The 56,043-nt window shown below is 68.8% G+C and carries 58 protein-coding genes (2 of these 58 cut by a window edge); 24 read left to right on the top strand and 34 right to left on the bottom strand.

Features of this window, described 5'->3' with window-relative positions; translation table 11 throughout:
- From NDR87_RS21490 to NDR87_RS21465, 6 genes are all read right to left on the bottom strand, one after another.
- Window positions 1–42, bottom strand: the beginning of a protein-coding gene (locus tag NDR87_RS21490) for a 1-acyl-sn-glycerol-3-phosphate acyltransferase (RefSeq protein WP_251914807.1). 894 nt of this gene lie to the left of the window's left edge; only the first 42 of its 936 coding nucleotides appear in the window; the start codon lies at window positions 40–42; the stop codon falls past the left edge of the window.
- A gap of 2 nt (window positions 43–44) precedes the next feature.
- Complete coding sequence (locus NDR87_RS21485; protein ID WP_251914806.1) at window positions 45–863, bottom strand: GNAT family N-acetyltransferase; 819 nt, start codon at window positions 861–863, stop codon at window positions 45–47.
- Window positions 864–1,007: 144 nt separating this feature from the next.
- On the bottom strand, window positions 1,008–1,973 hold the full coding sequence (locus NDR87_RS21480; RefSeq protein WP_251914805.1) for an ArsR family transcriptional regulator: 966 nt from the start codon (window positions 1,971–1,973) through the stop codon (window positions 1,008–1,010).
- 181 nt (window positions 1,974–2,154) lie between these two features.
- Entirely contained in the window at window positions 2,155–3,417 is a 1,263-nt protein-coding gene (locus NDR87_RS21475; RefSeq protein ID WP_251914804.1) for a glycosyltransferase family 4 protein, read from the bottom strand.
- Window positions 3,414–4,928 (bottom strand): glycoside hydrolase family 57 protein, encoded by a 1,515-nt coding sequence (locus tag NDR87_RS21470; RefSeq protein ID WP_251914803.1) that lies wholly within the window; start codon window positions 4,926–4,928, stop codon window positions 3,414–3,416. Before NDR87_RS21470 ends, NDR87_RS21475 begins: the two co-directional genes overlap by 4 nt.
- Before the next feature lie 4 nt (window positions 4,929–4,932).
- Entirely contained in the window at window positions 4,933–5,700 is a 768-nt protein-coding gene (locus tag NDR87_RS21465; protein WP_251914802.1) for a bifunctional 2-polyprenyl-6-hydroxyphenol methylase/3-demethylubiquinol 3-O-methyltransferase UbiG, read from the bottom strand.
- A 188-nt stretch (window positions 5,701–5,888) separates the two neighbouring features.
- On the opposite strand from NDR87_RS21465, the gene NDR87_RS21460 reads away from it, so the two are divergent.
- Both NDR87_RS21460 and NDR87_RS21455 read left to right on the top strand, forming a co-directional pair.
- Entirely contained in the window at window positions 5,889–6,674 is a 786-nt protein-coding gene (locus NDR87_RS21460; RefSeq protein WP_251914801.1) for an electron transfer flavoprotein subunit beta/FixA family protein, read from the top strand.
- A gap of 38 nt (window positions 6,675–6,712) precedes the next feature.
- Window positions 6,713–7,672 carry an electron transfer flavoprotein subunit alpha/FixB family protein gene (locus NDR87_RS21455; RefSeq protein ID WP_251914800.1) on the top strand — a complete coding sequence of 320 codons (960 nt, stop codon included), beginning with the start codon at window positions 6,713–6,715 and terminating at the stop codon, window positions 7,670–7,672.
- 67 nt (window positions 7,673–7,739) lie between these two features.
- Here NDR87_RS21455 and NDR87_RS21450 read toward each other — a convergent pair whose 3' ends face one another.
- Window positions 7,740–8,129 carry a DUF1707 domain-containing protein gene (locus tag NDR87_RS21450; protein WP_251914799.1) on the bottom strand — a complete coding sequence of 130 codons (390 nt, stop codon included), beginning with the start codon at window positions 8,127–8,129 and terminating at the stop codon, window positions 7,740–7,742.
- Window positions 8,130–8,193: 64 nt separating this feature from the next.
- Here NDR87_RS21450 and NDR87_RS21445 point away from each other — a divergent pair, with 64 nt between their 5' ends.
- The 7 genes from NDR87_RS21445 to NDR87_RS21415 all read left to right on the top strand — a co-directional run bounded on the left by NDR87_RS21445 (window position 8,194) and on the right by NDR87_RS21415 (window position 14,943).
- Entirely contained in the window at window positions 8,194–9,141 is a 948-nt protein-coding gene (locus NDR87_RS21445; RefSeq protein ID WP_251914798.1) for an aminoglycoside phosphotransferase family protein, read from the top strand.
- Window positions 9,142–9,383: 242 nt separating this feature from the next.
- The gene (locus tag NDR87_RS21440) at window positions 9,384–11,105 is read left to right on the top strand and encodes a sensor histidine kinase (RefSeq protein ID WP_251914797.1); all 1,722 of its coding nucleotides are present in this window, start codon (window positions 9,384–9,386) and stop codon (window positions 11,103–11,105) included.
- Complete coding sequence (locus NDR87_RS21435) at window positions 11,105–11,515, top strand: roadblock/LC7 domain-containing protein (RefSeq protein WP_251914796.1); 411 nt, start codon at window positions 11,105–11,107, stop codon at window positions 11,513–11,515. The genes NDR87_RS21440 and NDR87_RS21435 overlap by 1 nt, the downstream gene beginning before the upstream one ends.
- 10 nt (window positions 11,516–11,525) lie before the next feature.
- Complete coding sequence (locus tag NDR87_RS21430) at window positions 11,526–11,873, top strand: DUF742 domain-containing protein (RefSeq protein ID WP_251914795.1); 348 nt, start codon at window positions 11,526–11,528, stop codon at window positions 11,871–11,873.
- Entirely contained in the window at window positions 11,848–12,474 is a 627-nt protein-coding gene (locus tag NDR87_RS21425; protein WP_251914794.1) for an ATP/GTP-binding protein, read from the top strand. Before NDR87_RS21430 ends, NDR87_RS21425 begins: the two co-directional genes overlap by 26 nt.
- A 2-nt stretch (window positions 12,475–12,476) precedes the next feature.
- Window positions 12,477–13,715, top strand: a complete 1,239-nt coding sequence (locus NDR87_RS21420) for a cytochrome P450 (protein WP_251914793.1) — start codon at window positions 12,477–12,479, stop codon at window positions 13,713–13,715.
- 10 nt (window positions 13,716–13,725) lie between these two features.
- Window positions 13,726–14,943 (top strand): cytochrome P450, encoded by a 1,218-nt coding sequence (locus NDR87_RS21415; RefSeq protein WP_251914792.1) that lies wholly within the window; start codon window positions 13,726–13,728, stop codon window positions 14,941–14,943.
- Here NDR87_RS21415 and NDR87_RS21410 read toward each other — a convergent pair whose 3' ends face one another.
- Entirely contained in the window at window positions 14,944–15,801 is an 858-nt protein-coding gene (locus NDR87_RS21410) for a LysR family transcriptional regulator (RefSeq protein WP_251914791.1), read from the bottom strand.
- A 112-nt stretch (window positions 15,802–15,913) separates the two neighbouring features.
- Between NDR87_RS21410 and NDR87_RS21405 the strand changes: the two genes are divergently transcribed.
- The 3 genes from NDR87_RS21405 to NDR87_RS21395 all read left to right on the top strand — a co-directional run bounded on the left by NDR87_RS21405 (window position 15,914) and on the right by NDR87_RS21395 (window position 18,034).
- Window positions 15,914–17,209: an NAD(P)/FAD-dependent oxidoreductase gene (locus NDR87_RS21405; protein ID WP_251914790.1), complete on the top strand. Its 1,296-nt coding sequence runs from the start codon at window positions 15,914–15,916 to the stop codon at window positions 17,207–17,209.
- Window positions 17,210–17,411: 202 nt separating this feature from the next.
- The gene (locus NDR87_RS21400; RefSeq protein ID WP_251914789.1) at window positions 17,412–17,642 is read left to right on the top strand and encodes an antitoxin; all 231 of its coding nucleotides are present in this window, start codon (window positions 17,412–17,414) and stop codon (window positions 17,640–17,642) included.
- The gene (locus NDR87_RS21395) at window positions 17,636–18,034 is read left to right on the top strand and encodes a TA system VapC family ribonuclease toxin (RefSeq protein WP_308212126.1); all 399 of its coding nucleotides are present in this window, start codon (window positions 17,636–17,638) and stop codon (window positions 18,032–18,034) included. The genes NDR87_RS21400 and NDR87_RS21395 overlap by 7 nt, the downstream gene beginning before the upstream one ends.
- 134 nt (window positions 18,035–18,168) lie before the next feature.
- Here the strand turns inward: NDR87_RS21395 and NDR87_RS21390 are convergent, their stop codons facing one another.
- Window positions 18,169–18,873 (bottom strand): SDR family oxidoreductase, encoded by a 705-nt coding sequence (locus NDR87_RS21390; protein ID WP_251914788.1) that lies wholly within the window; start codon window positions 18,871–18,873, stop codon window positions 18,169–18,171.
- A gap of 100 nt (window positions 18,874–18,973) precedes the next feature.
- Between NDR87_RS21390 and NDR87_RS21385 the strand changes: the two genes are divergently transcribed.
- The 4 genes from NDR87_RS21385 to NDR87_RS21370 all read left to right on the top strand — a co-directional run bounded on the left by NDR87_RS21385 (window position 18,974) and on the right by NDR87_RS21370 (window position 24,361).
- Window positions 18,974–19,624: a TetR/AcrR family transcriptional regulator gene (locus tag NDR87_RS21385; RefSeq protein WP_251914787.1), complete on the top strand. Its 651-nt coding sequence runs from the start codon at window positions 18,974–18,976 to the stop codon at window positions 19,622–19,624.
- 252 nt (window positions 19,625–19,876) lie between these two features.
- Window positions 19,877–21,145 (top strand): cytochrome P450, encoded by a 1,269-nt coding sequence (locus NDR87_RS21380; protein WP_251914786.1) that lies wholly within the window; start codon window positions 19,877–19,879, stop codon window positions 21,143–21,145.
- 12 nt (window positions 21,146–21,157) lie between these two features.
- Window positions 21,158–22,378, top strand: a complete 1,221-nt coding sequence (locus NDR87_RS21375; RefSeq protein WP_251914785.1) for a cytochrome P450 — start codon at window positions 21,158–21,160, stop codon at window positions 22,376–22,378.
- A gap of 219 nt (window positions 22,379–22,597) precedes the next feature.
- A complete protein-coding gene (locus NDR87_RS21370; RefSeq protein ID WP_372494250.1) occupies window positions 22,598–24,361 on the top strand; it encodes a DEAD/DEAH box helicase in 1,764 nt (587 codons plus the stop codon).
- A gap of 6 nt (window positions 24,362–24,367) precedes the next feature.
- On the opposite strand, the gene NDR87_RS21365 is transcribed toward NDR87_RS21370, so the two are convergent.
- Window positions 24,368–24,913 (bottom strand): DUF1697 domain-containing protein, encoded by a 546-nt coding sequence (locus NDR87_RS21365; RefSeq protein ID WP_251914784.1) that lies wholly within the window; start codon window positions 24,911–24,913, stop codon window positions 24,368–24,370.
- On the bottom strand, window positions 24,906–25,646 hold the full coding sequence (locus tag NDR87_RS21360) for an acyltransferase (protein ID WP_251914905.1): 741 nt from the start codon (window positions 25,644–25,646) through the stop codon (window positions 24,906–24,908). The genes NDR87_RS21365 and NDR87_RS21360 overlap by 8 nt, the downstream gene beginning before the upstream one ends.
- 129 nt (window positions 25,647–25,775) lie before the next feature.
- On the opposite strand from NDR87_RS21360, the gene NDR87_RS21355 reads away from it, so the two are divergent.
- Window positions 25,776–27,149: a PQQ-binding-like beta-propeller repeat protein gene (locus NDR87_RS21355; RefSeq protein ID WP_308212124.1), complete on the top strand. Its 1,374-nt coding sequence runs from the start codon at window positions 25,776–25,778 to the stop codon at window positions 27,147–27,149.
- A 13-nt stretch (window positions 27,150–27,162) separates the two neighbouring features.
- Here the strand turns inward: NDR87_RS21355 and NDR87_RS21350 are convergent, their stop codons facing one another.
- The 9 genes from NDR87_RS21350 to ctaD form a co-directional block, all read right to left on the bottom strand.
- Window positions 27,163–28,332 carry a class I SAM-dependent methyltransferase gene (locus tag NDR87_RS21350; RefSeq protein WP_251914783.1) on the bottom strand — a complete coding sequence of 390 codons (1,170 nt, stop codon included), beginning with the start codon at window positions 28,330–28,332 and terminating at the stop codon, window positions 27,163–27,165.
- Window positions 28,332–29,309: a class I SAM-dependent methyltransferase gene (locus NDR87_RS21345; protein WP_251914782.1), complete on the bottom strand. Its 978-nt coding sequence runs from the start codon at window positions 29,307–29,309 to the stop codon at window positions 28,332–28,334. Before NDR87_RS21345 ends, NDR87_RS21350 begins: the two co-directional genes overlap by 1 nt.
- Before the next feature lie 37 nt (window positions 29,310–29,346).
- The gene (locus NDR87_RS21340) at window positions 29,347–30,111 is read right to left on the bottom strand and encodes an enoyl-CoA hydratase-related protein (RefSeq protein ID WP_251914781.1); all 765 of its coding nucleotides are present in this window, start codon (window positions 30,109–30,111) and stop codon (window positions 29,347–29,349) included.
- Between the two features lie 32 nt (window positions 30,112–30,143).
- Window positions 30,144–30,917, bottom strand: a complete 774-nt coding sequence (locus tag NDR87_RS21335) for an NUDIX domain-containing protein (RefSeq protein WP_251914903.1) — start codon at window positions 30,915–30,917, stop codon at window positions 30,144–30,146.
- A gap of 104 nt (window positions 30,918–31,021) precedes the next feature.
- Window positions 31,022–31,855: an ABC transporter ATP-binding protein gene (locus NDR87_RS21330; protein WP_251914780.1), complete on the bottom strand. Its 834-nt coding sequence runs from the start codon at window positions 31,853–31,855 to the stop codon at window positions 31,022–31,024.
- Window positions 31,856–32,153: 298 nt separating this feature from the next.
- On the bottom strand, window positions 32,154–32,912 hold the full coding sequence (locus tag NDR87_RS21325; protein ID WP_251914779.1) for a peptidyl-tRNA hydrolase: 759 nt from the start codon (window positions 32,910–32,912) through the stop codon (window positions 32,154–32,156).
- A 262-nt stretch (window positions 32,913–33,174) separates the two neighbouring features.
- Window positions 33,175–33,636, bottom strand: coding sequence for a protease inhibitor I42 family protein (locus NDR87_RS21320; RefSeq protein ID WP_251914778.1), 462 nt, complete (start codon window positions 33,634–33,636; stop codon window positions 33,175–33,177).
- 79 nt (window positions 33,637–33,715) lie between these two features.
- Entirely contained in the window at window positions 33,716–34,939 is a 1,224-nt protein-coding gene (gene serB, locus NDR87_RS21315; protein WP_251914902.1) for a phosphoserine phosphatase SerB, read from the bottom strand.
- Window positions 34,940–35,050: 111 nt separating this feature from the next.
- Complete coding sequence (gene ctaD, locus NDR87_RS21310; protein WP_251914777.1) at window positions 35,051–36,787, bottom strand: cytochrome c oxidase subunit I; 1,737 nt, start codon at window positions 36,785–36,787, stop codon at window positions 35,051–35,053.
- 189 nt (window positions 36,788–36,976) lie between these two features.
- On the opposite strand from ctaD, the gene NDR87_RS21305 reads away from it, so the two are divergent.
- The 3 genes from NDR87_RS21305 (at window position 36,977) to crcB (ending at window position 39,027) form a co-directional block, all read left to right on the top strand.
- On the top strand, window positions 36,977–38,047 hold the full coding sequence (locus NDR87_RS21305) for an iron-siderophore ABC transporter substrate-binding protein (RefSeq protein WP_251914776.1): 1,071 nt from the start codon (window positions 36,977–36,979) through the stop codon (window positions 38,045–38,047).
- A 150-nt stretch (window positions 38,048–38,197) separates the two neighbouring features.
- Complete coding sequence (locus NDR87_RS21300; protein ID WP_251914775.1) at window positions 38,198–38,668, top strand: CrcB family protein; 471 nt, start codon at window positions 38,198–38,200, stop codon at window positions 38,666–38,668.
- The gene (gene crcB, locus NDR87_RS21295; RefSeq protein WP_251914774.1) at window positions 38,665–39,027 is read left to right on the top strand and encodes a fluoride efflux transporter CrcB; all 363 of its coding nucleotides are present in this window, start codon (window positions 38,665–38,667) and stop codon (window positions 39,025–39,027) included. Before NDR87_RS21300 ends, crcB begins: the two co-directional genes overlap by 4 nt.
- A gap of 2 nt (window positions 39,028–39,029) precedes the next feature.
- Here crcB and NDR87_RS21290 read toward each other — a convergent pair whose 3' ends face one another.
- From NDR87_RS21290 to NDR87_RS21270, 5 genes are all read right to left on the bottom strand, one after another.
- The gene (locus NDR87_RS21290; RefSeq protein WP_251914773.1) at window positions 39,030–39,392 is read right to left on the bottom strand and encodes a hypothetical protein; all 363 of its coding nucleotides are present in this window, start codon (window positions 39,390–39,392) and stop codon (window positions 39,030–39,032) included.
- 73 nt (window positions 39,393–39,465) lie between these two features.
- Window positions 39,466–40,683: an FAD-dependent monooxygenase gene (locus tag NDR87_RS21285; protein WP_286013822.1), complete on the bottom strand. Its 1,218-nt coding sequence runs from the start codon at window positions 40,681–40,683 to the stop codon at window positions 39,466–39,468.
- A 117-nt stretch (window positions 40,684–40,800) separates the two neighbouring features.
- Complete coding sequence (nrdF, locus tag NDR87_RS21280) at window positions 40,801–41,763, bottom strand: class 1b ribonucleoside-diphosphate reductase subunit beta (RefSeq protein WP_251914901.1); 963 nt, start codon at window positions 41,761–41,763, stop codon at window positions 40,801–40,803.
- A gap of 216 nt (window positions 41,764–41,979) precedes the next feature.
- Window positions 41,980–43,362, bottom strand: a complete 1,383-nt coding sequence (mgtE, locus tag NDR87_RS21275) for a magnesium transporter (protein WP_251914771.1) — start codon at window positions 43,360–43,362, stop codon at window positions 41,980–41,982.
- 375 nt (window positions 43,363–43,737) lie between these two features.
- Window positions 43,738–44,868: an ATP-binding protein gene (locus NDR87_RS21270; RefSeq protein WP_251914770.1), complete on the bottom strand. Its 1,131-nt coding sequence runs from the start codon at window positions 44,866–44,868 to the stop codon at window positions 43,738–43,740.
- A gap of 313 nt (window positions 44,869–45,181) precedes the next feature.
- On the opposite strand from NDR87_RS21270, the gene NDR87_RS21265 reads away from it, so the two are divergent.
- Window positions 45,182–45,988 (top strand): MFS transporter, encoded by an 807-nt coding sequence (locus NDR87_RS21265; protein ID WP_251914769.1) that lies wholly within the window; start codon window positions 45,182–45,184, stop codon window positions 45,986–45,988.
- 56 nt (window positions 45,989–46,044) lie between these two features.
- On the opposite strand, the gene nrdE is transcribed toward NDR87_RS21265, so the two are convergent.
- The 5 genes from nrdE to NDR87_RS21240 form a co-directional block, all read right to left on the bottom strand.
- The gene (gene nrdE, locus NDR87_RS21260; protein WP_251914900.1) at window positions 46,045–48,126 is read right to left on the bottom strand and encodes a class 1b ribonucleoside-diphosphate reductase subunit alpha; all 2,082 of its coding nucleotides are present in this window, start codon (window positions 48,124–48,126) and stop codon (window positions 46,045–46,047) included.
- Window positions 48,127–48,185: 59 nt separating this feature from the next.
- The gene (gene nrdI / locus NDR87_RS21255; RefSeq protein WP_251914768.1) at window positions 48,186–48,656 is read right to left on the bottom strand and encodes a class Ib ribonucleoside-diphosphate reductase assembly flavoprotein NrdI; all 471 of its coding nucleotides are present in this window, start codon (window positions 48,654–48,656) and stop codon (window positions 48,186–48,188) included.
- 54 nt (window positions 48,657–48,710) lie between these two features.
- The gene (locus NDR87_RS21250) at window positions 48,711–48,944 is read right to left on the bottom strand and encodes a redoxin NrdH (RefSeq protein ID WP_251914767.1); all 234 of its coding nucleotides are present in this window, start codon (window positions 48,942–48,944) and stop codon (window positions 48,711–48,713) included.
- 452 nt (window positions 48,945–49,396) lie between these two features.
- Window positions 49,397–49,519, bottom strand: a complete 123-nt coding sequence (ykgO, locus tag NDR87_RS21245; protein ID WP_251914766.1) for a type B 50S ribosomal protein L36 — start codon at window positions 49,517–49,519, stop codon at window positions 49,397–49,399.
- Window positions 49,520–49,659: 140 nt separating this feature from the next.
- Complete coding sequence (locus tag NDR87_RS21240; RefSeq protein WP_251914765.1) at window positions 49,660–50,226, bottom strand: NAD(P)H-dependent oxidoreductase; 567 nt, start codon at window positions 50,224–50,226, stop codon at window positions 49,660–49,662.
- A 151-nt stretch (window positions 50,227–50,377) separates the two neighbouring features.
- On the opposite strand from NDR87_RS21240, the gene NDR87_RS21235 reads away from it, so the two are divergent.
- Window positions 50,378–50,980, top strand: coding sequence for a TetR/AcrR family transcriptional regulator (locus tag NDR87_RS21235; RefSeq protein ID WP_251914899.1), 603 nt, complete (start codon window positions 50,378–50,380; stop codon window positions 50,978–50,980).
- A gap of 10 nt (window positions 50,981–50,990) precedes the next feature.
- The gene (gene nadE, locus NDR87_RS21230) at window positions 50,991–51,833 is read left to right on the top strand and encodes an ammonia-dependent NAD(+) synthetase (protein ID WP_251914764.1); all 843 of its coding nucleotides are present in this window, start codon (window positions 50,991–50,993) and stop codon (window positions 51,831–51,833) included.
- Between the two features lie 10 nt (window positions 51,834–51,843).
- On the opposite strand, the gene NDR87_RS21225 is transcribed toward nadE, so the two are convergent.
- The 4 genes from NDR87_RS21225 to moaA form a co-directional block, all read right to left on the bottom strand.
- Window positions 51,844–53,073, bottom strand: a complete 1,230-nt coding sequence (locus NDR87_RS21225) for an RNA polymerase sigma factor (protein WP_251914763.1) — start codon at window positions 53,071–53,073, stop codon at window positions 51,844–51,846.
- A 4-nt stretch (window positions 53,074–53,077) separates the two neighbouring features.
- On the bottom strand, window positions 53,078–53,797 hold the full coding sequence (locus NDR87_RS21220; RefSeq protein ID WP_308212123.1) for a YciI family protein: 720 nt from the start codon (window positions 53,795–53,797) through the stop codon (window positions 53,078–53,080).
- Window positions 53,798–53,888: 91 nt separating this feature from the next.
- Window positions 53,889–54,131, bottom strand: a complete 243-nt coding sequence (locus NDR87_RS21215; RefSeq protein WP_251914762.1) for a MoaD/ThiS family protein — start codon at window positions 54,129–54,131, stop codon at window positions 53,889–53,891.
- Entirely contained in the window at window positions 54,124–55,182 is a 1,059-nt protein-coding gene (moaA, locus tag NDR87_RS21210; protein ID WP_251914761.1) for a GTP 3',8-cyclase MoaA, read from the bottom strand. Before moaA ends, NDR87_RS21215 begins: the two co-directional genes overlap by 8 nt.
- Window positions 55,183–55,268: 86 nt before the next feature.
- Between moaA and glp the strand changes: the two genes are divergently transcribed.
- A protein-coding gene (glp, locus tag NDR87_RS21205; protein WP_251914760.1) for a gephyrin-like molybdotransferase Glp crosses the window boundary here: on the top strand, window positions 55,269–56,043 show its 5' portion. It continues 428 nt past the right edge of the window; only the first 775 of its 1,203 coding nucleotides appear in the window; the start codon lies at window positions 55,269–55,271; its stop codon lies off the right edge, out of view.

Below are 56,043 nucleotides of genomic sequence, written 5' to 3'. Positions count from 1 at the left end.
CGACAGCGATCCGGTGGTGGGTGACAGCAGTGCGGGGGTCATGTTCACCGTCCGTCGAAGGTGTTCGCGGCGCTCTGCAACCGCTCCAGGTAGCGGGTGTTGATGGTGTCCAGGCCCAGCAGGGCCACGAAGTCGGCGACGGCGAAGGCGGGATCGTGCGCGGGCTCGCCGCAGATCTCCGCGCCCAGGCGTAGATAGCCGCGCAGCAGCGGAGGCAGCTTCGGGCGCGCGGGCGGTTCGAGTTCGTCGAGGGTGCGACCGTCGACGACCACGGGATGGTGCGGGCGCACCCGCTGCGTGGGATCGCAGGCGTGCTTGGCCAGCAACAGATCTCGCACGCCGCGCACATTCACACCCGGCGCGTCCGCGGCCGTCTCGCGCATCGGCACCGAGACGCAGCCCATCACCCAGTCGTAGCCGGTGAGCTGGATGTAGTGCAGAATGCCCGCCCACATGAGGGTGAGCACCGAGCCATTGCGATGGTCGGGAACCACGCAGGCCCGGCCCATCTCCACGATCCGGCGACCCGCGGGATCCATATCGGTGAGATCGAATTCGGTGGCGGTGTAGTACCCGCCCGCCGCATCCACCTTGTCCGGCGGCAGCATCCGGTAGCAGCCCACGAACTGCTCGGTCAGTTCGTCACGAACCAGCAGATGGTCGCAGTGCTCGTCGAACCGATCGGCATCGAGCCCCTGGTCGTTCTCGGGAATATCGAATCCCGGCTCGGAGGCGAACACCTGATAGCGCAGCCGCTGCGCCGCCGTGCGATGTTCGAGATCCGACGACACCACGAGGGAGTACTGCGGCCGCCCCACCCCTGCGTCCGCACGCCCCCCGGTCAGCACTGACGTAGTAGTCATGACCTGATCAAGCCAGTCCCAATCGGCCCCGGGGCGACCGCGGAGTGTCGATCGGATGCCAGTCGGGTGAACGAGATTCCCGTCACACGCAGCGTTCACCGAGACGATGCGTCAGGTTCGCCCAGTTTGCTCGATGCACACTTTTCAGCGGCGATTGGCGCTGAGCAGGTCCATGCCGAGCGGTGTGCACTGGTGCCAGACCGCCTTGCCGTCGCGCTGGGAGGTGATGAGCCCGGCCTCTCGTAGGGCCTTGGCCTGCATGGACGCGGCGCCGACGGTGAGGCCCAGTTCGGAGGCGAGTTCGGAGGTGGTGCGTTCGTGGATTACCGATTGCAGGGCTCGGGCGCGGGTCACGCCGAGGAGGGCCGCGATCGAATCCGGCGGGTCGCCCTCGCCGTCGACCAGAGGCAGCGGGGTGGTGGAGGGGTAGACCAGCAGCAGGCGGCCGGTCGGGAGGAAGGCGACCAGGGGATGGTCGGCCCACAGCAGACTGGGGTACAGGGTGATGCCCTGGCCGGTGGTGGTGACGGTGAGTTCGTGCGGGGATTCGGCCTCGAGCGTGGTGCCGTTCCAGCGGATCGAGGTGTCGGTGCTCGTCAGGGCGGCGCGCAGGCCGTGGCGGGCCAGAATGCGCGATCGCCAGGCGGTTTCGGCGTTGAAGGCGCTGCGCAGGCGCGGCCAGTGTCGGGCCAGCACGGTGGAGTATCCGGCCCGCAGCGCGTGTTCGAGATCGCTCCACGCCTCGCGGTCCTGCTCGGCCAGCAGCCGTACCCACGGGGTCTGCTCGCGATCGATCGAACACATTCGCCGCACCTGGGCCGATACCACCTCGCGCGGGGTCGACATCACCATGTCGATGCCCTCGTCGACGTTCGGCGTCGGCGGCTCGAGGAAGTCGGGTCCCGTGCCCAGCGGTGAAATCAGTTGTAGCAGTGGGCGAGCCCGCATCGGCAGGGTGCGCGACAGCTGACGCCGCCAGGGCGCGAAGATGGGATGGGAATCTCGCCGCTGCAGCATGGCCACCGCGATCGCCAACTCCGTCAGCGGCAACGGCTGTTCGGCGATGGAGACCCGAAGAAGATCATCTGCGGTGCAATGGATTCGCAACATTCCGCGCCACCTTCGACTGCGACCCTTCAGCCAGAGCTTAAACCATCGCACCCACTCCGAACAGCGTGAAAACATCGCTGCAAAGGGGAAGAGCCGGAAGGGTTTTCAGACACCTCCGGAGCACCGCTACGAGGGGAGCCCTCCGCGCCGGGCAGGCCGGATCGGAGGACGGCGGCGCGGGTCACAGCGGGTTGTTCGGATCCCGCTCCGGCAGCGGCCGTTCCACGATGTTGGGGCGGCCGAGGGGGTTGCGCACCCGCCGCTTGGCCGCTTGATAGACCTGAATCGTCTCGGCGGCCACCACGTCCCAGGCGAAGTCGGCGGTCAGGCGCTCGCGGGCGGCGTGGGCGCGCTGCTGGGCGGCGGCCGGATCATCGAGTACGGCGGCGACCGCCTCGACCAGTCCGTTCACATCCGCGGGCTCGAACGATGCGCCGGTCACGCCGTCGATCACCAATTCACCCAGCCCCCCGGCGGTCGAGGTGACCAGCGGGGTGCCCGCGGCGGCGGCCTCGAGGGCGACGATGCCGAACGGCTCGTACCGGCTGGGGAGCACGATGGCGTCCGCGCCGTGCAGCCAGCCCAGCAGTTCCGCGTGGTCGAGGCGGCCGATGAAGTTCACCGAGCGGGCCACCCGGTGCACCCGGGCGCGCTCGCGCAGCCAGTCGAACTGGGTGCCGACCCCGGCGACGGTCAGCGTGGTGCCGGGATGCGCGCGGCGAATCCGGGGCAGCGCGGCGATCGCGTCCTGCACACCCTTCTCGTATTCCAGCCGCCCGACATAGAGCAGCCGCGGCGGCCCCGGGCGCGGCGCGCGGTCGCGAAAGGTCCACGCGCCCACATCGATTCCATTGGGAATGACGGTCACCGGCACGAGTTCGGGACCGTAGAGCCGCTCCACCTCGTCCTGCATCGACGCCGAACACGTGATGAGCGCGTCGGATTCGCGGGCCAGCCACCATTCCACCGAGTGCACCTGCCGGTTGACCCGCCCGGACACCCAGCCGCTGTGCCGGCCGGCCTCGGTGGCGTGGATCGTCGACACCAGCGGCACGTCGTAGTGTTCGGCCAGGGCGATGGCCGGATGCGCGACCAGCCAGTCGTGCGCGTGCACGAGATCGGGGGTCCAGCCCTCGGCGATGCCGGGCTTGCTCAGCGCGATCCCGGCCCGGACCATCGCATGCCCCATGGCCAGGGTCCACGCCAGCATGTCCTCGCCGAAGTCGAAGCACGGCGGATCCTCGGCGACCGCGACGACCAGCACCCGATCCTCGATGAAGGTGTGGGTGGGATGGGTCGAGGAGTCGGTGCCCATCGGGCGGCGCGCCAGCACGACCACCTCGTGGCCCGCGGCGGCCAGCGCGGTGGCCAGGTGGTGCACATGGCGGCCCAGCCCGCCGACGACCACCGGTGGGTACTCCCACGACACCATCAATATCTTCATGCGGGTCCTTCGAGGCGGCGCGCGTCGAGCGCCGGGAACAGTCCGTCGGCCGCGTACCATCCTGCCGCCAACTGCCCGGCTTTGGCGAGTTGGCCGCCCGCGACGGCGGCGGCGATCTCCCGGACGGCATGAGCATGCTGATGCGCGCGATCGCGAGCGTAACCGGCCGCGGAGTCCTTGCTGACCATAAAGGCCCAATCACTGGACACGGCGAGAATCGCCTCACGCAGCAACTGATCGGCGACCGAGTCCCGTAAGCCGTCGGTCTGTACCCGCATCTTGTCCAGGGTGTCCAGGGCCAGCCGCACGACCTCGGCGTTCAGCTCCACCAGGTCCTGCACCTGCTCCCCCGCCCACACCCGCCAGTCCTTGCCCGAGCCCCACGACGAATCCGCCAGTTGCACCGGTTCGCCCACGTAACCGCGGGCTCGGGCGTCGGCGAGGGTGCCGACGGTGACCCCCGCCTCGGGCAGTGCGCGCAGCACCTGCTCGAGCCACTGCGGACCCTCGTGCCACCAGTGCCCGAACAGTTCGGTGTCGAACGCGGCCACCACCAGCGCCGGGCGGCCGATGCGCGCGGATTCGCCGATCAGTCGCTCCCGCACGGTCCGCACGAAATCCTCGACATCGCGGGCGACCGCGGCCGCGGCCAGTTCGGGGTCGTAGGGCGCCTTGTCCGGACCGGCCACCTGCTTGCCGGTGACCCGGGCGGGCTTGAGGCCGGTGTCGTGGTCGTAGTGGTGGAAGTCGCGGTAGTAGGGCTGGCCCGGATAGCCGGACTTCGGCGACCACACCCGGTAGCTGACCTGCAAATCCCGGCCGAACGCGAGCACCTGCGAATCCCATACCGGGCGGCCCAGCGTGGTGTCGCCGCGCAGCGCCGGGCCGTCGACCATGAAATGCGTCACACCCGCGGCGGCATAGGTCGTTTCCATACCCGGTGTGAAGCCGCATTCGGGGGCCCAGATGCCCGCGGGCGTATGCCCCCAGCGCTGCCGGGCATCGGCCAGGCCCTCGGTGAGTTCGAATGCGCGCAGCCGGGAATCCAGCAGCGGCTGGAACGGATGGGCGAGCGGACCGCCGAGCAGTTCGATCGCCTCGGCGTCGATCAGCTCGCGCCAGACCGGTGAGCCGCCGTGCCGCCAGCGCCGTTCGAAATCGGCCAGCGCCGCCGTCGCGAGCCGGTGCTCGTAACGGCCGAGGTTGTGATTGCCCGCCAGCGCCGCCTCGTCCGCGCGCAGCCGCCAGTTGCCCAGCCAGTGGTGCATACCCGCCAGGCAGTGCGGGTCGTCGAGCTGGGCGGCCAGCACCGGGGTGATGCCCAGGCTCAGCAGATGCGAACGACCCTCGGCGGCAAGATTTCTCAGCACCTGGGCCACGGGAAGATAGGAGGCGGCCCAGGATTGGTAGAGCCACTCCTCGCCCACGGGCCAGCGCCCGTGATGAGCCAGCCACGGCAGGTGGGAGTGCAGCACCAGGGTGAACTGGCCGGGTACGGCGTTGGCACTCACCGCTTCACCGCGCTTCGGGCTTCACCGCGACGGCCACCAGATCGAGGCTGGCGTCGATATCGTCGGTGCGCAGCGTGAAGTCCTCGGTGCGCACGGCCGCCACATCGGCGGCCAATTCGGCGGGCCAGGGCTCACCGGCCAGCGCCCGCTGAATCTGCGCATCGATGATCGATCCGCCCCACTTGGCGTCCAGCGCAACGAGTTCCGGGCCGTGGTGCACGCCGGTCATCAGCTCGACCCGGAAACCGGCCTGCTCCAACAGCTCCGACAGCTCGGCGGCGTTCAGCTCGCGAGTGTGGAAGGGGTTCAACGGCGTATCGCGCCCCGGCGAGAAGGTGATCCGGTTGGGCGTGCTGATCAGCAGCGTCCCGCCCGGACGCAGCACGCGCAGGCATTCGCGCAGGAACTGCGCCTGATCCCAGAGATGTTCGATGACCTGGAAATTGACCACCACATCGATCGAGCCGTCCTCGAACGGCAGTGCGGCCAGATTGCCCTGAATCATCTCCACCCGCGGATAGGCCGCGCGCACATGCTCGACCGCGCCGGTGTCGTAGTCCAGTCCGATCACCCGGGCGGCGACATCGGCGATCATGTTCGCGCCGTAGCCCTCCCCCGATCCGGCCTCCAGCACCACCCGGCCCGCGCAGCGCTCGAGCAGCCGCGCGTAGACGATCTCGTGGCGCCGGAACCAGTAGTTCTCCTCGGGAATCCCTGGCACCGTCCGCTCACCGGTCAGCGGCAGCGGATCCACGGGAAGGGCCTCACTCATTCGGTCGACGTTAGCGGCTGGCTGTATCACACCGGGACTCGGAGTGGTGATGCAGAACATCACACCGTAAGTTACCCATGAGTAACTTAACGTAGGGTAATGTCCGTGCACGAGCTATTTCGTGGACGTACGGCCCGATCGTGCGACCCCACCCACGTGCCACCAGAACAGGAGGTCGACGAAGACCAATGCCGAACATCGTCGTACTGATCAAGCAGGTTCCCGACACCTGGTCCGAGCGCAAGCTGTCCGATGGCGACTACACCCTCGACCGCGAGGCCGCGGACGCGATTCTGGACGAGATCAACGAGCGCGCCGTCGAAGAGGCCCTGCTGATCAAGGAGGCCCAGGGCGGCGAGGTCACCGTGCTCGCGATGGGTCCGGAGCGGGCCACCGAGGCCATTCGCAAGGCGCTGTCCATGGGCGCCGACAAGGCCATCCACGTCAAGGACGACGCGATCCACGGCTCCGACGCCGTGCAGACCGCCTACGTGCTGGCGGCTGCGCTGGGCCAGGTCGAGGGTGTGGAGCTGGTCATCGCGGGCAACGAGTCCACCGACGGCCGCGCCGGCGCCGTCCCCGCGATCATCGCCGAGTACATCGGCATCCCGCAGCTGACCCACCTGCGCAAGCTGACCGTCGATGGCGACAAGGTCACCGGCGAGCGCGAGACCGACGAGGGCGTGTTCAAGCTCGAGGCCACCCTCCCCGCCATCGTCTCGGTGAACGAGAAGATCAACGAGCCGCGCTTCCCGTCCTTCAAGGGCATCATGGCCGCGAAGAAGAAGGAAGTGCAGACCTGGACCCTGGCCGACCTGGGTGTGGACCCGTCGACCGTGGGTGTGGCCAATGCGGGCTCCGCCGTCTCCGGTGTCACCCCGAAGCCGCCGCGCACGGCGGGCGAGAAGATCGTCGACGAGGGTGAGGGCGGCCAGCAGATCGCCCAGTACCTCATCGGCCAGAAGATCATCTGACGCCCACCGAGCCGAACGAACTTCCAGGAGAGAGAACAATGGCAGAAGTACTTGTGCTCGTGGAGCACGCCGAGGGCGCGCCGAAGAAGGTCACCACCGAGCTGCTGACCGCCGCCCGCACGCTGGGTACCCCGTCGGCCGTCGTGCTGGGCGCGCCCGGCACCGCCGACAAGCTGGCCGATGCCCTGACCGCCGCCGGCGCCGAGAAGATCTACGTCGCCGAGTCCGACGACGTCGAGGGCTTCCTGGTCACCCCGAAGGTCGACGTGCTGGCCGGGCTGACCGAATCGGTCTCCCCCGCGGCCGTTCTCGTGGCCGCCTCGGCCGAGGGCAAGGAGGTGTCGGGCCGCCTCGCCGCCCGCATCGGCTCCGGCCTGCTGGTCGACGTCATCGATATCAAGGAGGACGGCACCGCCGTGCACTCCATCTTCGGTGGCGCGTTCACCGTGGACGCCAAGGCCACCGGCGATGTGCCGGTGATCTCGGTGCGCCCGGGCGCGATCGAGGCCAAGCCGCAGGCCGGCGCGGGCGAGAAGGTCACCGTCGAGGTTCCGGCCCAGGAAGAGGGCGTCACCAAGGTGACCGCCCGCGAGCCCGTCGCCGGTGGCGACCGCCCGGAGCTCACCGAGGCCACCATCGTGGTCTCCGGCGGCCGCGGCGTGGGCAGCGAGGACAACTTCCACAAGGTCGTCGAGCCGCTGGCCGACGCCCTGGGCGCCGCGGTCGGCGCCTCGCGTGCCGCCGTCGACTCGGGCTACTACCCGGGCCAGTTCCAGGTCGGCCAGACCGGTAAGACGGTCTCCCCGCAGCTGTACATCGCGCTGGGCATCTCCGGCGCCATCCAGCACCGCGCGGGCATGCAGACCTCGAAGACCATCGTCGCCGTCAACAAGGACGAAGAGGCGCCGATCTTCGAGATCAGCGACTACGGCATCGTGGGCGACCTGTTCAACGTCGCCCCGCAGCTGACCGAGGCCGTCAAGTCCCACAAGGGCTGACGCCCCAGGGCATTCGGTTGCCCGCCTCCGCAAGCCCCGGCCGTTCGCGGCCGGGGCTTGCGGCTGCTCAGCGCTTGTTGGTGATGATGCCGATGGCCGTCGGGACGCACAGGGCCAGTCCCCACGGCGCGGCCACCCAGAACGGCCAGAAGTAGCCCGCGCCGGTGGCCAACCAGATCACCACACACAGGATGTTCACGAAGACCCACGGCGTCCACATGATGTAGACCCACTGCGGCACCGTGCCGGACCTCTTCTGGATGTTGCGCAGATCGCGCTGGACCGGGAGGTCGGACAGCACGGGCGACAGTTCGCCGTAGGTGCGGGCCGCGTAGACCTGCTGGATGCGCTCGTCGAATTCGTGCAGGGACAGCCGCCCCTCGTCCACCGCGAGCCGCAGCCGCGCGACGATCTTCTCCCGGTCGGCGTCGGAGGCCCGCACGTTCTCATTCCCCACGTCGGCCAGCGTAGGGCGGAAATTCGATTGCCCACAACGATTCCGATCGGAAAAGGTGGTGGTCATGCCGATCGCGCTGCCGCCACAGGTCGAACGAATGATCCGCACCTACTTTCCGACGCGCGGTGAGCAATGGCTCGCCGACCTGCCCGAACTGGTGGACAAGCTGTGCGGGAACTGGGGACTCGAGGTGATCGGGGACCCGTTCGGCGGCGGCACGCATTCGTTCGTGGCGCTGGTGCGGCGCGGCGACGGGTCGGTGGCGGTGCTGAAGGTTCCGGTGGTCGATGTGGAGAACCAGGGCGAGGCGACCGGGCTGTACTGCTACGACGGCGACGGCGCGGTGCGGCTGTACGACTACGATCCGGCGAGCGGGGCGATGCTGCTGGAATGGGCGCGCCCGGGCACACCGCTGCTGGAGCAGCCGGGTGCGCCGAGCCTCGAGGGCCGCGCGGAGCACATCGACCGGATCGAACTGGCCTGCGGGCTGTATCGGCGGCTGCGGCGGGCGCCGATCGATGTTCCGGCACACTTTCCGCAACTGCCCGAGGTGGCAACGGTGGTGGCGGACTGGACAACTCGCTTCGGTAACCCGGAACTCGCGCTCGCGCAGGCGGTTCCGCAGCGGTTGCTGGAGCACGCCACCGCGCTGTGCTCGACCCTGGCCACGCCGGACGGACCGCCGCTGATCGTCAACCGCGACACCCACCTGGGCAATATCGTTGCCGCCGAACGCGAACCCTGGCTGCTCATCGATCCCAAGCCCTATCTGGGCGAGGCCGCCTTCGACGCGGGTTACCTCGCGCTGATCCAGGTGGAGGCCGAGCCCACCCCCGAGCACGCGACGGCGGTCGTCAGGCGGACCGCGGCGGCCCTGGAGCTGGACCCCCGGCGCGTCCGGACCTGGGCCTTCCTGCGCAGCATGGAGGAGGTCATGTGGTCGGTCGAGGATAGCGATCCGCCCAGCCACACCTTGTATCTGGCTATCGCGCAAGCCCTTGTCATGTCATGAACCGGCGTCGCCCGTTCGCCTCCGGGAAGCCTTGCGGGCAAAGGCTTTTTGGTAGACGCCGTCAGGACACCGTTGGGTCGCACATTCGTAACGAAAAGGTCGCTGCCAGACAGAATTGCTGATAATGTCTTGCCGTCGAGTGCCGGGAACCGGTCTGTACGTTGAGCGCTTCGCATCCCGGACACGTGGTCGGTGCACTGAGGAAGGACGGGCGGCCGGGCTACCGGCGACGAGGAAACCTGATGAATCAATCTACCGCCGTGACGATTTCGTGGATCCTCGCCGCCTTCGCGTTACTCGCCGTCGCCGCGGCACTGGGCGCGGCCTTCTATGCCGTGCAACAGCGCGCCCGCGCGGCCCGCGCCGAGCGCGAGCTGGACACCCGGCTGGCGGAGGCCGAGCAGACGCTGCACGCCCGCGAGGACGATTTCGCCCACGCCTTGCGCGCCCGCGAGGACGAACTCGACCGCGCACTACAGGTCCGCGACGACGAGCTGGAGCACTTCGCCGCCAATACGATCGGTTACGTGGCCGATGCGGTGCGCCGCGCGGAGAGCCCCGTGGAGTTGCAGATCGGCGGCGACGATCGATTCGCGCGCACGCTGCAGTCGGTGGCCGATCGCTTCGCCGAGGAGCTGCGCGCCATCGCCGACGATACCGAGCAGCGGGTGCGCGCGGAGGCGGAATACGCCACCCAGCAGGCGGTTTCGGCCGCCCAGGCGAATACCCGGGCCGAACTGGAGACCTCCTCGCGCGAGGCCACCAGCGCCGCCGTGCGCGCGTTCGGCACCTCGGTGGTCAGCCTCGGCGCCGACGTGAGCCAGGTGGTGAGCGCCGCGCTGCGCGCCCACCGCGGTGACGAGGTGTACGAGACGCTGACCCGGATCGACCACAGCGTGCAGCAGATGATCCGCCAGGCCCAGTCCTATGTGATCGTCTGCGGCGGTCTGCCCGGCCGCCGGTGGCCGCAGCAGACCCTCACCGACGTCGTGGGCGGCGCGGTCGGCCGCGTCCGCGACTTCACCCGGGTGCGCCCGCATCAGCTCGATCGCGTGGTGATCAGCCGCGCGGTGGAGCCGCTGGTGCACACGCTGGCGACGTTGCTGGACAACGCGCTTCGCTATTCGCCGCCCACCTCGTTCGTGGACGTGACCTTCCAGGAGGGCCACCACGGCGTCACGGTGATCGTCGACGACGCGGGCGTGCGGATGAACGCCGAGCAAATGGAGGACGCGCGCCAGGTGCTGGCGGGCGAGAAGGTCGTCGACATCCACGCCCTGGGCCCGTCCCCGCGCGTCGGCTTCCCCGGCATCGCCGCGCTGGCTCGCCGCTACGGCTTCACCGTCTACATCGACGGCCCGAACGCCTATGGCGGCATGCGCGCCATGGTCTACATCCCCGAGGCGCTGCTGGCCCAGCCCGCGGCCCCGAAGGTCCCGGCCGAGCTCACCGCGCCCCCGCAGCCCGCGGCCCTCGCGGCGGCGGGCGAAAACGCCGCGACCCCGGCCGTTTCCGAGCCGGCGGGCCGCCCCCGACCGACGGTGGTCCCGGCGACCGCCGAGACGGCGTCGGACGCCCCGACCGCACTCCCCCGGCGCACCGCCGCCGCCCCGGTCGCCGGAATCTCCTCCTCCCCAGTACCTTCCGCGGAGCTCACCCGGCCCACCGCGGTGCCCGAACCGGCGGGCGATCCCACGCCGACCCTGATCTCCGCTCCCGTCGCCCCCATCAGGCCCGCGCCGGAACCGACAACGGACGCGTCGGACCACGAGTCGACCGTGCACGACATCACCCCCGGCGGGCTGCCGCGCCGACGGCGTCGGACCGTCGCGGTCTCCACGCTCACGCGCGGTTCGCGCACCGATACCGAGCTTCCCCGAACCGATATCGCCGCCGCGTGGCACAGCGGCTCCCAGAGTGGCCGTGCCGCCGCATTCGATCACACCGAAGGGATGACATCCTGATGGGCACACCCGTGACGGCCGTTGCCGACGGCACCAACAAGCTGGCCTGGATGCTCGAGGACCTCGCTGTTCCCGGCGTCCGGTTCGCCGTCCTGCTCTCCGAGGACGGGCTGCGCATCGCGCACCAGGGTCGGATCTCCATCGACGACGCCGAGCGGTTCGCCGCCGCCGCCTCCGGCCTGCGGTCGCTGGGCAAGGCGCTGGGCGAATTCGCCGGGCCCGCGAATGTGGTGCGACAGAACATGACCGAGTACGACAACGGGATGATCTTCATCACCGCGGCCGGGGAGGGCGCGCTGATCGGGGTCTCGGCCACCGGCGAGGTGGACGTCAGCCTGATCGCGCACCGCATGAACGAGCTAGCCGCGCGGGTCGGCCGCGAACTCGGCGCCCTTCCTCGCCACCGGTAAGCCGCCGGTCATGCGGCACCGACGTGATCCCGATCTGGTCCGGGCCTATGTGCGTACCGGTGGGCGCTCCCGTGCCACCCGGGAACTGGACCTGGTGACCCTGGTTCTCGCGGCGAACGATCCGGCCCCCGGCATCGGTCCCGACGCCCGCCGGGTCATCGGTGTGTGCAGCCGACGCGGCGCCCTGTCGATCGCCGAGATCGCCGCCTATCTCGACCTGCCGCCGTCGGTGGTGAAGATCCTCGCATCCGACCTCCTCGACAGCGGCCACCTGGTCGTCCCCGCTCCGGCCGAACCGATGCCGGAACTGGCCCTGCTCGAGGAGGTACTGAATGGGCTCCGCGCTCTCGCCGTCTGAGCGCCCGATCGCCCCGCCCGAACGCACCGTCGACTACGTCCCCGAGACCGTCACCAGATCGGTGAAGCTGTTGGTGGCGGGCAACTTCGGCGTCGGCAAGACCACCTTCGTGTCCAGCGTCTCGGAGATCAAGCCGCTGCGCACCGAGGAGACCATCACCGAGGCCAGTGTCGGCGTCGACGATATGGCCGGGCTGCCCGGTAAGCAGACCACCACGGTCGCCATGGATTTCGGCCGCATCACGCTCAATCCCACGCTGGCGCTGTACCTTTTCGGCACGCCTGGTCAGCAGCGGTTCGTACCGCTGTGGGAGGAGCTGGCCCGCGGTGCGCTCGGCGCGCTGGTGCTGGTCGACACCCGGCGCATCGAGAAGGCCGACGAGGTGCTGGCCACTCTCGAGGAGCGCGGGGTGCCCTATTCGGTGGCGGTCAACGAATTCGAGGGCGGGCCGCGCTATCCGCTCTCCGAGATTCGCGACGCCCTCGACCTCACCCCCGACACCCCGCTCACCGCGCTGGACGCCCGCGAGCGCCTGGGCTGCGTCGAATCGCTCATCACGCTCGTCGAATATCTGTTCCACCGCCTGGAGTCTCGTTCCTGACCATGCCCGATCCGACGCACACCCGAACCCCGCACGGCTCGCCGATCGACAGCGACGGCCCGCGCATTCCGATGTACACCGAGGAATTCGCCGCCGACCCGCACGCGGTCTACCGCGAGATGCGCCGCAGATTCGGGTCGCTGGCGCCGGTCGAGCTGGCCCCGGGCGTGCCCGCCACGCTGGTGATCGGCTATCGCACCGCGGTGCGAATCCTCAACGATCCGGAGCACTTTCCCGCCGATCCCCGCACCTGGCAGAAGACGGCGCCGCCGGACAGTCCAGTCATGCCGATGCTGGAGTGGCGGCCCAATGCGCTGCGCAGCGCGGGCCTCGCGCACACCCGCTACCGCGAGGCCAATGTGGCCGCCATCAACGCGGTGGACCTGCATGCGCTGCATACCGTGGTGGAGCGCATCGCGGTACCGCTGATCAACGACTTCTGCGAGGCGGGTGAGGCGGATCTGGTGATGCAGTACGCATTCCCGCTGGCGTTCGAGGCGATCAACGCGCTGCTGGGCTGTCCGCCCGAGATCGGGCAGCGCATCGCCGAGGGACAGGCCGCCATCTGGGACGGCGTCAATGCCGACAAGGGCAATCTGATGATCGGCGAGGCGGTGCTGGAGCTCACGCAGCTCAAGCGCGCGCATCCCGGCGACGACATCGTCTCGCGGCTGGTCGCCCATCCGGCCGCGCTGAGCGATGAGGAGATGTGTCATCAGATCGTCACCCTCTACGGCGCGGGCATCGAACCGGCGAAGAACCTCATCACCAATACGCTGCTGCTGATGCTCACCGACGAGCGCTTCGCGGGCGGCCTGCTCGGCGGGGCGCTGTCCAGCCGCGACGCCATCGACGAGGTGCTGTTCACCGACCCGCCCGGCGCGAACTACTGCGTGAGCTATCCGCGCCAGCCCATCCTCATCGACGACGTCTGGCTGCCCGCGCACCAACCCGTGGTGATCAGCATGGCCGCCTGCAACAACGATCCCGCCGTCGGCGCCCGCGAATTCATCGACAACCGTTCGCATCTCGCGTGGAGCATCGGGCCACACGCCTGCCCCGCGCGATCGGCGGCCTATCTGATCGCTCAGGACGCGATCGATCAGCTGCTCGACGCGCTACCGGAAATTCGTCTGTCCGTACCGAATTCAGCGCTGCGGTGGCGGCCCGGGCCGTTCCACCGGGCGCTGGCGACGCTGCCGGTCGTCTTTCCGCCGAGTCCTCCGTTGAACATCACGTAAGGAGAACATCGTGTCGAGCAACCCGATCGTGTTGGATCCCACCGGTTCCGACATCCAGGGCGAGATCAGACGACTACGCGAGCGCGGGCCGGCCACCCTGGTCGAGCTGCCGGGCGGGATCACGGCGTGGTCGGTCTCCGACACCGCCCTGCTCGAGCGACTGCTGACCGACCCGCGCGTCTCGAAGGATCCGCGTCAGCACTGGCCCGCCTTCGCGGCGGGGGAGATCCCGCCGGATTGGCCGCTGTTCCTCTGGGTGGCCGTCAACAACATGTTCACCGCCTACGGCTCCGAACACCGCCGCCTGCGCAAGCTGGTCGCCCCCGCGTTCACCGCCCGGCGCACCGCCGCGCTGCAGCCCGGAATCGAGGCGATCGTCGACGATCTGCTGAATGCCCTGGCGGCCAAGCCCTCCGGCGAGGTGGTCGATCTGCGCGAGGCGTTCTGCTTCCCGCTGCCCATCCGGGTCATCGCCGAACTGATGGGCGTGCCCGACGACCTGCTGCCCGGACTGCGCACATGTTCCGACGGGGTCTTCGACACCACGCTCGGGCCCGAGGAGTCACAGGCGAATTATCAGGAGCTGTACCGGATCCTTGGCGAGCTGGTCGCACGCAAGCGCGCCGAACCCGGTGACGATATGACCAGCATGCTCATCGCCACCCGCGACGACGAGGGGGCGCAGCTCACCGAACAGGAGCTGCTGGACACGCTGCTGCTGGTGATCAGCGCGGGCCACGAGACCACGATCAATCTCTTGGACCAGGCGATCTTCGCCGCCCTGACCCATCCCGAACAATTGGCCGCGCTGCGTTCGGGCGAGGTCTCCTGGCCGAATCTGGTCGAGGAAACGCTGCGCCACGAGACCGCGGTGGTGCACGCGCCGCTGCGCTATGCCGTCGAGGACATCGAGATCGACGCCGACCTGCGCATCGCCAAGGGCGATCCGATCATCGTCTGCTGGGCGGGTCCGGGCCGCGACCCCAAGGTGCACGGCGAGACCGCCGACCTGTTCGACATCACCCGGGAGAACAAGTCTCATATGGGCTTCGGCCACGGCGCCCACCACTGCCTCGGCGCCCCGCTGGCCCGCCTGGAGGCCAATGTGGCCCTGCCCAAACTGTTCGAGCGCTTCCCGAACCTGCGGCTGGCCGAGCCCGCGGACCGGCTGGGCGCGCTGCCCAGCTTCATCTCCAACGGGCACGCGAAGCTGCCGGTTCTGCTGTAACTACGAACTGCCGAGCGCGGCCAGCAGGGTCTCCAGGATCGGGGACCTTCTGGTCTCGCTGCGCAGCACCGCCGAGACGGGGACCCGCAGCGGTCCCCCGGCCAGGCGAAGGGTGGCGATGCCCTCGGTCTGGCTGTCGGCGTAGAGGATGGTCCAGGCGTCGGGGCGGTTGATGAGTTCCATCGTTGCCGTGTGGTCGGGCGGGATGGGTGGGCCGAAGATGGGGCGGGTGGGGAGGTCGGCGAAGGCCTTGCGGACGACGTTGTGGAGCAGGACCTGTTCCTGTTCCGGGGGGAGTAACAGGGGGTGGTCACCCAGCTGGGCCAGGGTCACATCATCTCGTCCGGCCAATGGGTGGGCGGTCGAGGTGGCGATGACGAGGTCCTCGACCCACAGCTTCTCGACGGTCAGACCGGGCATATCCACGCTGCCCCGAATGAGGGCAAGATCACAATCGCCATCCGCGACCGCGGCGATGCGTTGGCGGAACGGCTTGATGACGAATTCGATCTCCGCACCCGGATGCGCCTCTCGCGCACCCGCGATGGCCGACAGTGATCTTGTTGCGAAGGACATGTTCGCCGCCAGGCGAATGCGCGGACCGGAGGCCCGCACAGCTGCGCGAATGGCGGATTCCAGGCTCAGCATCTGTTTCGCAAGGGGAAGTAGCCGAGTAGTAGCGTCGGTCGGCACGACCGATCGCGTGGAGCGTTCGAAGAGCTGCACACCAAGATCATGTTCGAGCCGGGCGATCTGGTGACTGATAGCCGATTGCGATATATAGCACCGCGTGGCGGCTCGGCTGAAGCTGAGTTCCTCGCAGACCGCGACGAAGTAGGACAGCTGTCGCAGTTCCATCAAGATCTCCCATTCATGAACGATCCAGATAAGAGTCATCTGAATTATGCGCCCTGAGCGCAGGAACATCGACATCCCGAATCACGGTTACTAATGACAGAAGGAGGCTGTCATGGACTACGTGGACGCGGGAATCGAAACCGCCGCTGTCGTCATCGTCGGATCGGGCTTCGGCGGACTCGCCGCCGCGAAGCAGCTGAACAAGTCGGGGGTGAACTATGTGCTCATCTCGAGCACGCCGGAGCATCTGTTCCAGCCGCTGCTGTATCAGGTAGCGACGGGTGTGCTCCCCGCCACAGACATCGCGCCCCCGATCGCGCAGGTGCTCAAGCGGCACCGCAATGCCGACGTGCGGTTGGGCACGGTCGTCGATATCGACGCCGAGGCCGCGGTGCTCACCTACGAGACCCCGCGGGGTCGCCGCAAGATCCGCTACGGCTCGCTGATCGCCGCGACGGGCGCGAGCCAGTCCTATTTCGGGCGGGACGATTTCGCCGAGAAGACCTATTCGCTCAAGACCATCGACGACGCCAAGCGCCTGCGCGCGCAGATCGAGCGCGTCTTCGCCGAGGCGGCCACCGCCGACGAGAAGACCCGCGAGCGGCTGCTGAGCTTCGTGGTCGTCGGCGCGGGCCCGACCGGAGTCGAGGTCGCCGGGCAGCTGAAGGAGCTCGCGAAACGGCACTACCACCAGGAGATCTCGGTGACCCTGGTGGAGGGCGCGGGCGCGGTGCTGCCGCCGTTCGGCGGCAGCCTGTCGGCCTACGCGCGGGAGTCGTTGACGCGCAATGGCGTCGACGTGCTGCTGGACACGTTCGTCACCGATATCGAACCGGGCAAGGTGACGGTCAAGACCAAGGACGGGGTGGAGAGCGCCATCGGCGCGGAGACCGTGGTGTGGTCGGCGGGCGTGCAGGCGGGCGGCTTCGCCGAACTGCTGGCCGAGGCGACCGGCTGCCCGACCGATCGGGCGGGTCGACTGCTGATCAACGAGGACTGCACGGTGGGCGGGCACGCCGACATCTTCGCCATCGGCGATATGACCTCGCTCAACGGCTACCCGGGCCAGTCGCCCACCGCCATGCAGGAGGGCCGCCACGTCGCCGACATCATCCGCGGCAAGAAGCCCGCGGGCACCCCGTTCGTCTACTGGGACAAGGGCTCGATGGCGGTGATCAGCCGCTTCAGCGCGGTCACCAAGCTGAACGACAAGATCAAGTTCACCGGCACCATCGCCTGGTTCGCCTGGCTGGCCGTGCACCTGTTCTACCTGGTCGGCTTCCGCAACCGCTTCGCCGCGGTCTTCTCCTGGCTGGTCGCCTTCATCGGCACCGGCCGCCCCGGCTTCGCCGAGGTCAACAAGAAGGCCGAGGCCACCACCCTGTCCGAACACCGCCGCGCGGCATAGCCCACCCCCGACGGCCTCGATCCTCCGGTGCGAGCGCACCGGAGGATCGTGTCGTTTCACGCCGCTCGTTCGACCTCCGCGTCAGTCGTGCGCCAAGGGCACCCGATGCGCACACTACCCACGGCGGCGGAGCGGGATACCAGCAGGTCACGAACATTGCCGCACCATTGCATCATGATGCAGCAATGCATACCATCGATACATGCGCACGACGATCGACCTCCCCGAAGATCTGCATCGCCAGGCGCTGGCGATTGCGCGGGACACCCACCGCACACTCAGCGAGACAGTGGCCGATCTGGTTCGGCGTGGCTTGGGCCAGGGCAGCGGTGAGACCCAATGGGGGCGAAGTGAGAAGACCGGCCTACCGACGATCAGCGTGGGCCGAGTCATCACCTCCGAGGACGTGCGCTCACTGGAGGACGAGTGGTGATCTCCCTGCTCGACGCCAATGTCTTGATAGCGCTCACCGTGGATGAACACCTGCATCACGATGCTGCCGAGTCATGGTTCAGTGGGACCGCGGAGAGATTCGCGACCTGTCCCATTACCCAGGGCAGCCTTGTGCGGTTTTTGATGAGACAGGGACACAGCGCACGCAGCGCCTTGACGGGTCTCGCGTACCTGACTGCCCACGACAAACACGAGTTCTGGCCGGACGAAGTACCCTTCGCACAGGTCCGCATGGACAGCGTCATGGGCCATCGTCAAGTCACCGACGCCTATCTCGCACAGCTCGCTCGGTGGCGCAAAGGCCGTGTCGCCACATTCGACAAAGGACTGGCAGCGGCACACTCCGATGTTGTGGATCTGATCGATCCCTAGTCCGAATCCTGGTGGTTGCCGATCGGCCCGCGCCGCGGTCGCCGCGCACGGATTTCCGAACACCGCCGCGCGGCATAGCCCACCCCCGACAGCCTCGATCCTCCGGTGCGAGCGCACCGGAGGATCGTGTCGTTTCACGCCGCTCGTTCGACCTCCGTATCGGTGGTGGCCATCTCGTACAGGGCCTCGGCGAGGTCGTCCGGGTGGACGCGCTCGATCTGATTCGGCTCGACCTCGCCGAAGTGCCCGGCGTCGAACAGGCGCTGGGCCGCGCTGTTCAGGATGAGCCTGCCGATCTGCAGACTACCCACGCGCACGCCGTGCGGGCGCACCTGCTGGTCTACCGACAGCAGGTAGTTGAGCAGGGCCGATTGGGGGACGCTCACGCTGGCGAGCGCGGCTTGCGGTAGTCGGACCGAACTGCCCTGGGCGACCAGTACCGCGCCCGATCCGCGCTCGATCATCCCGGGCAGCAGCGCGTGCAGCAGCCGGACCGGCGTGGTCAGGTGCAGCGGCAGCCAGGAGCGCAAGGTCTCGACATCGAGGGCGAGCGCATCCACCGGCAGCCGCTGCACCCCACCTGGGCTGTAGAGCAGCACGTCCGGAACACCGTGCCGGGCAAGCAGATCCGTGAGCGCGGCATCGACCTGCGCGGCATCGGTCAGGTCGGCGAACAGCACGTCGGTCTCGACCTTCGCGGCACCCAGATCACGACGCAATCGCTCGAGCGTGTCCGCGTTGCGCGCGACGAGCGTGACCGAATATCCGGCCCGGCCGAAGCGAAGCGCGGCGGACAGGCCGACTGCGGGACCGGCTCCGAACACTGCCAAGTGAGGCATGGCAGCCATCCTTTCGATTAAGTTGAGTGGGCACTCAATATGAGTGCCCACTCAACTTAACGCCAAGTCGAGAGGGCATTCAACTTGTTAGGCTCGAGAAATGGTCGACGCGAGGGAGGCAGCGCAGCGGTCGCGGCGCAGGGATGCCCGGGACAACCGGGAGCGGATCGTCGCGGCCGCGCGACGCCGGTTCGGCGCGGACGGGCTCGATGCCTCGCTGAACGCGATCGCGCGAGAGGCGGGGGTGAGCATCGGCACGCTCTACAACCACTTCCCCAGTCGGGAGGAGTTGATCGAGGAGACCTTCCTCGAACTCGCCGAGGAGTCGGTGCGCAGTGCCGAGGCGGCGCTGACCTCCGCCGATCCGTGGGACGGCCTGGTCGGGCACCTCATCCGGATGGCCGAAATGCAGGCCGCCGACCGGGGATTCACCGACCTGTGTGTGCGGTCGCTGCCCGCCGACAGCCCCGTCGAACAGGTGAAGGCCCGGGGCGGGGAGCTGTTCCACCGGCTGATCACGCGCGTGCAGGACTCCGGCGAGCTGCGGCCCGATATCGACATCACCGATATCGGACTGCTGCTGTGGTCGATCGTGCGGGCGAGCGAGGACATCCGGGCGCAGGCCCCGCACGTCTGGCGTCGCCACCTGGCCATTCTGCTCGACGGGTTGCGCGCGGAGGCGGCCCATCCGCTGCCCGAGCCGCCGCTCGATCGTCAGTTGCTGCGCACCGCACTGGCATTGGGGCGCTGACCTCGATCGGCGCCCTGCCGCAAGATCGAGAGAGAACTCATGGCAGTACTGCTAATCTGAAACAATCACTGCTCATCGGTTGCCGCCCGGCGCGCCGGATGTTCGGTGAAAACGCCTGTCGCGCAGGAGGTGTAGAGGTGAACGGTGGCGGTCGTCCGACAGATGTCCGAAACCCCCTGTGACCTCGGCCTATTCCTCTCGTCGCAGTCCTGAGCTCGTCGAATCTTCTTCCCCCGTCTGGAGTTTCGTTCGTTGACCACGCCTTCTTCGTCCGCGCCCCACACCGCCACGCTGAGCGCCTGCCCCGTCAACCACGGCTCGCCCTTCGACGCCGAGGGGCCGCGCACCCTCATCGACACCCCGGAGTTCGCGGCCGATCCGCACGGCGCCTATGCCGAGATGCGGCGGCGTCACGGGTCGATGGCTCCCATCGAACTGTCGCCCGGTGTGCCCGCGACGCTGGTGATCGGCTATCACACGGCATTGCGAATCCTCAACGATCCGGAGCACTTTCCGGCCGATCCGCGCTTCTGGCAGCAGACCGTGGCCGAGGACTGCCCGGTGCGGCCGATGATGCAGTGGTATCCGAACGCGTTGCGCAATGCCGGTGCGACCCACGCGCGCTATCGGCAGGCGTATGTGGCCGCCATCGACGGCATCGATCTGCATTCGCTGCACAGCACGGTCGAACGCGTCGCCATCCCGCAGATCAACACGTTCTGCGAAGCGGGCGAGGCGGATCTGGTGATGCAGTACGCCTTTCCGGTGGTGTTCGAGGTGCTCAATCAACTGGTCGGCTGTGACGCCGATCTGGGGCACCGGGTGGCCACCGGCATGGCCGCGCTGTTCGACACGGTCAATGCGGCGTGGGGCATGCAAACCCTGAGCGAGGCGCTGCTGGAGCTGATCGCCATGCGCCGCGCCGAACCCGGCGACGACGTCACCTCGCGCCTGGCCCACCACCCGGCCAACCTCACCGACGAGGAGATGCTCTATCAGCTCGTCAGCTTCTACGGCGCGGGCGTGGAACCGCAGCAGAACCTGATCACCAACACGCTGCTGCTGATGCTCACCGACGACCGCTTCGGCGGCGATGTGCTCGGCGGCAGCCTGTCCACACGCGACGCGCTCGACGAGGTCTTGTTCAACGACCCGCCGATGGCGAACTTCTCCATCACCTATCCGCGGCAGCCGATCCTGATCGACAACACCTGGCTGCCCGCCCATCAGCCCGTGCTGATCAGCTTCACCGCCTGCAACAACGATCCCGCGATCGCGGGCGGGGACCGCAGCGGCAATCGCTCGCATCTGTCGTGGGGCGCCGGACCGCACGCGTGCCCGGCGCGCTCAGTGGCGTATCTGGTGGTGCAGGACGCGATCGACCAGCTGCTCGACGCCCTGCCCGAATTGCGACTGGCCGTGCCGAGCGAGGAATTGACCTGGCGCCCGGGTCCTTTCCACCGTGCCCTGGCCGCCCTGCCGGTCACCTTCCCCCAGGTCCCTCCGTTGAACATCATGTAAGGAGGCTGTTCGATGCAGCACGACCCGATAGTCCTGGACCTGGCCGGGACCGACATCCAGGGGGAATCCGCCCGCATCCGCGCGCGCGGGCCGGTGACGCCGGTGGCCCTGCCCGGCGGCGTCCCCGCCTGGTCGGTCACCGATTTCGCGGTGCTCAAGAGCCTGCTGGCCGATCCGCGGGTATCCAAGGATCCCCGCCAGCACTGGGCGGCGTTCATCAACGGCGAGATCACCGAGGCGTGGCCGCTGCTGCCGTGGGTGGCGGTGGACAACATGTTCACCGCCTACGGCCCCGAACACCGCCGACTGCGAAAGCTGGTGTCTCCGGCCTTCACTCACCGCCGCACCACCGCGCTGAAGCCGCGCATCGAGGAGATCACCCGCGAACTGCTCGACGGGCTGGCGGCCACTCCGGCGGGCGAATCGGTCGATCTGCGCGAGCGCTACGCCTATCCGGTGCCGATCCGGGTGATCAGCGAAATGATGGGCGTACCAGAACATCTCGGCCCGCCCATGCACAAATGCGTCGACGGCTTCTTCGACGGCTCGTTCACCGCCGAGCAGGCCCAGGCCAACTACGTCGAAATGTATGGTCTGGTCAGCCAATTGGTGGCCTACCGGCGCGAGCATCCGGGCGACGACATCACCAGCGTGCTGATCGCCACCCGCGACGAGGACGGCGCCCAGCTCACCGAGAAGGAACTGGTCGACACGCTGATGCTGGTCATCAACGCCGGTCACGAGACCACGGTGAACCTGCTCGATCAGGCCATCACGGCGCTGCTCACCCATCCCGATCAGCTCGCCGAGGTGCGCTCGGGGGCGGTGACGTGGGCGGATGTGGTGGAGGAGACGCTGCGCTACCAGGCCCCCGTGGCCCATCTGCCGCTGCGCTACGCGGCCGAGGACATCGAGGGCGAGGGTTTCCACATTCCCAAGGGCGATGCGATTCTCGCCTCCTACGCCGGAGCCAGCCGGGACCCGAAGATCCACGGCGACACCACCGACGAGTTCGATCTGCACCGCAAGACCAAGGATCAACACGTCGCCTTCGGCTACGGCGCGCACCACTGTCTCGGCGCCCCGCTGGCCCGGTTGGAGGCCGCGATCGCGCTGCCCGCGCTGTTCGAACGCTTCCCGAATCTCCGATTCGCCGTCGAGCCAACGGATTTGGAGCATATCGGCAGCTTCATCTCCAACGGTCACGCGAAACTGCCGGTCTTCCTGGATTGACCTGTCGTCCCGTCGACCGGCGCACGCGCCGGTCGGCGGGCCGGAGGGTGACGGCCGCTACATCCATTCGTGTTCCGGCGACTCTCGAGCTACTGTGGTCGACGGGTGTGCTTCATACGCCCGGCGTCGTAGATTGCTAATCTCTCGCACCAGCGCTCGGCTGGATGCCATCAGCTCTCCTTGCGGCGATCGATTTTGCCCACTGGCAATCTCGCCACCATGTGCTCCGGCCCGCGATTGGTTTCGCTGTGCGACGCGGGCACCCTGCCCGAAAGGCCGTACCTCTCCGTGACCTCCCCCACCGCTTCCTTCGCCCTGCTCGGCGTGCCCGATGCGCTGGTGCGCGCGCTGCACCGCGCGGGCATCGACGCGCCGTTCCCGATCCAGGCGGACACCCTGCCCGACACCCTGGCCGGGCGCGACGTGCTCGGCCGCGGCCGGACCGGCAGCGGTAAGACGCTGGCGTTCTCCATTCCGGTGGTCGCCCGGCTGGCCGCCGACCGCACCGGTCGCCGCGTGCCGAATCGCCCGCGAGGGCTGATCCTCGCGCCGACGCGCGAGCTCGCCACCCAGATCGCGGCCGCGCTCGAACCGCTCACCGCGCCCCACTCGATGCGGGTGACCACCGTCTTCGGCGGCGTCTCGCAGCATCGGCAGGTGCAGGCGCTGCGCGCCGGCGTCGATATCGTGGTCGCCTGCCCCGGGCGGCTCGAGGATCTCATGCGCCAGGGCCTGATCGCCCTCGACGCCGTCGAGATCACCGTCATCGACGAGGCCGACCACATGGCCGACCTCGGTTTCCTCCCCGGGGTGACCCGCATTCTCGCCGCCACCCCCGCCGACGGCCAGCGGCTGCTGTTCTCGGCGACGCTGGACAACGGGGTGGACCGGCTGGTGAAGCGCTTCCTGTCGAATGCGGTGCTGCATTCGGTGGACGAGGCCACCTCGCCGGTCGCCGCGATGACCCACCATGTCTTCGAGGTCGCGGGCCCGGCGGTCAAGACCGATCTGGTGCACAGGCTCGCCTCGGGCACGGGTCGTCGAATTCTGTTCACCCGCACCAAACATCAGGCCAAGCGGCTGGCCAAGAACCTCACCGCCGCGGGTATCCCCGCGGTCGATCTGCACGGCAACCTCGCCCAGGGCGCACGCGACCGCAATCTGGCGGTCTTCGCCTCGGGCGAGGCGCGCGTGCTGGTCGCCACCGATGTCGCCGCCCGCGGCGTGCACGTCGACGGCGTCGAGCTCGTGGTGCACGTGGATCCGCCCGCGGAGCACAAGTCGTATCTGCATCGCTCGGGGCGCACCGCGCGGGCGGGCAGCACCGGCGACGTGGTCACCATCGTGCTACCCGAGCAGCGCAAGGATATGGCCGCGCTGATGCGCAAGGCGGCGATCACGGTGCGCCCGCATCAGGTCACGGCGGCGTCCGAGCCGGTCGCGCAGCTGGTGGGTGAGATCGCGCCGCTGGTGACCGCCGCACCGAAGCCGAACACGCCGGTGCAGGAGCAGGCGGCCAAGGGTGGTCGGCGTCGCGGCGGATCGGCCACAGGTGGCCGTGGTCGCGGGGCGACGGCCGATGGCAGCCGCCATCGCGGTGCAACGAGCGATGGCGGCCGGGGCCGGGGCGCGACGAGCGACGGTGCCCGCACTCGCGGTGCGGCGGCCGAGGGCGGGCACGGCCGCGCGACGATGGGCAACCGTGGCCGCACCGGCAGCGGACCGGGTAAGAGTGGGCATGTCGGCAGCTCTCCGGCCAAGCGCGGCGGTCATGCCCGCACGGCTGCCGAAAACAGTGCGTCCCAGGGACATTCCGGCGGCGGTCACGTCTCGCATGGTGACGGCGGTGCGCGGCGGCAGCGTTCGGCGGCGGGCGGCGGCAAGGCCAACGGGCGGGGCTCCGGCGCCGCCCCGGCGGGCAGCACCGGCGGGCTGGCGGGCTTCTCGCGCACCGGCGGCGGTGCGCGTCGGCGGCGCGGCTGACCCGGCCTACAGCTTGGCCAGCACCTTCTGCACCGTCAGCCAGGTGCGGGTGGTGACATTGTCCTTGCCGTAGACCTTTTCCATCCAGGTCATATGGTTGGGCGTGGCCGGGCTCGTATTGTCGACGACCGCGAGAATCGCGCGAGACGGCTTGTCGTAGCGGACGATTCGGACCGTGCCCGCCAGCTCGGCGGGCAGCGGTCCCGGGTCGTCCGGCACGTCGGCGCCCTTGACGAAGGTGGCGACGAGATAGGTCTCGCGACCGTGGGTGAGCCCCGGGAACGGGTCGCTGTCCACCAGGGCTCGCAACTCGTCCCTACTGCGGATGATGGTGCCGCCGGGAATGCCGAGTTCGGCGTTGAGCGCCCGCTGGATCCTCGCTTCCAGTGCGGGAACATCGGTCTCGTCGCTGCCGAAGACGATATTGCCGCTGCTGAGCAGCGAACCGACCAATTCGAAGCCCAGCCCCTCGAATACCCCCCGCAACTTCTCGTTGCGCATATTCGGATTGCTGGGCATGATGCCGCGCAGCCAGGCGGCATATCTAGTCATGCGCGGCGACGCCGTTCTTCTTGCGCTCGATATCGGCCAGGGCCGCCAGATGCCGCGCGCGCTCCTCGGCCGCGGCGTCCCACGCCTCCTTGCGGTTCTTGACGACCTTGGCGGGCGCGCCGACGGCAATGCCGAAATCGGGAATCTCGCCCCTCACCACGGCGTGGGCGCCCAGCACGCAGCCGCGGCCCACCCGGGTCCCGCGCAGCACGGTCACCTTCGCCGCGATCCAGGTGTCCGGACCGATGCGAACCGGACTCTTCACGATGCCCTGATCCTTGATCGGCAGCGTGACATCGTCCATCTTGTGGTCGAAGTCGCAGATGTAGCACCAGTCGGCGACCAGCGTCGATTCACCGATCTCGATATCGAGATAGGTGTTGACGACATTGTCCTTGCCGAACACCACCTTGTCGCCGATCCGCAGCGACCCCTCGTGACAGCGAATGGCGTTGCCGTCGCCGATATGCACCCACCGCCCGATCTCCATCCGCCCCAGCTCGGGGGTGGCATGAATCTCGACTCGGCGGCCCAGAAAGACCATGCCCCGCAACACGATGTGCGGATTGGCGAGCTTGAACTTGAACAGCCGGTAGTACCGCACCAGATACCACGGCGTGTACGCCCGATTGGCGAGCATCCAGCGCAACGACGCCAGCGTCAGAAAGCGCGCCTGTTCCGGATCCCGGCGGCGCGACCCGCGCCAACGCGAGCGCAGCGGTGCGCCCCACATGCTCGTCACGAACCTGCTCCTCTGGCCTGTGTCGGTCGTCGACGTACCAGGGTACTTTCGGGCCGATCCCCGGTGCGCGCGCCGGGGGGTCTAATCTCGTGCAGGCCCGTACGAGCAGAGGGGAGCACCGTGCACGACCTGAGCGGAGTGACCGGGAACCGGATGGCGGTGCGGCGCGCGCCCGTTCGGGTGGCCGCGACGATCGCCGCCCTCGGCCTGCTACTCGCCGGATGTGGCGGCACCAAGGCCGACGATATCGCGGTGGGGCCGGGTAAGGGCTGGCCCTCAGCCTTCCACGATGCTCGCAACAGCGGCAGCAGTCCGGTCACCGGCTCGCGGCATCTCGAGCTCGCCTGGTCGCGGCCGATCGGGGGGCCGGCCGCGGCGCCCACGACGATCGGGCCGGACGGGCAGCTGTTCGTCACCACCCGCGCCGAGGTCGGGTGCGTCGGGCGGCCGGGGACGACGGGGCTGATCTTCTCCTTCCAGATGGAGACCGGGCGCAAGCGGTTCTGTAATGCGTTGGGGCCCGCGGCGATCGGCTCGCCGACCGTGGTGGACGGGGCGACGAATGTGTATCTCGGCGACGACGCGCTCGATGTCGGCGGGGTGAGCTCCTTCAACGCGCTCGGGCAGCCGCGCTGGCGCACGCCGGTCGCGGGCGTGCCGGTGTCGTTGCAGTTCACCGGGGACAGCAAGGTGTTGTCGGTGACCCAGTTCGGGCAGGTCGACGTGCTGAGCCGGCAGACCGGCGATCGCGAGGTCCCGACCTTCCAGGTGCTCGGCGAGCCGGACTTCCTGAAGCAGCCCGATCTGCCGCGCCCGCCCAACGGGCAGGGCATCGACGACTGCGCGACCGGCGCGCCGCAGTGCCCGGTGGCCAATGTGTCGGCGATCGACCAGGATTCGGGCCGCTTCTACCTCACCGCCTGGCGACCCGGCACACCCGTCGCCTCGCTGGTAGCGCTGCGCTACGACGGCGCGCGCATCAGCCAGGAGTGGAACGCCGATCTGCTCACCGAGGGCAGTGCGACCAGCCCGACGCTGTCCGCCGACGGTAAGACGATCTATGTCGGCGACAACAGCGGCCGACTGCTCGCCGTGAACGCGGCCGACGGCCACGTGAAATGGGTTCAGCCCCTGGGCTTCCAGCCGCGTGGAGCGGTATCGGCCCACGACGGCCTGCTGATCCCGGGCGGCGACGACGGCCACCTGCTGGCGCTGCGGGACGCCGGGGACCGGGCGGAGATCGCCTGGGAGCGCAAGGATCTCGAATTGCGCGGCCGACCGGTGCAGACCGCGGGAGGCACCGGCTACGTGGTCGCCCCCATCGGCGACGCGCTGAACCTGGTCACCTTCGACACCGGGAACAGCAAGACCCTCGCCTCGACCGTCCTCCCGGGGGCACGGGGCACGACATCCGGAATCGCCATCGGCCCCAAGGGCGAGGTGGTCGTCACCACCCGGATCGGAGAACTGTTCGCCTTCGAGCCGGAGAAGTAGTCGGCTCGGCCGCTCACTCCTTTGCCGGCGGCGTAGCGCAGAGGAATACCGTTGGGGTACTGCCTATTCGGGTGATGACGAGCGTGTGCGGCACGGCGCCTCGAGGTTTGAGGCGCTTGCGCAGGACGTCGGGGTCCAGATCCACGCCGCGGGTGAGGATTTCGAGCGGGCCGCAGTCGCGGCGGTGTAGTTCGGCGCGAAGGGATTTCTCCCGGAAGTCCATGCGGTCGAGGATGCGGAAGGCGCGGATGTCGCCGGGCGGCCGGTCGCCGGTCAGGTAGGCGATGCGGGGGTCGAGTTGCCACAGGCCGTGTTTCGCGGCGTAGTGGCGGACCAGGCCCGCGCGGACCACGGCTCCGTCGGGGTCGACGATCCACTCCCCGGGGGACCGTTCGGGAATGTCGTCGGGGTCGGCGTCGGTGAGCGACCACGGGTCGCCCGTCGAGGACAGGACCGTCGCGCGGCGGGTGACGCCGGGCTCGGCGAGACCGGGCGACCACAGGCACGCCTCGCGCACCGAACCGTCGAGCGAGATCACCTCCACCTCGCCGTCGGCGGCGACAGCGTCGAAATCCAGTCCGGGAGCGCACTTCACGACCAGATCGCGGCCGCGGTAGGCGGCGAGCAGATCCGGCAGCGGGGGTTGCAGTTTGGCGGGGTCGTGGGTGCGGCGGCCGTCGGCGCGGCGGGCCGGATCGGCGACGACGACCGTGCCGATGCTGCCCGGCACGAGCGCATCGGCCTTGGCCAGCAACACATTCGGGGCGGCCGCGAGATTGTGCGCGGCCATCGCCAGGCGCACCTCGTCCAGATCGCTGCCGATCACCGCGGGGCAAACCCGGTGCAGCTCGGCCAATTCGGCCCCGATCGAGCAGGTCACGTCGTGCACCGCGCGCCCGGCGAGCCTGCGGGCGCGATGGCGGGCCACCGCGCTCGGCGTGGCTTGCTGTAGGGCATCGTCGGTGAACAGCCACTCCCCCGACCCGGCCAACTTGACCGCGGCCCGCCGGCGCAGGCGCACGGTCTCCACGAGTACGGCCGATCGCTCGCCGTACCCGCGCCGCACCCGCTCCAGATCCCGCAGCAGCGATACCGGGCTCAATTCCAGGCGCGTCACCTCGGCCAGCGCCGCCCGGCCGTCCTCGCCGCCGAGATATTCGACGTCGGCGCGCGTGAAGCGCACTACTTCGCGGCGGTCTCGGGCTTCACGCCGGTGATCATGGCGTTGTAGAAGAACTGCCGGGGCACGACATGCTTGAGCACGTTCTCGTCCAGCCAGCTCAGGCCGAGCCAGGCACGATACTGGGCCATGCGGTAGCCCCAGGTCAGCTTCTCCGCGGGCACGGCCGCCTCGAAGGTGCGCACCGGCCAGCCCCACAGCGCCGCGGCGAACTCCTCGGTCTCCGCCCGCACCTGTACCGCACCGGCCGAACGGGCCATGGCCTCGAGATCGGACGGATCGAAGGTGTGCAGATCGACCACGGCCTCGAGGGCGGCCGCGCGCGAGGACTCGTCCAGCTCCTCCTGCGAACGCCGCCAGCCGCGCAGGAACGGCAGCTTGGTGACCTCGGTGGTGGCCTTCCAGGTGATCTGGCCCAGCCTGCGGGCGTAGATGTTGCCGATCGTGGTCGGCTCACCGGCGAAGACGAATCGCCCGCCCGGCTTGAGCACCCGCAGGCACTCCTTCAGCGCCAGCTCCACATCCGGAATGTGGTGCAGCACCGCATGTCCCACGACCAGATCGAAGGTGTCGTCCTCGTAGGGGATGGTTTCCGCGTCGGCGACCCGGCCGTCGACGTCCAGGCCCAGATGTTCGGCATTGCGCAGTGCGACCTTCACCATGCCGGGCGACAGATCGGTGACCGAGCCGCGCTTCGCCACGCCGGACTGCATCAGGTTCAGCAGGAAGAAGCCGGTGCCGCAGCCCAGCTCGAGCGCCCGCTCGACCGGCAACTGCGCGTTCGGCGCGACGGCGTCGAAGCGGCCGCGGGCGTAGGCGATGCAGCGCTCGTCGTAGGAGATCGACCACTTGTCGTCGTAGGTCTCGGCCTCCCAGTCGTGGTACAGGACCTGGGCGAGCTTGTTGTCGCTATACGCGGCCTGGACCTCGGCCTCGGTGGCGTGCGGGTTCGGCGCGGGGTCGTCAGGACGTCCGGTCATGGTCGAAAAGCGTACTCGAGCGTCCAGGAGTGCCCGCTCAGCGGCCCACGAATTGGGCGGAGCCCGGACCGTCGGCGAGATGAGAACGCGTTCCTATGCCGCGGTCCTCGGTCGCGAACAATTCGGCCCATTCGGTGCGGGCGCGGTCCTGGCCGTGCGGACCGGCCTCGAAGACGCGTTTGGCAGCCGCCAGCGCCCGGGCCGGGCCGCCGACGAATCGCCGGGCCCAGCGCAGTGCGGCGGCGTAGACCTCGTCGGGGGCGACCACCTCGTCGACCAGGCCGAGGGCGGCGGCCTCGGTCGGATCGACGAAGCGGCCGGTGTAGACCAGATCTTTGGCGGCGCCCGGGCCGATCAGCAGGCTCAACCGGCGAATTCCGGCCAGCGGGATCAGGCCGAGCCCGATCTGCGGCAGCCCGAGCTTGACGTTGTCGCCGACGATGCGCCGATCCGCGCCCAGGGCCAGCTCCAGGCCCGCGCCCAGGGCATATCCGCTGATCGCGGCGACGGTCGGCTGTGGCAGCCGGGCCAGACAACCCAGGGCGGCCTGAAAATCGTCGGCCATCGCCCGCGCCTGTTCGGCGGTGAGCCGATCCAGCTCGGCCACCTCGTCGCCCGCGCTGAACACCCGCTCGTCGCCGTAGACGACCACCGCGGCGATCTCGTCGTCCGCCGCGATCCGCTCGGCCGCGGCGGCCAGCTCGCGGGCCACCTGCAGATCGATCAGATTCATCGGCGGCCGCGCGAAGCGCAGCACGGCGATCCCCGCCTCGGGTCGGTCCACGGTCACGAATTCGGCCACGGCGGACGAGCCTACAGGTGGGCCCACAGACCTCAGTTGGGTCGCTGGGAACCGCGGATGCGGGAGCCTTTCGGGAGGTCGGCGAAGTAGCGGGTACTGTCCGGGAATCGGAGTCCGGTACCCGCGGCATCGGACTCGAGGACCGGCATGATCGGCTCGATGGTGGGCTCGGCCGCGAGAATGGCGGCGGTGGAGGGGTACTGGGCGAGGGCGACGAGTTCGGACCAGGTGGGCGGGAGCAGAACGTCCAGGCCCGCGCGCCAGCGGTCCAGGGCCTGGGCGGGGGTGCACCAGCGCACCTCGTGGGCCTCGGAGGTCGCACCGTCGGCGCGCTGGCCCCGCGGCAGTACGGCCACGAAGAAGCGGGTGTCGTAGCGCCGCGACTCCACCACGGGGGTGATCCAATTCGCCCAGGGGCGCAGCAGATCCGCGCGCAGGACGAGCCGCTCGCGGGAGAGGAATTCGCCGAGCGAGAGCTCGCGGCGTTCCAGCTGTTCGCGGGCGCTGCGATAGGCCGCCGTATCGGAGACCACGGTATCGGCGGTCGGACCCGCCAGCAGCACCCCGCACTCCTCGAACGTCTCACGCACCGCGGCGCACACCAGCGCCTGCGCCCGCGCGGCGTCGATCCCGAAACACCGCCCCCACCACGCCGGATCCGGTCCGGCCCAGCCGATTTCCGCCTGCGCGTCGGAGGGGTCCACCCCGCCGCCGGGGAATACGGTCATCCCCGCCGCGAACGCCATGCCCTGCACCCGCCGCTGCAGGAAGACCTCCGGCCCGTCGGCCCCGTCGCGCACCAGCATCACCGTGGAGGCGTCCTTGGGTGGCGCGGGCACCGAACTACTTTTGGCAACGGTCTCGCTCACACTCCGCACCCTAACGCGTGCTTGGTGCGGGCGGTCAACAGCTAGCCCCGGCGGTGCCGCCCGAAGCGCTGCGAACGGCGGGCGAAATAGCGGCCATCGATGCGGTCCAGGGCAATGGACTGGCGGAAGGCCTCGCTGAGGTTCTCGGCCGTGAGCACATCCTCCAGCAGCCCCTGTGCGACCACACTGCCCTCGTTGAGCAGCAGCGCATGGGTGAAACCGGGCGGGATCTCCTCCACATGATGGGTGACCAGCACCGTGGCGGGGGCATCGGGATCGGCGGCCAGATCGCCCAGCTTCTCCACCAGTTCCTCCCGGCCGCCCAGGTCCAGCCCGGCGGCGGGCTCGTCGAGCAGCAGCAGTTCGGGGTCGGTCATCAGGGCGCGGGCGATGAGCACGCGCTTGCGCTCGCCCTCCGACAGCGTGCCGTAGGCGCGATCGGAAAGATGTTCCGCGCCCAGGCTTTCCAGCATGTCGATGGCGCGGTCGGTATCGATGTCGTCGTAATCCTCGCGCCAGCGGCCCATCACGGCGTATCCGGCCGAGACCACCAGATCGCTGACCTTCTCGTCCAGCGGCACCCGGCTGGCCACCGCCGCCGAGGACATGCCGATGCGCGGGCGTAGTTCGGTGACATCGGTGCGGCCCAGCGTCTCGCCCAGCAGATTCGCCCCGCCGGAGGTCGGATGCAGCTCGGCCGCGGCCATCCGCAGCAGGGTGGTCTTACCGGCGCCGTTGGGGCCCAGGACGACCCAGCGTTCGTCCAGTTCCACCTGCCAGGTGACCGGACCCACCAGTGTGTGGCCCGAACGCCGGACGGTCACATCGTTGAAATCTATGAGCAGATCGGGATCGGGTTGCGGCACGGGCTCCATCTTGGCCCACGCTCGTGAACCGTCGCCATTGTGGTCGGTTTGCACGATACGTGTCATAGCGTGCCGCGGCGCCGCCCGGGCGTGAATTCGTCATCGTGACGATGTGATTCGTCCCGCTCCCCAGGCCCCGGGCGCGGTGCGCGGAACATTCGCCCGAGCAACAGCGCCACCGGAATCGAGCACACGATCCACACGCCGAGCACTATCCACAGTGTCGTCATTTTCCGTGCACCTCCGGAAATCGTGCACCGATCCTCCCGCACCGCGGCGTTCGCGTCGACCGCCCGGCGCAGGTACGTCACCACCGGTCGGGCGCGGCGGCGATCACCGTCATGGATCCGGGCGCCACCTCGGTGAAGCCCGCATCGCGCACGGCGGTCGCCGAGCCGTTCCGGACGCGATCGCACAGAACCGCCCACTGCTCGGGCCCGGCGTCGCGAACCGCGCACCGGTAACCGCGCAGCGACCACGCGTACACCTGTCGCACCGGCAGCGCACCGGCGAGCAGCATGCTCGCATGCCCGACCTGCGCGGCCGCCTTGCCCACAGTCATACCCAATTCCGCGTTCACCCACAGCACCGGCAGGTCCGGATCGGCGGGTCCGGGCCGATCGTGCTCGAGGTCGGTGCCACCGATCTGCAGTCTGCGGATGCGCGGATCGATCTCCCCGACCGCGCCGGGCACCAGCGCCCGCGCCTGCGCGCCCTCGATATCCACCGTGATCCCGTCGACCTCGTCGGCCGCCGCCCACTGTGCGCCGCGGGCCCGCCTGGCCACCTTGCGGATTCGCGAGCGCTTCCAGGTCAGATAGCGCTGCTCCCACTCCCCCTCCGGCCCCACCCGCGGGTCCATGCACAGCGCGACCACGGCCGTCGCGGCGGCTGCCAGCAGTGAACTGCGCAGCGGCGGTTCGTCCTTGGGGATGTGCAGCACCATTTGCATGGCCTGCACCAGCGCGGGATCGTCCGGATCGCCGCCGCCACCGTAACCGCGCGCCAATTCGGCATGGCAGGCAAGAAATCCCGCATCCAGCTCGGTTACCGCCTCGGGAGTCACCGCCTCAGCCTATCGTTCCGTCGGCGAACGATCCGCGACCCCGGAGCAACCGCCGAGCGTCGCCAGACCTCCACATAGGCGTTGGTGGCCACGACACCGGGACCCATACCCGTGCAGGCGGCCGTGATGCGCTGCCCGTCGGGCACGAACGGATAGCTCAGCGACGGATAGGGGCCCTCCACGATCGTCCGAACTCTGCCCGGACGACCGCACGGAGCACCCGACAGGTTCGCTGCCACCACATTTGGGGGCAGCGCCGGGCTCAGCGCGTGACGTCGAAGGTGACGGTGAAGGTCTGCGACGGTTCCACACCCTGTTCCCACGGCCGCAGATACCCCAGCACCAGCTTGGTGGCGCCGGGGGCGACGGCGGTGAAGGTCCAGATCGAGGTGCCGCCGACGCCGACCGCGTTGTTCGGATTGGGATCGGGCCGGAAGTCCGGATCGTCCTTCTGCTTGACGAGGGCCTGGTCGAGCTCGCGCAGCTGCCACTGGTAGCCGGTGGTCGGATTGGCGGCCAGCGACACCGTCACCTCCTCGCCGACCCGCATCGCGACCCGCTGACCGTTGGCGGTCGCGTCGAGGTTGCGCGGGGCGGGCGCGGCCGTGGTCGTCGCGGCGCCGGTGGTGGTGGAACCGTGCTCCGAATGATCGGAGCCGCCGTCGTTTCCGCACGCGGCGAGCGTCAGGCCGAGCAGGGCGATCACCAGCAGCGGGGCGCGCATCGCTGTCCTCCCAGTCGTGGGTGAATACGCAGCTCAGCCTACCGACGCCAGCGACGACAACCCCACGACCCGCCGGGTGTCAGCCCAGCGGCACCCGCCGCACCAGCCCGTCGCGGGCGTCGGCGGCCTCGACCTCCTCGCGGGTGACGCCGAGGATGAACAGGATGGCGTCCAAATAGGGATGCGACAGGGCCGCGTCGGCGATCTCGCGCAGGGCGGGCTTGGCATTGAACGCGATGCCCAGGCCCGCGGCGTTGAGCATGTCGATATCGTTGGCGCCGTCGCCGACCGCGACCGTCTGCTCCATCGGCACCCCGGCCTCGGCCGCGAACCGGCGCAGCGCCACCGCCTTGCCCGGGCGGTCGACGATCTCGCCGATCACCTTTCCGGTCAGCTTGCCGCCGACCACCTCGAGCGTATTGGCCTGCACGAAGTCCAATTCCAGCTCGTGCGCCAGCGGCTCGATCACCTGGCGGAACCCGCCCGAGACCACGCCGCAGCGGAAGCCCAGGCGGCGCAGCGTGCGAATGGTCGTGCGCGCGCCCGGGGTCAGTTCGATGGTCTCGGCCACCTCGTCGATCACCGATTCGTCCAGCCCGGCCAGCGTCGCCACCCGCTGGCGCAGCGATTCGGCGAAGTCGATCTCACCGCGCATGGCGGCCTCGGTGACCGCGCGCACCTCGTCCTCGACCCCGGCGTGTGCGGCCAACATCTCGATGACCTCGCCCTGGATCAGGGTGGAGTCGACGTCGAAGACGATGAGCCGCTTGGCCCGGCGCGCCAGGCCCGCGCGCTCCACGGCGATATCGACATTGGCCTTGGCCGCGACCTCGGCGAGGGTGGTGCGCAGGCGCGTCTCGGCGAGGTCGGAGGCGGGTGCGGTCACCATGAGTTCCAGGCCGGTCACCGGATAGTCGGCGATACCGCGGATGGCGTCGATGTTGACGTTCTGCTCGGCCAGCTTGCGCGCGATCGTGCTGAACGCCTTCGCGGTGACCGGACTGCCCAGCACCACCACGGCGTGGGTCGAGAGCCGGGCGCCCGCAACCGAATTCGCGCCGATCTCGACATCGACCTGCATGCCGACGGTGGCCATCGCGTCCTCGAGCCGATCCTGCAGGCCCTCGGGGTCGTCCGGGCAGGTCACCAGCACACCGAGGGTCAGCCGACCGCGGATCACGACCTGTTCGACGTCGAGCAGGCTCACGCCGCTGCGCGACAATGCCGCGAGCAATACCGAGGTCACGCCCGGCTTGTCGGGGCCGGTGACCGTGATCAGCACCGTCGTCTCGGACGCGCCCAAATCCACAACTCCATCTTCGAAGGGCCGGTGGCCCAATTGTCGCAAGGGTTGACGAAACCGAACGCGGCGGCCGTCTCGAGAGACGGCCGCCGCGCCGGGTGAGGTTTACCGCTAGCTCGACACCTTCTCGAGCTCCTTGACGTGGTGGGACTTGCCGCCCCAGCCGACGTGGGCCTCGGCTCGCATCCGCTCCACCATGTGCGGGTAGTGCAGTTCGAACGCCGGACGCTCCGACCGGATGCGCGGCAGCTCGTAGAAGTTGTGCCGCGGCGGCGGGCAGGTGGTGGCCCACTCCAGCGAGTTGCCGTACCCCCACGGATCGTCCACCGTCACGACCTCGCCGTAGCGGTAGCTCTTGAAGACGTTCCAGATGAACGGCAGCGTCGAGGCGCCCAGGATGAACGCGCCGATCGTGGAGATGGTGTTCAGCGCGGTGAAACCGTCGGTCGGCAGGTAGTCGGCGTAGCGGCGCGGCATACCCTCCGCACCCAGCCAGTGCTGCACCAGGAAGGTGGTGTGGAAGCCGACCATGGTCGCCCAGAAGTGCCACTTCGCCAGGCGCTCGTCCATCATGCGGCCGGTCATCTTCGGGAACCAGAAGTAGATGCCCGCGTAGGTGGCGAACACGATGGTGCCGAAGAGCACGTAGTGGAAGTGCGCGACCACGAAGTAGGTGTCGGACACGTGGAAGTCCAGCGGCGGGCTGGCCAGGATGACGCCCGACAGACCACCGAAGAGGAAGGTCACGATGAAGCCGACCGAGAACAGCATCGGCGATTCGAACGTCAGCTGACCTCGCCACATGGTGCCGATCCAGTTGAAGAACTTGACACCGGTCGGGACCGCGATGAGGAAGGTCATGAACGAGAAGTAGGGCAGCAGCACCGCGCCGGTGGCGTACATGTGGTGCGCCCACACCGCGATCGACAGCGCCGCGATGCCCAGGGTCGCGTAGACCAGGGTGGTGTAACCGAAGATCGGCTTACGGCTGAAGACCGGGAAGATCTCGGACACGATGCCGAAGAACGGCAGCGCGATGATGTACACCTCGGGGTGGCCGAAGTACCAGAACAGGTGCTGGTACAGGATCGCGCCGCCGGTGGCCGGATCGTAGATGTGCCCGCCCAGGTGCCGGTCGTAGGCCAGCGCCATCAGCGCGGCGGTCAGCAGCGGGAAGGCCAGCAGCACGAGCACGCTGGTGACGGCGATGTTCCAGGTGAAGATCGGCATCCGGAACAGCGTCATACCCGGGCAACGCAGGCAGACCACGGTGGTGAGCATGTTGACGCCGCCGAGGATGGTGCCCAGACCGGAGACGGCCAGGCCCATGATCCACAGGTCCGCGCCCACCCCCGGGGAGTGCACGATGTCCGACAGCGGGGTGTAGGCGGTCCAGCCGAAGTCCGCGGCGCCGCCGGGGGTGATGAAGCCCGCGGTCGCCATGGTCGCGCCGAACAGGTACAGCCAGTAGCTGAAGGCGTTCAGGCGCGGGAAGGCGACGTCGGGGGCGCCGATCTGCAGCGGCAGCACGATGTTGGCGAAGCCGAACACGATCGCGGTCGCGTAGAACAGCAGCATGATCGTGCCGTGCATGGTGAACAGCTGGTTGAACTGCTCGGGCGAGAGGAACTGCAGGCCCGGGCGGGCAAGCTCGGCACGCATCAGCAGCGCCATGACGCCGCCGATGAGGAAGAACGACATCGCCGTCACCAGGTACATGACGCCGAGGACCTTCGGGTCGGTCGTGGTGACGGCCTTGTAGATGAACGAACCCTTCGGACCCAGCCGTGGCGGGTACGGCCGTGTCGCTTCCAACTTGGGGACTGGCTGGGGCTCTACAGCAGTCACTGATCCTCCTGAAGGTGTGCCTTCTGGTCGTTGTCGTACGCACGGCTCCCGTGTCCGGGTTCGGCGCACGGCGAACGACGGGTGGCTTGCGCTACGACAGATCGTAATCGGTGCTGCCGCAAGCATCGCGCCCGGTCCTACTCTGTGTCGTAATTCGATCGCGACGGCGGCATGTGTACCCTTCCCCGCATGCCGGTGATCGAGTCCGACCCCACCCGCAACATCCCAGCTGGCGACCGGGTCCGCACCCGGCGGCTACGCGTCGGCGGGTTCGCGCTCGCGGCGCTGGTGACGCTGCTCACCGGTTGCGCGGGCGGATCCGACGACGACGTCAATATCGTTCGTACGACGACCAATATCGCCGGGGCCGCGGTGGTGGGCATCGAGCGCGATACCCGCACGGCCTGCTCGCTGCCGACCCCGCCGGATCAGTCCGCGGGCCCGCACACCGCCGGTGGGACGCAGGTCCCGGCCGATCCCAGGCGCATCGTCGTCCTGGACACCACGGCCCTGGACGCGGTGTGCGCGGTGGGTCTGTGGGAGCGGGTGGTCGGCGCGGCCACCCTGGACGGGCCCGTCCCACAACCGGCGTATCTGGGTACCGGGGTGGTCAAGATCCCGAGCGTCGGCGGGATCGGCAGCCCCGATCCGGCGAAAATCGCGGCGCTACAGCCGGATCTGATCCTCGGTACCACCGCGGCGGGCGCCGACGCGCTGCGCGGCATCGCCCCGACGGTACTGGTCGGCTCCGCACCCTGGCAGGCCCAGTTCAGCGCCCTCGCCGACGGGATGAACCGGGCCGGGGCGGCGGAGAAGATCCTCGGTGACTACCGCATCACGGCCCGCGATACCGGCACCGCGATCGCGGCCTCCTATTCCCAGGCGTCGGTGATCCGATTCTCCGCCAACGACATTCAGGTACTCGGCGACAACAGCTTCGCCGGGCAGGTGCTCGCCGACGCCGGGGTGCAGCGGCCGGGCGCGCAGCGCGGACACACCTTCCAGGTGTCCGGCGTCGCCAGCGAGGACGAGCGCGAGCGGGTCGAGGGCGACATCATCTATCTGATGTTCGACGGGCCCGACGGCAAGAGCAACGGGCAGACGATCATGAAGTCCAAGGACTGGAAGAAGCTCGGTGCCGTCGCCGACCGTCGCGAATTCGCCGTCGACGACGTCATCTGGCACGGGTCGGGGGTCACCGCGGCCCGGGCGCTGCTGGAGGATCTGCGCAATACGCTCAACGGATTCGTCACGGACTGACGCTCCTGGCATCGTCCTGGCTACCCTGGGCAGCACGCGCGGCGGTGGGGCTCGCCGCTCCGGATTCCGGAACAACCGTGGCCCGGGTTGCCGCCAACGGTCCCTACCCGAGGCAGACGCGTCTGCCGTGCATCGAGTAGGAGACGACTGGTGACCAGAGAAGTGATCGAGCCGGAACCCGCGCGGGCGCAGCGGGAGTCGGTGCGTGATCGGGCGACGTTGCTCGGCGCGATCGCGGCGGGCGGCAGTGTGGGCGCGGTGGCTCGGCACGGGCTGGCGCAGCTGTGGCCCACCGCGCCCGGCGGCTTCCCGTGGGCGACCTTCGCCACCAATGTGAGCGGTTGTCTTCTCATCGGGATACTGATGGTGCTGATCACCGAGGTGTGGGTGGGCCACCGGCTGCTGCGGCCGTTCCTGGGCGTCGGCGTGCTCGGCGGGTTCACCACCTTCTCCACCTATGCGGGCGAAACGCGAAACCTGTTGCGTCCCGACACCATCGGACTCGCCTTCGGTTATCTGGCCGGAACACTGGTCTGCGCCCTGCTCGCCACGCTGCTGGGCGCACGGCTCACCCGCGCGGCCGCCGCGGCCCGCCGCCGCGGGCATCGGAGGGCCGCATGACCGTCCTGCTGGTCGCCCTCGGCGCGGCGCTCGGCGCGCCACTGCGGTATCTGCTCGACCGCGCGGTGCAGACCCGCCACGACAGCGTCTTCCCCTGGGGCACCCTGCTGGTCAACGTCACCGGCTGCCTGATCCTCGGCGCGCTCACCGGCGCGGCCGTCTCCTCCCCCGTCTTCGCGCTGGCCGGAACGGGTTTCTGCGGCGCGCTGACCACCTACAGCACCTTCGGTTACGAGACGATCCGCCTGCTCGAGGAGCGCGACCACCGCGACGCCGCACTCAATGTCGCGATCAGCGTGCTCGCCGGCCTCGGCGCGACCGCGCTGGCCTACATCGCCACCCACGCCCTGCTCGGCTGATCTCACCGCCCCCGCCCCGACCGCGGCCGCAGCGCATAGGCCGGGACGAGCTGATCGGTCAGCTGCAGCGGCGGCCGCCCATCGGCATACGGAATCGAGAAGTTCACCCGCCCCAGCCAATCCCCATCCAGCGTCGGCACCCAGTGCGTCAGGGTCCCCGGCCGCTCCCCCCGCATATCCAACCCCGCCCCGTTGATATGCCGGGGCATCCCCGGATCCCGAATGAGAATGCCGTCCAACCGCACCCACACCGGCTTCGGCGGATGCACCAACGCCCGGTAGTAATACCCGGTCTCATTGGGATACTGCAGCTCCGGCGCGGTGCCTTCGGTCCGAGGAACCTCACCATCCTCACTCGAACGCATATTCGAATAGTAGCCGCACTGACACGTCAAGAAGCCTGGCAGGGGGGCGTTTCGGTTGAGGCTGCAAACCCGCTCAGGCACCGCGCGTTTCCCCGCCGTCCGGCCGATAGCCGGGCAGGGGTGTGATGGTCCTCGGCGCCATGAGGCGTTCCAGACCAGCCAGGGATTCCAGCAGCGGCAGGCGGATGACCGTATTGCGGACGGCCATGCCGAGGCGGGTTTTCGGGACCGTGAGGCGGAGCAGGTTCGGGCCCACCTGTTGTTTGCGGTGGACCAGGGGGCGGTGGGCCTGTTCGTAGCGGGGGAAGGCGAGGCGGTGATCGCCGCGGGCAACCGCCAGTTCACCGGCGAGCCGGTAGGCGCCGATCAGCGCGAGCTCGGTGCCCGCGCCGGAGGCGGGCGAGGCGCAGTGCGCGGCGTCCCCGGCGAGCACCACCCGGCCGGTCGACCACGAGTCCATCCGCACCCGGCTCAGCGAGTCGAAGTACAGTTCGGGATCGGCGAGCGCACCCGCGAGCAATTCCGGTACGCGCCAGGCGTGCACATCGCCGAACGCGGCGGCCAGCGCGGAACGGACGGCCACGGGATCGTGGTGATCGAGGTCGAGTCGCGGGCTGCGGAACAGGAAGTAGGCCATGGCCTGCGCATCGCCGCCGGGTCGATAGATCGCCGCCATGCGACCCGGAACGTTGAACGCCGTCGTCCAGCGGTCGCGCCCGAGCGCCGCATCGGCGGTGCCGAAGGCGACGTAGCAACCCATGTGATGGACGAAGGCGTCCTCCGGGCCGAAGGCCAATCGGCGTATCGCCGAATGCAACCCGTCGGCGCCGACGACCAGATCGAACCGCCGTCGTGCGCCGCGCACGAAATCGACGGTGACGCCGTCGGGGTCCTGCGCCACGGCGCGCACGGCGTCGTCGAAGCGGTATTCGACGGTGCCGGAGGTGATGTCGTGCAGGATCCGGACCAGATCCGCGCGCATGACCTCCACATTGCCGCCGCCGTTTCGCTGCTGCGCGTTCTGCACATCGATGCGAGCGATGGCGCGGTCGTCCGCATCGACGAATTGCAGGCCGACCGCATGGGTCGCGACCGCACGCAGGCGCTGCAGGATGCCCATCCGCTCGGCCACGTCGATCGCCTGATCCCGCACGTCCACCCCTTGGCCGCCGCGGCGCGGGCCGACCGTCCGTTCCACCACCGTGGGCCGGAAGCCATGGCGCACAAGCCAATACGCGAGAGCTTGACCGGACACACCGGCACCGGAAATCAGAACATGCCGGTTCTGCATCAGCGTCTCCCCCGTATCGCACCGCTCAGCGGCCGGACCTCGTGCCCATTCCAGCACCGCACGAGGTCCGCGACAAGACCGCAGTCCCCCGGCGGATCCGTCAGCCGTTGCGGTGGTTCAGAACTCCCAGTCCTCGTCCTCGGTGTTGACCGCCTTGCCGATCACATAGCTCGAGCCCGAGCCGGAGAAGAAGTCGTGGTTCTCGTCGGCGTTCGGGGACAGGGCCGAGAGGATGGCCGGGTTGACGTCGGTCTCGTCCTTGGGGAACAGGCCCTCGTAGCCGAGATTCATCAGGGCCTTGTTGGCGTTGTAGCGCAGGAACTTCTTGACGTCCTCGGTGAGGCCGACCTCGTCGTAGAGGTCCTGGGTGTATTCGACCTCGTTCTCGTAGAGCTCGTAGAGCAGTTCGAAGGTGTAGTTCTTCAGCTCGTCGCGCTCGGCGGGAGCCAGCTGCTCGAGGCCCTTCTGGTACTTGTAGCCGATGTAGTAGCCGTGCACCGCCTCGTCGCGGATGATCAGGCGGATCAGGTCGGCGGTGTTGGTGAGCTTGGCGCGCGAGGACCAGTACATCGGCAGGTAGAAGCCGGAGTAGAACAGGAAGCTTTCCAGCAGCGTGGAGGCCACCTTGCGCTTGAGGGGCTCGTCGCCCCGGTAGTACTCGAGCACGATCTCGGCCTTGCGCTGCAGGTTGCGATTCTCCTCCGACCAGCGGAAGGCATCGTCGATCTCGCGGGTGGAGCACAGCGTGGAGAAGATCGAGCTGTAGCTCTTGGCGTGCACCGACTCCATGAACGCGATGTTGGTGAGCACCGCCTCCTCGTGCGGGGTCAGCGCGTCGGGAATCAGGCTCACCGCGCCGACCGTGCCCTGGATGGTGTCCAGCAGCGTCAGGCCGGTGAACACGCGCATGGTGAGCTGCTTCTCCTGCGCGGTCAAGGTGTTCCACGACGGAATGTCATTGGACACCGGAACCTTCTCCGGCAGCCAGAAGTTGCCGACCAGCCGATCCCAGACCTCGGCATCCTTCTCGTCGGGCACCCGATTCCAGTTGATCGCAGACACTCGAGAGATCAATTTCACGCGCCGCTCACTCACCCTTCTCACCTCGCCGGATCCGTGCGGACTTCCTCGCCCAGAACACTACTACTGGGGTCCGACAACAACGATCAACACAACACCTTGTGTCTTCGGCTGTCCTGGACGAACGCGCGAAACGCGTGCCGGGATCCACAACGACGCCTGGGAGCGTACCGGAATGCCCGGCGTCACAACCGGTGCGGGGACCGGCATGGCGACTCAGATGCCCAGCACCATCTTGGCGGTGGTGAAGTAGATGATCAGCCCGGTCGCGTCCACCAGCGTGGTGACCATCGGCGCGGAGATCACCGCCGGATCGATCCGCAACTTCTTGGCCAGCAACGGCATCGTGCCGCCGATGGTCGCGGCCCAGCCGCAGATGACCACCAGCGTGATGCCCACGACCACCGCGATCTGCGCGCCGACGAACGCCGCCCCGATGAGCATGCCGACCGTGGCCAGCATCGCGCCCAGCACCAGCCCCACCCGCAGCTCGCGCCAGATCACCCGCAGCAGATCCGACACCCGCACCTCGCCGACCGCCAACGCCCGCACACACGAGGTCGCCGCCTGCGCACCGGCATTGCCGCCCGCGCCGATCAGCAGCGGAATGAACAGGGCCAGATGCGCCGCCTGCGCCAGCGTCGCCTCGAAGGCGTCGGTCACCGTGACCGTCAGCGTCGCCGCGACCAGGAGCAGCAGCAGCCACATCGCCCGGTACCGGGCCAGCTGAAAGACCTTGGCGGCCATGTAATGTCCGGCCCACGGCTGGGTGCCCGCCTGTCGCGCGACATCCTCGCTGTCGGCCGCCTCGATCACCTCGACGGCGTCGTCGATGGTGAGCAGGCCGACAAGCCGGTCCTCGCTGTCGACCACCGGCAGATTGATGAGATTGGTCTCGCGCATCAGCCGCGCCGCCTTCTCCGCCGAGTCGGTGGCCCGGACGAAGACCGGCTCGGTGACGACGAGATCGGCCACCATCATCTCGGGCGCGCCGAGCACGAGCTCGCGCAGCTCCACGATGCCGGTCAGCCGCCGCCCGGCGTCGACCACGGGCAGCGTGTACACCGTCTCGGCGCCGGCGCCCTTGGCGCGCACCGTGCGCAGCGCCTGGTCCACGGTCAGATTCCGGGGCAGCGCAACGACTTCCGGCGTCATGTACCGGCCGACCGAACCCTCGGAATAGCCCAGCAGCGCGGCGGTCATCCGCCGCTCGCGCGGGCTCAGCCCGGCCAGCACCTTCTTGGCGACCTTGGCCGGCGCCTCGCGCAGCATGCGGGCGCGGTCGTCGGGGTCCATCTCCTCGACGAGTTCCCGGAAGCTCTGGTCGCGCAGGCCGGTGAGGATCTGCTGCTGGTCGACGGGCTCGAGCTCCTCGAACACCGCCAGCGCCCGGTCCTTGTCCAACAGCCGGAACGCGACCCCGGCGTGCAGGGCGTCCATGCGCGCGAGTTCGTCGGCGATCAGGTGCGGCGGATGATCGTCGAGCCAGCGCAGCGTGGCCTCGACGCGGCGGCTACCGACCACGTCACGCAGGGATTCGGCGGGCGCGGTCTCGGCGGACAGCGTGGGGACAGCGACGGACAGATCTGTCGGCGACATGGCGGTTCCTCGGCACGAGCGAGTCGATGATGAGCGGATCGAAATTCCGGATCACACCGCGAGGCACCGACCCCGCTGCCGTCGGACTACTACCGGCAGAACACAGGGGCGGCGCCGCGCGGCCTTCGACTGGGGGGTTCGCTACGCACAGCTCCCCACCTCCTCGATCTCGGCCACGGTCACGGGTGCGCCGCCCGGCGCACAGCAACTACCCGAGTAGTTTACTGCTCGACGACCTCCGACACGCCAGCGGGGACGACGTAACGGGGCTCACTCGTCGACAGCCGGTTCGCCCGGGGGTACGTCGGCGGCGCAATCACGTTGCACGGCATGCAATTCGCGATGACGGTGGGTCATCTTCCACTCATTTTTCGATCACCAATACGCTGCCGAGGCGCGGCTGGCCGCGGCCACCGGCAGCGTGACGATCATCGTGAGGCCACCGCCGGGCGTATCGTCGGGCACGAGGCGCCCGCCCATGGCCTCGACCAGCCCGCGAGCCAGCGCCAGGCCCAGGCCGATTCCGCTGCGGTTGTCGCGATCGTCGAAGCGCTGGAACGGCTGAAAGACGCGTTCGCGCTGGGCCATCGGAATACCCGGTCCATGATCGATGACCCTGATCTGCACCGCGTCCCCGCAGGCATTGGCGGTCACCAGCACCCCGCTGTCGCCGGGCGCGAAACGCAGCGCATTGCGCAGCAGGTGGTTCAGGGCGCGGTCGAGTAGCGCCGGATCCACCACGACGGGCGGCAGCGCGGCGGCCACCCGCGTCTGCACCGCGACGGCGGCCGGACCCAGATCCGCGATGGTCGACTCGACCATGTCCACCACCTCGACCGGGCGGGCCGCGATGGGCAGCATGCCCGCCCGCAGCTTACTCAGTTCCATGAGGTTTTCGACCAGCCCGTCGAGTTTGCGCAGCGACACCGACGCCACATCGAGCAGATCGCGGCGCTGATCCTCGCTCGGATGCACGTCCGTACCGGCCAGCCCGTCCACCGCCGCCAGCGCGGCGGCCAGCGGCGTCCGCAGATCGTGGCCCATGGCGGTGAGCAGCGCCGAGCGCGCCCGATCCACATCGGGTGCACCGTCCATCTCGACCACATCCCGGGACCGCCGGATCACCCGCTCGATCAACGCGTCCAGCAGCGCACCGGCCACCAGATAGGCGAGCAGCAGCAGCACATTCCCCGGATCGGCCACCGCGAACGAATGGATCGGCGGCGCGAAATAGTAGGCCAGCAGCAGGAAGCCGGCGCCGCTGGTGAGCAACGCCGGTAGTCGCCCCCCGATCACCGACACCGCGGCCACCGCGAACAGGTAGACGAGCACATCCCCGACCAGCGACAGCTCCGTCCGCACCGCCGCCAGCATGCCGGTCACCACCGGCAGCCCCGCCCCGGCGACCGCGAACCCGGCTCCCCACCGCCGCCAATCCACCCGCACGGCATACCCCCGCCCGAACCCCACCAGGGCACCCAAACGGGCGGTCAGTGTCGCTCTCACGCTCACCCTCCCTCGCACGGCTCGGACGGACGCCCCCGCACCCGAGGGCCATCACCCATCCTGACCGGCGTCAACGCCATGATCACGCACCAAAACGAAATCCTGACGCAGTGTTGACGGGATCAATACCGATGGGCCGCCCGTTAGCGACGCAGCGAGCGGACCAGGAACGAGATCGCGGCGAGGGCGTCGGCTCGGCGGCGGTCTCGCTCCGATTCCGGGCCCGCCACGATCCATCGGGACGCGTCGATCAGCGCGCCGTTGATCAGGACCGCGAGGCCGACGGCCTTGAAGGGGAAGCCATGGTCGGCTGATGCACACGGCCTTCTCCTGGGAGACCGTGCTCGACGATGTGTGCTTCATCGTCGGCCCGCCGGTCTCCCTCGGCCTGAGCGCCGCGCTGTTCCCACAGGCGGGCCCGCTCGTCGCCGGTCTGATGCTGCTGGCCGGGACGCTGTGGTTGGCCGCGCAGCGCGGCACCGAACCCCCGTACGGCGTTGCCGCGCAGCGGAGTTCGCTGCTCAGCGCACTCGGCAACCGGGTGGTGTGGACGCTGACGCTGGTGATGATCGCGATGGGCACCATCGACGTCGCCAGCGTCGCCTTCGCGCGACTGCTCGGCGAACCGGCGGCGGCCAGTATCGTCCTGTCGCTCTACGCGATCGGCTCGTGCGTCGCCGGATTCCTGTTCGGCGCGGCGAAACTCACCCGTCCGATCGGACGGCTGCTGATCCTCGGCATCGCCGCGACCGCGCTGCTGACCGTGCCGCTGCTGTTCGTGCACTCCCTCGCGGGGCTGTCGGTCGCCATGCTGATCTCGGGCATGTTCTTCGCCCCCACGGTCATCCTGTCCGGACAGCTCGTGGAGTCCACGGTCCCGGCGCGCATGCTCACCGAGGCGCTGACCTGGTCGACGGCCGGGCTCGGGCTCGGTGTCGCGATCGGCCCAGCCGCCGCCGGGCCGCTCATCGACGCGTACGGGGCGAACGCCGGCTTCTGGATCGCGGTGGCGGCGGGGGCATTCCTGCTGGTCCTCGTCATCGCCGGACGCCGGGCCTTCCACGAAAGCGCCACACCCGCCGAGGAATTCGTCCCCGTGCCGGTGCGTTGCGCCGATTGAACCGCGCAAGGGCGCTTCCGAGAAAAACTCGGAAGCGCCCTTCGCACCGCGTATCCCTAGAGCATGCAGCTCACGCAGCCCTCGACCTCGGTCCCCTCCAGGGCCATCTGGCGGATGCGGATGTAGTAGAGGGTTTTGATGCCCTTGCGCCAGGCGTAGATCTGGGCCTTGTTGACGTCGCGGGTGGTGGCGGTGTCCTTGAAGAACAGCGTCAGCGACAGGCCCTGGTCCACGTGCTGGGTGGCCGCGGCGTAGGTGTCGATGATCTTCTCGTAGCCGATGTCGTAGGCGTCCTCGAAGTAGTCGAGGTTGTCGTTGGTCATATAGGGCGCGGGGTAGTAGACGCGCCCGATCTTGCCCTCCTTGCGGATCTCGATCTTCGACGCCACCGGGTGGATGGAGCTGGTGGAGTGGTTGATGTAGGAGATCGAGCCGGTCGGGGGGACGGCCTGCAGGTTCTGGTTGTAGATGCCGTGGGCCATGACCGAGGCCTTCAGCTCGCGCCAGTCGTCCTGGGTGGGGATGTGCACCCCGGCGTCGGCGAAGATCTGCCGCACGCGATCGGTCTTGGGCTCCCACACCTGCTCGGTGTACTTGTCGAAGTACTCACCGGTGGCGTACTTCGACTCGGGGAAGCCGCCGAAGTACTGGCCGCGCTCGATGGCCAGCTTGTTCGACGCCCGGATCGCGTGGAAGGCGATCGTGTAGAAGTAGATGTTGGTGAAGTCGACGCCCTCTTCCGAACCGTAGAAGATGCGCTCGCGGGCCAGGTAGCCGTGCAGATTCATCTGCCCCAGGCCGATGGCGTGGGACTGGTTGTTGCCCTGCTCGATCGAGGGCACCGAGTAGATGTGGGTCTGATCCGAGACGGCGGTCAGTGCGCGGATCGCGGTCTCCACGGTCTTGCCGAAGTCCGGCGAATCCATGGTCTTGGCGATGTTGAGCGAACCCAGGTTGCACGAGATGTCCTTGCCCACCTTGGCGTAGGACAGATCGTCGTTGTAGATCGAGGGCGTGGAGACCTGCAGGATCTCCGAGCACAGGTTGGAGTGGGTGATCTTGCCCGCGATCGGATTGGCCCGGTTCACCGTGTCCTCGAACATGATGTACGGATAGCCCGACTCGAACTGCAGTTCGGCGATGGTCTGGAAGAACTCGCGCGCGTTGATCTTCGACTTACGGATGCGCTTGTCGTCGACCATCTCGTAGTACTTCTCGGTGACGTCGACGTCGGCGAACGGCTTGCCGTAGATGCGCTCGACATCGTAGGGCGAGAACAGGTACATGTCCTCGTTCCTCTTCGCCAGCTCGAAGGTGATGTCCGGGATCACCACGCCCAGGCTCAGCGTCTTGATGCGGATCTTCTCGTCCGCGTTCTCGCGCTTGGTGTCGAGGAAGCGGTAGATGTCGGGGTGGTGCGCGTGCAGGTACACCGCGCCCGCGCCCTGGCGCGCGCCGAGCTGGTTGGCGTAGGAGAACGAATCCTCCAGCAGCTTCATGATGGGAATGACGCCCGAGGACTGGTTCTCGATCTTCTTGATCGGCGCGCCGTGCTCGCGAATATTGCTCAGCAGCAGCGCCACTCCGCCGCCGCGCTTGGACAGCTGCAGCGCGGAGTTGATCGAGCGGCCGATGGACTCCATATTGTCCTCGATGCGCAGCAGGAAGCAGGAGACCGGCTCGCCGCGCTGCTTCTTGCCCGAGTTGAGGAAGGTCGGGGTGGCGGGCTGGAAGCGGCCGTCCATGATCTCGTCGACCAGCGACTGCGCCAGCGGCTCGTCACCCGCGGCCAGGGTGAGCGCGACCATGCAGACGCGGTCCTCGAAGCGCTCCAGGTAGCGCTTGCCGTCGAAGGTCTTGAGCGTGTACGAGGTGTAGTACTTGAACGCGCCGAGGAAGGTCGGGAACCGGAACTTCTTGGCGTAGGCCTGCTGGAACAGCTTCTTCACGAAGGCCCGGCTGTACTGGTCGAGCACCTCGGGCTCGTAGTAGTTCTCCTCGACGAGGTAGTCGAGCTTCTCGTCGAGGTTGTGGAAGAAGACGGTGTTCTGGTTGACATGCTGCAGGAAGTACTGCCGCGCGGCCTCGCGATCCTTGTCGAACTGGATCTCGCCGCCCGGGCCGTACAGGTTCAGCATCGCGTTGAGGGCGTGGTAGTCCAGACCCTCGGTGGACGCCTCGCCGCTGACCGGACGCTCTAGGCGGGCCGTCTTTCCGGCCGGTGCTGTTGTCGTTGCCAAAACAATCCCAATCCCTCTCGGACGCGCTCGACGTCCTCGGCGGTTCCCATGAGTTCGAAGCGATACAGGTACGGCACCCCGCACTTGCGTGAGATCACTTCTCCCGCATAGCAGTACGTATCGCCGAAGTTGGTGTTGCCGGCCGCCACGACGCCGCGCAACAGCGCACGATTGTGCGGATCGTTGAGGAACTTCGCAACCTGCCTGGGTACGAATTCCTTGTCGGACCGGTTGCTCTTGCCATCTCCCCGCTGGGCGTCGAAGACGTGCTTACCGCCGCCGTAGGTAGGGCAGATCAGCACATAGGGTTCGTCGACGCGCAGCGAGTCGGCGGTGTGGAGCGGAATGCGAGCGGCCGGGAGACCCAGCCGCTGCACGAAACGATGCGTGTTCTCCGACGCGCTCGAGAAGTAGACCAGATTCGGCACCACTCCCCCTTTCTCGTCGGTTTCCGGCCACCGATGTGCCTGAGAGCGAAGCGATCAGGCAGCGGCAGCCACCAGGGCCTTGATGCGATCGGGGCGGAAGCCGGACCAGTGCTCCTCACCGGCGACGACGACGGGAGCCTGCAGGTAGCCCAGCGCCATGACGAAATCGCGGGCCTCGGGGTTCTCGGAGATGTCGACGACCTCGTAGTCCACACCGGCCTTGTCGAGCGCGCGGTAGGTGGCGTTGCACTGAACACAAGCGGGCTTGGTGTAGACGGTGATGGTCATTGGTGTCCCTCTCTCCTTCGCCTTGTCCGGTAGCAGTGCACGAGGTGAAGCCACTCCCGGCCACTCGCACGCCGGGACAAGTCCTGATCCTGCGCAAACCCCTGGAAGCGGTCGCCGAGGCCCAGGTCGCGTGAGTGTGACCGGCGCGGAGCCCGCATCGTTCTCCAGTGCCGTAGACACTACACCTAGTGGCCGACAGATTCATCCAACACGACATGTTGCGAGTCACAAAGGTGAAATTCGGTCGGCGTAAGTACCTGGACAGTCGATTCGCAACCCGACACGACAGTGGCACAGATCACGATTTCGCGTCGCAGCTCTTTTCCAGCAAACTCACCCGCACCACTGGTCACACCCCGTCTCAACGCCCCCATCACCCCACCGACACCTCCCGTGAACCAAAGGGCCGCCCGTCCGCAATCGGACGAGCGGCCCTCCACACCAGTGTGTCGTCAGCCCTGCCGAGCCTTGAACCGCGGCTCCTTCTTGTTGATCACGAACGTGCGCCCCCGCCGCCGAACAACCTGAGCCCCCGGCTTGTCCTTCAACGCCCGCAAGGAGTTACGAACCTTCACCTCTCACCTCCACTACTGAAAACGGTTTTCATAGTCTATACATTCCGATCGTAGATGAGGAAGATGCCCCGGCCCCGGGGCTGGCGCGCCGGGGCCGGGGCAATGAGAAAGCTCCGCGGGGCAGCCCGTTCGATTCCCGGTCAGGCGGTGACGCGGGCCTTGGCGGATTCGACCAGTTCGCGGACCGCGGCGGCCAGTTGGGTGAGGGCCTCGGCGTCCTCGCGGGGGTGGGCCTCGGCGAAGCGCTGGTTGATGGTGCCGAAGTGGAGGTGGGCGCTTTCGACTACCGCGGCGCCGGCGACACCGAGGGCCTTGACGGTGTCGCCGTGCGACCACTTGGCGGCGTTGGCGCTGATGGAGGCGCTGACGACGGCGGCGGGCCTGTCCTTGATGGAGCCCTGGCCGTAGGGGCGCGAGGCCCAGTCGATGGCGTTCTTCAGGGCGGCGGGGATGGTGCCGTTGTATTCGGGGACGAAGAACAGCAGGCCGTCGGCCGCGGCCACCGCCTCCCGCAACGCGGTCGCCGTCGCGGGCACGCTACCGGGAACGTCGATGTCCTCGTTGTAGAAAGGGATATCGGCGAGACCGGCGAAGATGTCGACCTCGACGCCCTCCGGGGCGGTCTGGGCCGCGGCCTCGGCGAGCTGCCGGTTGAACGACCCGGCGCGCAGGCTACCGACGAGAGCGAGAAGGCGAGTCTGGGACATGGTCACTCCTTGTGCAGTGGGCGGGGTGTTCCGCCGTCATGCCACAATAACCGGACCATGGTCCGCTTCATTCCCAGCCCTCAGGTAGCCCACTGTGAACCGTGACACACACCTCGACCCGCCAACCACGATTCCGATCGAGCCGATCGCAATGCCGATCCGCGGCATCGAACCGGCCGCTCCCCTGCCGGTGGCCGAGCACACCGAACGCAGCGACGCCGCCCGCAACCGGCAGCTGCTGCTGGACGCCGCCGAACAGCTGGTGCGCGAGCAGGGCGCCGATGCCGTCACCATGGACGCGGTGGCCAAGCGCGCGGGCGTCGGCAAGGGCACGGTCTTCCGTCGCTTCGGCAACCGGTCCGGGCTGATGATGGCGCTGCTGGACCAGTCCGACCGAAAACTGCAGGCCGCCTACATCTTCGGCCCGCCGCCGCTGGGCCCGGGCGCCCCGCCGGTGGAGCGGCTGGTCGCCTTCGGCCGCGCCCGGCTGGCGGCCATCGAGGTGGAGGGCGAGGTGCGCCGCGCCGCCGACGAACACGGCCGCTTCGCCTCCCCGCCCTACAACATCGCCAAAACCCATGTATCCCTGCTGCTGCGCCAGGCCGGTGCCGACGGCGAGATCCCACTGCTGGCCGACACCCTGCTGGCCGCCCTGGACGCCACCCTGGTGCTGCACCAGACCCAGGTGCTCGGCTACACCCTCGACCAGATCGGCGACTACTGGGAGCACCTGGTCCGCGCGCTCGTTCACTAGAGTGATCGCCATGGGGAAGCTGCGCGAACAGATCATCGCCGAATTGGGCGTACGGCCGGTCGTCGAACCGAAGGTCGAGGTGCGCAGGCGCGTCGATTTCCTGAAGGACTATCTGAAGTCCACCCCCGCAACGGGTTTCGTACTCGGCATCAGCGGCGGCCAGGACTCCACGCTGACCGGACGGCTGTGCCAGCTGGCCGCCGAGGAGCTGCGCGCCGAGGGCCGCGCGGCCACCTTCGTCGCGGTGCGGCTGCCCTACGGGGTGCAGGCCGACGAGGAGGACGCCCAGATCGCGTTGCGATTCATCCGCCCCGACCGCTCGATCGAGGTGAACGTCAAGCCGAGCGCCGACGCCGTGGCCGCCGAATCGGCGTTGGGCCTGGGCGAGCTGCTCGGCGAACAGCAGCGCCTGCGCGACTTCGTGCGCGGCAATATCAAGGCCCGCGAGCGCATGGTCATCCAGTACTCGATCGCCGGACAGCTCAATCTGCTCGTGGCCGGCACCGATCACGCCGCCGAGGCGGTCACCGGCTTCTTCACCAAATACGGCGACGGCGGCGTCGACGTCACCCCGCTCACCGGGCTGACCAAACGCCAGGGCGCGGCGCTGCTGCAGGAGCTGGGCGCCCCGCCGAGCGTCTGGCAGAAGGTGCCGACGGCCGATCTCGAGGACGAGCGCCCCGCCCTGCCCGACGAGCTCGCGCTGGGCCTGAAGTACGCGCAGATCGACGACTACCTCGAGGGCAAGGACGTCGAACCGGAGGTGGCCGACCGCATCGAGTCGATCTTCCTCGCCACGCGGCACAAGCGGGCCGTGCCCGTGACACCCCTCGACACCTGGTGGCGGAGCTGAATCCCGCGCCTCACTCCGCCTCGACCTCGGCCGCGCGGCGCAGCAGGAAGCGCCGCACCTGGTCGTTGGTGGTCTGTTCCAGGGCCAGTCGATAACTCGCCGCGGCCTCGGCCGCCCGGCCCGCCCGGCGCAGCAGGTCGGCGCGGGTCGAAGCGACCAGATTCGTCCCCTTCAACCGGGGATGCTCGGCGATATCGTCCACCGCCGCCAGCCCCTCTTCGAAACCGCGCAGAAATCCCACGGCCACCGCGCGATTCACCAGCACCGCGGGCGAATCGGTGTACCGCAGCAACTCGTCGTAGGCCGAAACCACGGCCGCCCAATCGGTGTCGGCGAAGCTGGGCGCGATCGCATGCGCGCCCGCGATCCGCGCCTGCGCCAGATACGGCCCGCTGCGGCCCTGTTCGGCCGCCGACACCAGACAGTTCAGCCCCGCCCGAATCTTCACCCGATCCCAGCGGGACCGATCCTGCTCCTCGAGCGGCACCAGCTCCCCGCCCGCCGACCGCCGCTGCGCGCGGCGGCTGTCGCTGAGCAGCATGAGCGCCAGCAGCGCCCGCGCCTCCGGCTCCCGCGGCAGCAGCCCGCACAGCAGCCGCCCCAGCCGAATCGCCTCGTCGCACAGCTCATCTCGCACCGCCGACGGTCCCGACGTCGCGAAATACCCCTCACTGAAGACGAGATAGATACACGACAGCACCCCCGGCAGCCGCTCGCCCAGCAGCTGCGCGGGCGGCACCCGCAGCGGGATTCCGGCCTGCCGGATCTTGGCCTTGGCCCGGGTCAGTCGCTGGGCCACGGTGTGTTCGGGTTGCAGGAAGGCGCGGGCGATCTCGGCCGTGCGCAGCCCGCACACCAGCCGCAGGGTCAGCGCGACCCGGGATTCGGGCGACAGCGCCGGATGACAGCAGGTGAATATCATCCGCAGCTGATCGTCCGGAATAGGTGACACGTCGGGTTCCTCGTTCGGCACGACCGCCCGGATCGCGCTGTATTCCTTTGCCGCCCGGGTGGATTCGCGCCGCAACCGATCCAGGGCGCGATTGCGGGCCGCGGTGGTGATCCACGCGCCCGGATTGGCGGGCGGGCCGGAGGCGGGCCAGGCGCGTAGCGCGTCGGCGAAGGCGTCCTGGACCGCGTCCTCGGCCAGGCCGATATCGCCGACCAGGCGGGCGACGGTGGCGAGGGCCCGGCCGAATTCGGCGCGGTAGATGTCGTCGAGGTGGTCGGCCGAGCCCATCGCGTCAGTCGAGATTCACGATCTTGCGGACCTCGGTGCGCCCGGTGGGGCTGATCGGAATCTGTGCCGCCAGCTCGGTCGCCTGCCGCACATCGGGCGCGGCCAGCACGTACACCCCGTCGACGATCTCCGCCGACTCGGCGAACGGCCCGTCGCTGAGCAGCAATTCGCCCTCACGCACCCGCACCGTGGTGGCGGTCGAGGGCGGATGCACGGCGCCGCCGCCGCGGATGGCCGCGCCCACCTTCTCGGCGAACTGCTCGTGTTCCACCAGCGCCGCCTTCCACTCCGGGGTGTCGGGCACGATCACCTCCTCCGGCCGCTCCCACAGCAGCGCGAGCCAGCCGTCGGCACCGAGCCCGTCGGGCGCGTTCCAGTTCACCATCGGCCGCACCTCCACCGTGCCCTGCTCGGCCGCGGGCAGCTTCCGGGCGAGCTGGATGGCGTCGTCGAGATTCGCGCAGTCGAAGACGTAGTAGCCGCCGACCACCTCGGCATTCTCCGGAAACGGACCGTCGGACATCAGCGTGTCGGCCGCAGGCCGACGCACCTGGACCGCGGTGGCCGCGGGAAACAGCGCATGCCCGCCCGCGATCGCGCGCCCGGCCCGCGCCTCGAATTCGACATACCGCTCGACCTCGGCGGCGAATTCCGGGGTGTCGGGCCCCGGGGTCGCGCCGTCCTCGCGTCCGAACATCAGCGCCAGGTAGTGCATATCCGTCATCCTTCCTCGTCCCGGGGGAGTCCGGTACTCCCCTCACTCAGACGACGAACGCGACGGCGTCATATCCACATCGGCGACGAAAATTTCCCGGCTATCCGCCCGCGAACGGCGGCAGCACATCCACCCGCCCGCGCAGCGGCATCTCCCCGTCGCGGGTGAGCTCGTCCCCGATCAGGAACGCGCACACCTTCAGCATCGGATCGAGATCGGAACCGTATGTCGCCGACAGGGTTCGGCGCAGATCGGCGACCGTGGCATCGGCGGGGAGGTCGAGTCGTTCGTTCGCCTTGCCGACCGCGTCGGCGATCGCGGCGAAATAGCGGACCTCAACCACCGATGGCTCCCATCGTCCGTTCCGGGGGCACGAACCCGGCGGCATCGATACCGTGCCCGGCCCATTTGTTCCACATCGCGCCGCGCCACAGCGTGGCCAGCTCGTCGTCGCCCACGCCCGCGCGCAGCGGGGTGCGCAGATCGTATTCCTGATCGCTGAACAGGCAGGAGCGGATCATGCCGTCGGCGGTCAGCCGGGTGCGGTCGCAGTCGCCGCAGAATTTGCGGGTCACCGAGGCGATGATGCCGACCGTGGCCGGACCGCCGTCGACCAGCCAGCTCTCCGCGGGCGCGGCCGGATCGGCCCGGCCGACCTCGGTGAGGCTGAACCGGGCGCCGAGCACGTCGAGCAGTTCGGCCGCGGTGACCATATTCGCGCGCGCCCATTCGTGGTCGGCGTCGAGCGGCATCTCCTCGATGAAGCGCAGCTCGCAGCCCTCGTCCAGACACCACCGCAGCAGATCCGGTGCGCCGGAAAGGGTTTCGCGCATCAGCACGGCGTTCACCTTGACCGGGGCGAGTCCGGCGCGCTGGGCCGCGCGGATACCGGCCAGCACCGAGCCGAGCCGGTCGCGGCGGGTGAGCCGGGCGAAGCCCGTGCGATCGACCGTGTCGAGGGAGACGTTGACCCGGTTCAGCCCGGCGTGCGCGAGTCCGGCCGCGCGGTGTTGCAGGCCGACCGCGTTGGTGGTCATGGCCAGCGGCGTACCGGGCAGTTCCGCGCGGCAGCCCGCGATGATGCGTTCCAGATCGCGGCGCATGAGCGGCTCACCCCCGGTGAAGCGGACCTCGTGCACGCCCAGTTCGCGCACGGCCAGGGCGACCACGCGCACGATCTCCTCGGCGGTGAGCAGTTCGTCGGCGGGAATCGCGGGCAGGCCCTCCTCGGGCATGCAGTAGGTGCAGCGCAGCGAGCACTTCTCGGTGATGGATACGCGCAGATCGCGGGCCACCCGCCCGAATCGGTCGACCAGATGGGGAGTGTCGGGTCGGCCGTCCAGCGCGGGCTGTCGGCCTCGCACGGCGGGAATGCCCATCACAACCACGGTCACGGCACCCATTATTGTCACGTTCGTCCGGGTGTGCTTCGGAGGAAGCTACGAACTGTGCCCGCACCTGCGCCGATTAGGCTGGCGCCATGACCACCCCGCACACCGCCTCGGCCCGATCGGTCGAGGAGCACCGCCGCAGCGTCGAGCAGTTGCTGCGCCCGCTCGCGCTGCGCGATATCGAGGAGGTGGCGCTGGCCGATGCGCTGGGCAGGCGGGTGGCCGAGCAGGTGCGGGCGCCGCTGGATCTGCCGGTGTTCCGCAATTCGGGGATGGACGGCTATGCGGTGCGCGCCGAGTCGGTGGCCGTCACCCCGGCGACGCTGCCGCTGGCCGGGGTGGTCGCGGCCGGGCAGGCCGGGCAGACGCCGCTGCCGCCCGGCGCGGCGATGAAGGTGATGACGGGTGCGCCGATTCCGCCGGGTGCGGACTGTGTGATCCCGGTCGAGGACACCCATGCGGACGAGACGACGGTGACCATCGAACGGGGCCGCCGCGCGGGCGATTTCGTGCGCGAGCCGGGTACCGACGTGCGGGCGGGTGCGGCGCTGCTCGCGGCGGGCACGCTCATCGCGCCCCGGCACGTCGCGGCGCTGGCGGCCGTCGGCATCGCCCGGCTGCCGGTGTTCCGGCGGGTGCGTGCGGCGGTGCTCACCACCGGTGACGAGCTCATGCCCGCGGGAGTGGCGCTGCGGCCCGGGCAGATCTACAACTCCAACGGGATCGCGCTGGCGGCCGCGCTGGCCGTGAACGGGGTCGAGGTGGTCTCGGTCGAGCACAGCCGCGACGATCCAGGCGAATTCGAGAACAAGCTCGGTCGGGCTACGGCCGCCGCGGATGTGGTTTTCACCTCGGGTGGGGTGT

This window comes from Nocardia sp. CDC159 (assembly GCF_023740735.1).
Taxonomy (GTDB): domain Bacteria; phylum Actinomycetota; class Actinomycetes; order Mycobacteriales; family Mycobacteriaceae; genus Nocardia; species Nocardia pulmonis.
This window is presented reverse-complemented; position numbering and strand designations above follow the sequence as displayed.

Bases quoted from the DNA above. Each gene is read 5' to 3' on its own strand.
- NDR87_RS21485 (WP_251914806.1), bottom strand. From the start codon at position 863: ATGACTACTACGTCAGTGCTGACCGGGGGGCGTGCGGACGCAGGGGTG.
- NDR87_RS21425 (WP_251914794.1), top strand. From the start codon at position 11,848: ATGGGCTCCGCGCTCTCGCCGTCTGAGCGCCCGATCGCCCCGCCCGAA.
- NDR87_RS21265 (WP_251914769.1), top strand. From the start codon at position 45,182: ATGCACACGGCCTTCTCCTGGGAGACCGTGCTCGACGATGTGTGCTTC.
- NDR87_RS21445 (WP_251914798.1), top strand. From the start codon at position 8,194: ATGCCGATCGCGCTGCCGCCACAGGTCGAACGAATGATCCGCACCTAC.
- NDR87_RS21400 (WP_251914789.1), top strand. From the start codon at position 17,412: ATGCGCACGACGATCGACCTCCCCGAAGATCTGCATCGCCAGGCGCTG.
- nrdE (WP_251914900.1), bottom strand. From the start codon at position 48,126: ATGCTGAACCTGTACGGCCCGGGCGGCGAGATCCAGTTCGACAAGGAT.
- NDR87_RS21440 (WP_251914797.1), top strand. From the start codon at position 9,384: ATGAATCAATCTACCGCCGTGACGATTTCGTGGATCCTCGCCGCCTTC.
- NDR87_RS21290 (WP_251914773.1), bottom strand. From the start codon at position 39,392: ATGCGTTCGAGTGAGGATGGTGAGGTTCCTCGGACCGAAGGCACCGCG.
- NDR87_RS21410 (WP_251914791.1), bottom strand. From the start codon at position 15,801: ATGGAACTGCGACAGCTGTCCTACTTCGTCGCGGTCTGCGAGGAACTC.
- NDR87_RS21460 (WP_251914801.1), top strand. From the start codon at position 5,889: ATGCCGAACATCGTCGTACTGATCAAGCAGGTTCCCGACACCTGGTCC.
- NDR87_RS21220 (WP_308212123.1), bottom strand. From the start codon at position 53,797: ATGACGGATATGCACTACCTGGCGCTGATGTTCGGACGCGAGGACGGC.
- NDR87_RS21385 (WP_251914787.1), top strand. From the start codon at position 18,974: ATGGTCGACGCGAGGGAGGCAGCGCAGCGGTCGCGGCGCAGGGATGCC.
- NDR87_RS21305 (WP_251914776.1), top strand. From the start codon at position 36,977: ATGCCGGTGATCGAGTCCGACCCCACCCGCAACATCCCAGCTGGCGAC.
- NDR87_RS21455 (WP_251914800.1), top strand. From the start codon at position 6,713: ATGGCAGAAGTACTTGTGCTCGTGGAGCACGCCGAGGGCGCGCCGAAG.
- NDR87_RS21285 (WP_286013822.1), bottom strand. From the start codon at position 40,683: ATGCAGAACCGGCATGTTCTGATTTCCGGTGCCGGTGTGTCCGGTCAA.
- NDR87_RS21235 (WP_251914899.1), top strand. From the start codon at position 50,378: ATGCCGATCCGCGGCATCGAACCGGCCGCTCCCCTGCCGGTGGCCGAG.
- NDR87_RS21465 (WP_251914802.1), bottom strand. From the start codon at position 5,700: ATGAGTGAGGCCCTTCCCGTGGATCCGCTGCCGCTGACCGGTGAGCGG.
- NDR87_RS21435 (WP_251914796.1), top strand. From the start codon at position 11,105: ATGGGCACACCCGTGACGGCCGTTGCCGACGGCACCAACAAGCTGGCC.
- NDR87_RS21480 (WP_251914805.1), bottom strand. From the start codon at position 1,973: ATGTTGCGAATCCATTGCACCGCAGATGATCTTCTTCGGGTCTCCATC.
- NDR87_RS21370 (WP_372494250.1), top strand. From the start codon at position 22,598: ATGTGCTCCGGCCCGCGATTGGTTTCGCTGTGCGACGCGGGCACCCTG.
- NDR87_RS21240 (WP_251914765.1), bottom strand. From the start codon at position 50,226: ATGTCCCAGACTCGCCTTCTCGCTCTCGTCGGTAGCCTGCGCGCCGGG.
- NDR87_RS21335 (WP_251914903.1), bottom strand. From the start codon at position 30,917: ATGCTGGTGCGCGACGGGGCCGACGGGCCGGAGGTCTTCCTGCAGCGG.
- NDR87_RS21330 (WP_251914780.1), bottom strand. From the start codon at position 31,855: ATGGAGCCCGTGCCGCAACCCGATCCCGATCTGCTCATAGATTTCAAC.
- NDR87_RS21405 (WP_251914790.1), top strand. From the start codon at position 15,914: ATGGACTACGTGGACGCGGGAATCGAAACCGCCGCTGTCGTCATCGTC.
- NDR87_RS21365 (WP_251914784.1), bottom strand. From the start codon at position 24,913: ATGACTAGATATGCCGCCTGGCTGCGCGGCATCATGCCCAGCAATCCG.
- NDR87_RS21225 (WP_251914763.1), bottom strand. From the start codon at position 53,073: ATGGGCTCGGCCGACCACCTCGACGACATCTACCGCGCCGAATTCGGC.
- NDR87_RS21475 (WP_251914804.1), bottom strand. From the start codon at position 3,417: ATGAAGATATTGATGGTGTCGTGGGAGTACCCACCGGTGGTCGTCGGC.
- crcB (WP_251914774.1), top strand. From the start codon at position 38,665: ATGACCGTCCTGCTGGTCGCCCTCGGCGCGGCGCTCGGCGCGCCACTG.
- nadE (WP_251914764.1), top strand. From the start codon at position 50,991: ATGGGGAAGCTGCGCGAACAGATCATCGCCGAATTGGGCGTACGGCCG.
- NDR87_RS21345 (WP_251914782.1), bottom strand. From the start codon at position 29,309: ATGACCGGACGTCCTGACGACCCCGCGCCGAACCCGCACGCCACCGAG.
- mgtE (WP_251914771.1), bottom strand. From the start codon at position 43,362: ATGTCGCCGACAGATCTGTCCGTCGCTGTCCCCACGCTGTCCGCCGAG.
- NDR87_RS21430 (WP_251914795.1), top strand. From the start codon at position 11,526: ATGCGGCACCGACGTGATCCCGATCTGGTCCGGGCCTATGTGCGTACC.
- NDR87_RS21375 (WP_251914785.1), top strand. From the start codon at position 21,158: ATGCAGCACGACCCGATAGTCCTGGACCTGGCCGGGACCGACATCCAG.
- NDR87_RS21360 (WP_251914905.1), bottom strand. From the start codon at position 25,646: ATGTGGGGCGCACCGCTGCGCTCGCGTTGGCGCGGGTCGCGCCGCCGG.
- NDR87_RS21390 (WP_251914788.1), bottom strand. From the start codon at position 18,873: ATGCCTCACTTGGCAGTGTTCGGAGCCGGTCCCGCAGTCGGCCTGTCC.
- NDR87_RS21420 (WP_251914793.1), top strand. From the start codon at position 12,477: ATGCCCGATCCGACGCACACCCGAACCCCGCACGGCTCGCCGATCGAC.
- NDR87_RS21250 (WP_251914767.1), bottom strand. From the start codon at position 48,944: ATGACCATCACCGTCTACACCAAGCCCGCTTGTGTTCAGTGCAACGCC.
- NDR87_RS21320 (WP_251914778.1), bottom strand. From the start codon at position 33,636: ATGCGCGCCCCGCTGCTGGTGATCGCCCTGCTCGGCCTGACGCTCGCC.